This is a genomic window from Methylosinus trichosporium OB3b (genome assembly GCF_002752655.1).
In the GTDB taxonomy this organism is placed as follows: Bacteria; Pseudomonadota; Alphaproteobacteria; order Rhizobiales; family Beijerinckiaceae; genus Methylosinus; species Methylosinus trichosporium.
The window spans coordinates 3,135,623-3,191,174 of sequence record NZ_CP023737.1 but is presented as its reverse complement, the minus strand read 5'-3'; the positions used below and the strand labels follow the sequence as shown (position 1 = coordinate 3,191,174).

Genomic DNA, 55,552 nt, shown 5'->3' with positions numbered 1-55,552 from the left:
GACAGTCGAGGAAGCCCGGGATCTCGCGCACGAAAAACTGGTCGCGGTGTCCAAGGGCCTCGACCCTTTCGCCGCAGAAGCGGAGTCCGAAGGACGCGTCACCGTCGCAGAGCTCTGTGACTGGTATCTCGCGGACGCCGAAACCGGTCGCATCCTCGGCCGGCGCCGGCGGCCGATCAAAGCGTCCACCTTGGCGATGGACCGCAGCCGGATCGACTCCCACATCAAGCCCTTGCTCGGACGACGACAGGTCGGCGCCCTGAAGCTCGGAGATATCGAAGCCGCCCAGGCCGACATCGCCGCCGGGAAGACGGCGAAGGCGCGCAAGGGCAGCCGCGGCGGCGCAACTACCGGCGGCGAAGGGGTCGCCGCCCGAACGCTGTCGACGCTGCACGCGATCTTCGAACATGCGGTGCGCGTGGGCAAAATCCCGAGCAATCCGGCCAAGGGCGTTCGCCGGCTCGCCAGCGCGCCCCGTGAACGGCGGCTCAGCCGCGCCGAGATCGAGCGTCTCGGCAAGACGCTGCGCGCCGCCGCCGAGGACGGCGAACATCCGACCGCACTGGCCGCCATCCGCTTCCTTCTGATGACAGGCTTCCGCCGCATGGAAGGACTCGGAGTCGAGCGCGGCTGGCTCGACGAGGAAGAGGGCGCGATCCGATTCCCAGACACGAAGAGCGGCGCGCAGACCCGCGTGATCGGACAGGCCGCAATCGACCTGCTCCTCGCTCGGCCCGAAGCAAAGTCGCCATTCTTCTTTCCGGCCGACTGGGGGAGGGGCATTTCATCGGGGTCGTCCGAGTGCTCGACCGCATCTGCGAGCGCGCTCGCCTCGCCGACATCACGCCGCATACGCTGCGCCACACATTCGCGAGTCTCGCCGGCGACCTCGGCTTTTCCGAGCTGACCATAGCCGCGCTGTTGGGACATGCCTCGCGGGGCGTGACCCAGCGCTATATCCATATCGACGAAGCCCTGCGGATGGCGGCGGATCGCGTAGCCGACGAGATGGCCGACATCCTCGACGGCCGGGCGACGATCGCGCGCCCGCGTCGACGCGGGACGCGCCAATCGCAGGAATTGCCGGAAGCCGCTGACGCGCCGCCGCAGGCGGCGCCTTAATCGCGCTGTCGTCGTGCGGCCTCGAACCAATCGACCGAATTCGCTGCGAGGACTGCTGAAAAGTCCACGACATTGCACATGACGGCAAATGGGGATCGTGACCGCCTTGCGCTGCGGCTTGATCCGCAGAGCACGCGAGATCAAAACTCAAGGTCGAGATCTCCGGTGATCTGGCCCTTACGACGGACGAGCTGCGCGCCGAAGTCGTCCTCGAGCGCCACTTTCGCCAGCGCATATTCGAGCAATTCGGTGTCGGAGGCTATGCCGCACTTCATCTTCGCGGCCGTCACCAGGTCGCGACGAATCCGCCCACCGATCCGGTCCTTTTCGCCGCCGAGCAGGCCGAGTTCTCGCGCCGTATTCATGACCGCGCGTCGCTTGATGCTCGGCTGAAACGAATTATCGGATTCGTGGATCGGCTTCGGCACGACGAGTCTCCTCGTTAGACGAAATAGAAATTTTGGCCAACGGTAGCAACTTCCCTGAGGTCATGTCGGTGGGCTACGTCTCTCGGAAACCAAGCGAAGAGGCGAACTTAACCCAGTATGAAATCGCATATGGGGACTCTCGACTCGATTATGAGCGAGTCCGGTCGCGCGTTCGGCCCCGACCTCGTGAGACACATCGCCCGTCTCCGGCAAACGCGATGTCGGAAACTATTCGAGGGCGCCTCCGCTTCCGCCGGCATCAACCCGACCGGGTTCTCGGGCGCAGCCTTCGCCCCGAGCGCGCACAGGACCGGCCCTGACTTGGACGCCATGCTCGTCTGCTATATCCGAGATGGCGAGCTGTTGTCGGCAACGCTACCGAGGCGCTCCTCGAGACTGTCAGATCAGGGGGCCAGTCGTGCCGGTTCCGCGGCGGCGGGCTTCGGCTTCCCGTTCGGTCAAGACCTCACGCCAAAGTTGATAGGTCTCACGAACCATGGCGTCGATGGCCTCGAAATCAAAGAGGGCCACATCTCGGGCCGTGAAGAGCCTCGGTGTCCGGGTCTTCCGGTCTTCGCTATTGCCCCCGAACTGTAGGATGCCGAGCTCGACTTCAGCAAAGTCAGGATCAGCAGCCCGTATCCGCTCGTGCATGACTGAGAACGCGAACCGGCGACCTTCGCTGGTGAGCTTCTTGGTCCTACGCGGGTCGATGAAGGGGACCAAAGGCTTACCACCTATCGCGATAACGGCGGGCAGCCATAACGACACCTTCTCGGATACGCCGATTGCCAGCGGAAAGAACTCATGTCGACGACCGGCGATACCCTCAGCCGTGGCGTATCCATACAGTGCAAGGGCAACTGCCACGTTCGCCTCTGCTTCCTCAGCTGATCGCGAGACTTTGCTGATTTGATCGGCCACCTGCTGCCATGGCGCACGCGAGACGACACCGAGAGGCCCAGCTTCGACATTTAAGATATCGAGCATCGACCGCCGCATCGGTTGATACGAATACGGCGGATGACCGAGTTTCATCTGTCTCAAGGCTGCACGTTTTTGGTCCGATGGCAACGGTGCGATACGGGCCAAGTCGAGATCAGGTAAAGGGCGAATCTTCAACGGGCTCTCCCGGTAACGGCGTAGCGCCGACACTGACCTTGTGATGCTTGAAGCGCTCCATGATCACATCGTCGCTGAGTCGCAGTCCAAACGCCATATTATCGCGAGCTTGGCCAACAACATAATCCCACGGCGCCCCCTTGGCGTGGGATATTTCGACGAGGCGGCCGGGCGTAAGCCGTCCATAAGACACCATCACGGCCCGGATCAAGCGATACACAGAGGTATCATCAGGCAAAGCTAGCTGTTGGCGTTGGCCCGTCAAAGGGTCTTGGCCGTGGGCGCGAAAGTCAATCGGCCGATCCCCCGCTGCTTTGAAAGCCCGGTAGGCGGTCGGATGAACCGGGCCATATTGCCATGCCTCGAAGTATCCCGATACGAGGGGCGTCCTCACTTCAATAAGATATCGGGCATGCGCAAAGTAGAGGAGCTTTTGAAGGGCTAAGTTGGTTACACGGGTGCCATCCCGATCCGCCTCATCAAGCATGAGGTTGCAGACGCTACGCGGATCGATTCGGCCAAGGGTCATGTCCCACACCTAACCCAATCCCGGGTCCAGGGCTACGAGAGAGCGACTCTCAGCCCCAGCCCCACGCCAGCGCCACGGCTTTCCGCGCGATATGTCGACCGCAGCCTTCTGAAGGTCAGGAGGGTAACCGTAGCGGGCCAGCGACTTGCGGACCTCGATCCGCATCTTCGCGCGGACGCTCTACTATTGCGTTCAGTCGATTGTCGAGCTGTGGATCGTTTGTATAATAAACTTGGGCTGGGATGCGGAGTTGCTCGTGTGTCCTCCGCGCCTTCTCGACCTGTTCTCGGTGACCGCATCGTGCAACGCCAGCTCTTCGGTATTGAGGCTCAGCCTCGGCGATGGCTGATCGAGTCGTCCGACAGGAGACCCGCCGGGGTGTTCCTCTCACCCGATGGCTGCTATGAACTCCGTGTTGCGCACTGTTTTCTTGCGACCATGGCTTGACTAAGCGCATCGAATCAGAGGAAATGGATATCCATTTCCTCTGATTCGATGTGAGACTCTTGCGCCCCGATGGGATGTGCCCCATAATGTTTTTGTGGGCACGGCCCGGGGGTCTGCGATATGCAGGCCGCAAATTAAAGGCCTCGAGCAATCGGGGCCTTTATCTTTTTCCGTCGAAACAACTGTATTTGACCCCGAGAGAGCCGAGCTCCTCGGCCGTCAACTGCGCGTCGATGATCCTGCGGGCGTTCATCAGCGCCCTGTACGGCCCATAGCTGGGATCGTAACCTCCTTTCACCATAGGGTAGAGGTAGAGGTCCGCAACCTGCATCATCGGCGTCTTTTTCGTGCGTTCCCGGGGTTCTCCGAGAATGATCCCTCTCAAATCCTCAGCCGTTAAGCCTCCGTAATTCGCGGACGTTCCTTTGTCGAAAGGCATTCCATCGCGCTTCATGAGTCGGGTGTAGTTCTTGATGTCGGTGTCCTCGGCCTTGCCGGCCTGCTCGAAAAAGACCTCCAACTGTCCGCCGTGCCGCTGCGCGTATTTCGCCGAGCGCTCCACAAGGATCGCGTAGGCGGTCTTGCACATGAGCCACGGCTGGCCGCCATACTTTTCGGCGTACCTGGCCACGTAACCCGGTCGGTCAATCACGCAGGCCATACCGATGACCGGCAGCGAAAGCAGGTAGTTCTCTAGGTCGGCGAGGAACCGTTCGGCCTTTTCCGGGTGGCTCCTCAGCCAACCGAACGGCCCGCGTGCTCCCCGAATTTTGGTCGAATGGAGTGGGTAGTTGAGTTCCCACCTCTCCATGAACGCCTTGTACATGGCTATCAGCGCGTCGATGTCGTCCTCGGCGAGGATGATCCCGCCCAACGCAAAATAGTCCATCCCGTCCGTTCGAGCCGGATTCGGTTTATGATCCGGTCGGCGGCTGCCCGAATCATCGAAATATAAGTGAAAACGTTTGGTCATAAGGAGTTCTGCTTCTTACTCGTCGGTATCATCGGTCGCTTCTTCTTCGGCGGATGCCGTGACAACAGGGGGATTCCAAGGATCGGACAAGGAAAAGTCGGTCGCGCCGATTTCTCCCGCGCGCTCGATCAGCGCGTTATATTTATCCTCCCGGAGCCCACATGTTTCTGCTCGTGTAGGCGGCGGATGACCAAATACGGGTTCAGGATGACGGCGTAGCTCATCGGGCCGGACGCCCCGGCCTGCAACTCGATGAAACCAAGCTCCGCCAAGAGCTTGATCCGCCCACGCCATGTGCGTTCCGCCCGTTGGCCCGTAAAACCGGAATGGAAGGCCATCTCGCGCGGTTTCGAAAGCGTCACAAAGCACTCATCGAAGGCACGCCCCCAAAGGTCGAGATACGTCATGGACACCGGTTGGCCGTTGGCCAAATCGTCCATGATCGTGAGGATCAGCGGCATTGTGCGCGGAATGGTCGCAAACCCGTCATGATGCAATCGTTGCCACAGATGGCCATCGGTCACATGCGGCCACAGCTTCTTACGCAGCTCGAGCTGGCGCTGCGCAATTTTTTTCCGTGGTTTCCGGGTAGTCAAAAGAGCCATAATACACTGTTCTCCATAGATCTGAGGCGGATGAGTTCAAGTTAGGGTCGCCGCCGACATGTCCCGCCGATTCTCTGGGTTGGGAGGCCATGTCGACGACACATCAGACTTGGGGAATATCACACATTATATCTTTCAATTTCAATGACTTAGATTTTGCTACTCGACATTCAGCTGGCTCCTGGGCGGCCACTCACTGATCGAGTTTGAATAAAATTTGCTTAGTGGGCAAGTGAGTTTACAGGCAGCCGATTCGATATCATTTTTGATTCAAATAGTTATGGCGCGATTGCGATGCTCACGATGATATGGTGCTCAACGGGCTCACAGGTGCTCGCCCGTGCTCGGGGCAAGGCGGGGCCGTTCCGGCCCCTCAACGGCCAACAATGCTGACATGTCGGCTGAGGGGAACGCCTTCCCCTTCGGCCGAGTCTATCGTCTCGGCCGACCCCTTCTGCGGGGCCTGCCGCCCCGCAACGCCCCGCCGAGAGTGAGAGTGCAGGCCGCTTCGCCGCGACGTTGAGGGCTGGGAGAGAGGCTCCCGGCGCCCGTCGCGGAGACCTGTCATGCTCAAGCACCGCCACGAGGACGGCCCCGGCCGCGCCAACCTATACGACGAGATCACCGCCAAGATCATCAGCGAGCTGGAGGCCGGGCGGCTGCCCTGGGTCCAGCCCTGGGGAACGACGAAGGCCAAAGCGCCGCTCGCGCTGCCGAGAAACGCCGCCACCGGACGCGCTTATTCCGGGATCAACATCCTCATTCTCTGGGGCGCCGTCGTCCAGCACGGCTTCCCCGGCCAGACCTGGCTCACCTTCCGGCAGGCCCTTGCGCTCGGCGGCAATGTCCGCCGCGGCGAGCGTGGCGTCACCGTCGTCTATGCGGATCGCTTCGTCCCCGATGATGAGAAGCGCCGCGCCCGCGAGACCGGCGAGGACGCCCAGGCGATCCCGTTCCTGAAGCGCTTCACGGTGTTCAATACCGCGCAGTGCGACGGGCTGCCTGCAAGCCTTGCCGTCGACGTTCCCCCGCCCGAGCCCGGACTGATCGAGCCGCGCGTCGAGGCGCTGATCCAGGCCACCGGCGTCGAGTTTCGCATCGGCGGGGACCGCGCCTTCTACGACCCGGCCGAAGACTATGTTCGCGTTCCGCCGCCCCAGGCCTATTACGAACCAATCGACTGGCATCGGACGGCGCTGCACGAGATCGGGCACGCCAGCGGCCACCCCAGCCGGTTGAACCGCGATCTGACCAGCTCCTTCGGCTCGAAGAAATACGCCTTCGAAGAGTTGGTCGCCGAGATCAACGCGGCGTTCTGCTGCGCCGCGCTCGGCGTCGTGCCGACCGTCCGCCACGCGGATTATATCGGCTCCTGGCTGAATGTCCTGCGCGAAGACAATCGCGCCATCGTCCGCGCCGCGTCGCTCGCCAGCAAGGCGGCCGACTACATCCTCGGCTTTCTCCCGCAGGCCGACAGCAGCGCCGGCTCCGACATTGCCGACGCGGCAAAGGAGGCAGCATGACGCCGGATCTCCTCCCACCCCTCGTCGCCACGCGCGCGCCTGGGCCGAACGCGATCCGGCTCCGCGTGCTGAGCCTCGGCGCCGGCGTGCAGTCGACGACGCTCGCGCTCATGGCCGCGCACGGCGAGGTCGGCCCGATGCCCGACTGCGCCATCTTCGCCAACACGGAATGGGAGCCGAAGGCTGTCTATCGACACCTCGCCTGGCTCCGCTCGCCGAACGTCCTGCCGTTTCCTGTCCATATCGTCTCCGCCGGCAACATCCGCGACAATCTGATCGCCGGCGCGCGAGGCGCGCGCTGGGCCTCCATCCCGGCCTTCACCCGCAATGTCACGCCGGCGGGCGCGGCCATGCCGGTGTTCGACGAGGATGCAGATGGCCGATTGGTCGTTGTCGGCGAACGCATCGCGCCGGCCGACCGGATCGACGTCGGGATGATCCGTCGCCAATGCACCAAGGAGTATAAGATCGCGCCGATCCGGCGGAAGGTGCGCGAACTCGTCGGCCTTGCCGGGCGCCGCTCGCCCGGCGCGCCGATCGTCGAGCAATGGATCGGCGTCTCGCTCGACGAGACGATCCGCATGAAGCCCTCCTTCGAGGACTGGCAGGTCAATCGCTGGCCGCTGGTCGAGAAGGGAATGTCGCGTCGCGACTGCCTGCGCTGGCTGGAACGGCGAGACTATCCGCGTCCGCCGAAAAGCGCCTGCATCGGCTGTCCGTTTCATTCCGACGCCCATTGGCGGCAGATGCGTGACCACGATCCCTCGGCCTGGGCCGACGCGATCGCGATCGATCATACCATTCGCACAGGCTTTCGCGGCATCCGCGGCGAGGTCTTCCTGCATCGCTCGGCCGTGCCGCTCGACGAGGCCGATCTCTCCACGGCCGGCGACCACGGCCAGCTCGATCTCTGGCCGAACGAGTGTGAGGGGATGTGCGGCGTGTGAATGCCCTGAGACCCGGAAACGCGGGAAAGCGGGTCTCCGGCTTTGCGGCTTTCCGGATCGGTCCCGCGGCGCCGTCCTCAAAGTCAGAGGGCGGCGCCGGTTTTTGTGACGGGTCAAGGGCTGGAAAGAGGTTTTTCAGCCGCCTGTCATGGAGTTTTCCCGATGGCTACTGCTGCCCAGAAGCTCACATTGTCGTCCTCGCGCGACATCCCTTTTAACAAGCTCGTCCTCTCCCAGGCGAATGTCCGGCGCGTGAAAGCCGGCGTCTCGATCGAGGAGCTCGCCGAGGACATCGCGCGCCGCACACTGCTCCAGGGCCTGAACGTCCGGCCCGTGCTCGACGCCGACGGCGCCGAGACCGGCATGTTCGAGATTCCTGCGGGCGGCCGCCGCTACAGAGCGCTCGAGCTTCTGGTCAAACAGAAGCGGCTCGCCAAAACGGCGCCCGTCCCCTGCGTTGTCCGGGACCCTGCGAGCGACATCCTCGCGGAAGACGATTCGCTCGCCGAAAACATTCAGCGCGCGCCGCTGCATCCACTCGACCAATTCCGCGCCTTTCAGGCGATGCAAGCCAAAGGCAAGTCCGAGGAGGACATCGCCGCCGCCTTTTTCATCGGCGTCAATGTCGTGAAGCAGCGGCTTCGGCTGACCACCGTCACCGAGAAGCTCCTCGACGTCTACGCCGAAGACGGAATGTCACTGGAGCAGTTGATGGCCTTCACCGTTTCGTCGGACCACGCTCGGCAGGAGCAGGTTTGGGCGACGCTGGAAAAATCCTGGTCCAAAGAGCCTTACCAGATCCGGCGCATGCTGACGGAAAAGGCGGTGCGAGCCGCCGATCGCCGAGCCGTCTTCGTCGGCCTCGACGCGTATGAAGAGGCGGGCGGAATCGTCATGCGCGACCTGTTCCAGCACGACGACGGCGGTTGGCTGGAAAATGTCACGTTGCTCGACAGCCTCGTCATCGAGAAGTTGAAGGCGGCGGCGGAAGCGGTCGCCGCCGAGGGCTGGAAATGGGTCGAGGTCGCGGTCTCGTTTCCGTTCGGACATACGAATGGGCTGAGAGAACTCGCCGGCGCGCCTACCGAGCCGACCAACGAGGAACAGGCGACGATCGATTCGCTTGAGGCCGAATATGAGAGCCTGGAGACCGAATATGAAAAAGTCGACGAGTTGCCGGAGGACGTAGACCAGCGCCTCGGAGAGATCGAAACAGCGCTCTCCGAGCTGCAAAATCGTCCGCGGAGCTTCGACCTGGCCGACATCGCGCGCGGCGGAGCATTCGTCAGCGTCGACGCCGAAGGCTTTCTATCTATCGAGCGCGGCTATGTACGGCCCGAGGACGAGCCGCCCGCGCATGACGAGAGCAAAGAGGAGGTGACAAGCGCTGGCGCCGGCTCACCGCCGATTGCGACCTCCGCGCATCACACCGTCATCACCGTCGGAGGTCGCGCCGTCGAATCGGAGGACGACGAAAACGATGCGCCAGGACCGCTGCCCGAGCGGCTGACGATCGAGCTGACGGCGCACAGGACATTGGCGCTGCAGGACCGTATCGCCAACAATCCGCGCGTCGCCATGACGGCATTGCTGCACAAGTTCGTCACCGACACGTTCCACTTCGGCTCGGCCTCGGGCGGATGCCTGGAGGTCTCGCTCCGACAGGTCTCCTTTCCCATCCAGGCTGCGGATCTGAAGAACAGCTCCTGTTCGCGAGCGATCGCCGAGCGGCATGACGCGTGGAAGGCAGATATTCCGAGGGACGACCGAGCGCTCTGGGACTGGCTCGTCGACCTCGACGACGCGCATCGCCTCGCGCTGCTCGCGCATTGTGTCGCCCATGGGGTCAACGCCCTCCACGAAAAAGCTGACCGCTATGCCGGCGGCGCAGTTACGGCGCATTCCGTGCAACAGCGCTTGAAGCACGCGGACCGGCTCGCTCGAGCGGTCGGCTTGAACATGGTCGACGCCGGTTGGAAGCCGACCGTCGACAATTATCTCGGTCGCGTGCCGAAGCGCCGTATCCTGGACGCCGTTCGCGAGGCCAAGGACGAACGGGCCGTCCAGCTCATCGATCATTTGAAAAAGGGCGAGATGGCGATCGAGGCCGAACGCTTGCTCGCCGACACCGGCTGGCTGCCGGAGCCTTTGCGGCTCGACGACGTCGAACAGGCTGATCTCGAAGCGGGCGAAACAGCCGACGAATCCGAAGAGCTGCCTGAGTTTCTCTCGGACGATGAAGCGAAAGAGAGCGCCGATTCCGATTGTGGCTGAATGATCTTTCGGCGGAGCGACGGCAAGCGCTCCGCCATTTTTCATGCCGGCTGTCGAAAGTTCCACAATGGCGCTCTCGCGGCGAGCCGTCGAGATCGTTCGGTCCGGCGGACCGCAACGGCCCATGCGCGACCATCCCGGAACGCCGTGAGAGGAAGAGTTCGGCCGGGGGGAGCGAGCCCGGCTGGTTCGAGAGAGAGCGCCAGCCGGCTCGTCCGCTCCCGCTCTCCCGAGACCTCTCCCATGTCCAAGAAGTCTGCTCCTGCGGCCGCCGACGCGGCTGCGTCGACCCCCGACCGTCATTCTTCTACCGGCTTGGCGATCGCCGACGCGGCTCGCCGTCTCCTTCCCCATCTCGAACATGGCCGACGCATCGACGCCGCCATTCTTCGCTCGGCGATGGAATCCGCCTTCGGCGCATCGGACGCCTCCGGCGCCTGGGACTGGAAAATGGGCTATGACGCCTGCGAGGCGACGACGGCTCTGTTCCTGCGCAAATGCGGAAAGGCGCTTCTCCGCAAAGCCGGCTCTCCGGCCGCCGCACTTCCGATGCTGTCGAAGATCGCGGACATCTTGCCGACGCATACGCACCGGTCCGAGGAGAGCGAGACCTTTCAGCAATTCTCGACGCCGATCCCGCTCGGCCTCGCGGTTCTCGCCGCGGCCGCGATTTCGCCCGCCGACCGCGTTCTCGAACCCTCGGCCGGCACCGGACTGCTCGCCATTCTCGCCGAGATGGCCGGCGCATCCCTCATTCTCAACGAGCTCGCAGAGACCCGCGCGGAACTTCTCTCGCTTCTTTTTCCCTTCGCTCCGATCACCCGTTTCGATGCGGCGCAGATCGACGATCACCTCGATCCGGCGATCGTTCCCTCCATCGTGCTGATGAATCCGCCGTTCTCGGCCGTGGCGAATGTCTCCGGCCGCACGGCGGACGCCGCCTATCGTCACATCGCCTCCGCCCTGGCGCGACTGGCCGATGGCGGCCGCCTGGTCACGATCACGGGCGCGACCTTCGCGCCCGACGCGTCGGCTTGGCGAGACGCCTTCATCGGCCTTCAGCGGCGCGGCCGCGTCGTCTTTTCCGTCGTGATAGACGGCGTCGTCTACGCGAAGCACGGCACGACGGTCGAAACACGGCTCACGATCATCGACAAGCTGCCGGCGGACGATCCGACCGTCTTTCCGGCGTCGCTCGGCATCGCGCCAGATGTGACGACGCTCCTCGCGTGGATCGGCGAGTTGATGCCCCCGCGTCTGCCGGTCGCCATACTGCCCGCGCCGATCGGCAGTCCACGCCCGCGCACGGCGACGATTGCTTCTGTTCGAAATGCTCCGGTTCGCCGAGAGATGCTTTCCAGCGCCCCTGAGGGCGTCGAGCTTGCTTATGAGACCATCGACTGGACGCCGTCGGAAGGCGCGCGCCTGACGGATGCCATCTATGAAGAATACGGATTGCAGGCGATCCGTATTCCCGGTTCTCAGGCCCACCCCACCAAGCTGGTGCAATCCGCCGCCATGGCCTCGGTCGCGCCACCGAAGCCGAGCTATCGGCCACGGCTGCCGACGAACATTATCTCGGACGGCCTGCTCTCCGACGCCCAGCTCGAAACAGTCATCTACGCCGGCGAAACCCATTCGGCGTTTCTCGCCGGCTCGTGGACGGTCGACGAGACGTTCGACGTCGTCGCAGCCGCGCGGGATGACGCCGAGAACGCCGTTCGCTTCCGCCGCGGCTTCATGCTCGGCGACGGGACCGGCGCCGGCAAGGGCCGTCAGTCGGCAGGTATCATCCTCGACAATTGGATGCAGCGTCGCCGCAGGGCGTTGTGGATCTCCAAATCCGACAAGCTGCTCGAGGATGCGCAGCGCGACTGGTCGGCCCTCGGCATGGAGCGACTGCTCGTCACGCCGCTCTCTCGTTTCCCCCAGGGCAAGCCGATCTCGCTGCACGAAGGTATCCTATTTTTGACCTATGCTACGCTGCGGTCCGACGAGCGCGGCGAGAAGGTTTCCCGCGTGCGGCAGATCGTCGAATGGTTGGGCCCCGATTTCGACGGGGTGATCATCTTCGACGAGAGCCACGCCATGCAGAACGCCGCCGGCGGCAAGGGCGAACGCGGCGACCAGGCCGCCTCGCAGCAAGGCCGCGCAGGACTTCGCCTCCAGCACGCGCTGCCGAATGCACGCGTGGTCTATGTCTCGGCGACCGGGGCCACCACGGTCCATAATCTTGCCTACGCCCAGCGCCTCGGCCTCTGGGGCGGCGAGGATTTTCCGTTCGCCACGCGCGCCGAGTTCGTCGACGCGATCGACGCCGGCGGCGTCGCGGCGATGGAGGTGCTCGCCCGTGACCTTCGCGCCCTCGGCCTCTATACGGCGCGCTCGCTCAGCTATGAGGGCGTCGAATACGAGCTGGTCGAGCATCGGCTCACCGACGAGCAGCGCCGCATCTACGACGCCTATGCCGGTGCCTTCTCGATCATCCATAACAATCTCGACGCGGCGATGCAGGCCGCCAACATCACCGGCGAGAGCGGCGGCGCATTGAACCGCCAGGCGAAGTCGGCCGCGCGCTCGGCCTTCGAGTCGGCGAAGCAGCGCTTCTTCGGCCATCTGCTGACCTCGATGAAAACGCCGACCCTGATCCGGTCGATCGACCGCGATCTCGGGGAAGGTCACGCGGTCGTGGTGCAGATCGTCTCGACCGGCGAAGCGCTGATGGAGCGTCGGCTCGCCGAGATCCCGACCGAGGAATGGAACGACGTCCGCGTCGACATCACTCCGAGGGAGTATGTTCTCGACTATCTCGCCCATTCCTTCCCCGTGCAGCTCTATGAGCCCTTCACGGACAGCGAGGGCAATCTCTCCTCCCGGCCCGTGTTCCGTGACGGCCAGCCGGTTGAAAGCCGCGAGGCCGTCGCTCGCCGCGATCGGCTGATCGAACAGCTCGCCAGCCTGCCGCCGGTCCCCGGCGCGCTCGACCAGATCGTCCAGCGTTTCGGCGCCGACATGGTAGCGGAAGTGACCGGTCGTTCGCGCCGCATCGTCCGCAAGGGCGACCGCCTCGTGGTCGAGAGCCGCGCAGGCTCAGCCAATCTCGCCGAGACCGCCGCATTCATGGACGATCAGAAGCGCATCCTGGTGTTCTCGGACGCCGGCGGCACCGGGCGTAGCTACCACGCCGAACTGTCGGCGCGGAACCATCGGCTGCGCGTCCACTATCTGCTCGAGCCGGGCTGGAAGGCCGACGCCGCCATCCAAGGGCTCGGCCGCACCAACCGGACGAACCAAGCGCAACCGCCGTTATTCAGGCCGATCGCGACGGATGTGAAGGCGGAGAAGCGTTTCCTCAGCACGATCGCGCGGCGGCTCGACACACTGGGCGCGATCACGCGCGGCCAACGTCAGACCGGCGGCCAGGGCCTGTTCCGTCCCGAAGACAATCTCGAGAGCCGTTACGCGTGCGATGCGCTGCGCCAGCTCTATCTGCTGCTCGTCCGCGGCAAGATCGACGGCTGTTCCCTGCAGACTTTCGAAGAGGCGACCGGATTGTCGCTGACGGATTCGAACGGGATCAAGGACGATCTGCCGCCGATCACGACCTTCCTCAACCGATTGCTGGCCCTCACCATCGAGCTCCAGGGTGTGCTGTTCACGGCCTTCGAGCAATTGCTGAACGCGAAAATCGAAGGCGCCATTGCCGCGGGCGTCTATGACGTCGGACTCGAGACGCTGCGGGCCGAGAGTTTCCTCGTCACCGATCGCCGGACCATTTACGTCCATCCCGGCACAGGCGCGGAGACGCGCCTGCTGACGATCACGCAGCGCGAGCGCAATCATCCGCTGACGCTCGACCGGGCGCTCGATCTTCTCGCCGATCGGCGCGCGATACCGCTCGTCAATGAGCGCTCTGGGCGAGCTGCGGTTCAACTGCCTGCGCCGTCGCTGATGCTCGACGATGGCGAGATCGAGCGGCGCGTGCGCCTGATCCGACCGATGGAGCAGCACTATGCTTCGCTGAAGATGAGGGAGGAAAGCCATTGGACCGAGGCCGACCGGGACGCATTCGCCGCCGCGTGGAGCGCCGAGGTCGCCGCCGTGCCGGAATTTTCCGACAGCACGATCCATATCGTCGCCGGCCTGCTGCTGCCGATCTGGAAACGCCTGCCGAAGGACTCGACGCGGGTCTATCGCCTCCAGACCGACGATGGCGAGCGCATCATCGGACGCCGGGTCACGCCTGCCTGGGTCGCGGGAGCCCTCGCGAGCGGCGCGGTCGATCTGTCCGCGGAGGACGCATTCGCCGTCCTGACCGATGGCCGCGCCGTCGTCCACCTTGCCGACGATCTCCAGCTTCGCCGCGTCCGCGTCATGGGCGCGTACCGCATCGAGCTGTCGGGGTTCACCGACGCCATGCGCGACCGCCTCTCCGCCTATGGGCTGTTCCACGAGATCATCTCGTGGAAGCTGCGCATGTTCGTGCCTGTCGACGCGAGCGGCTCGGCCGTGCTGGCGAAATTGATGGAGCGCTATCCGCTCCAGCGCGTCAGCGACAAGGAGGCTGCGTGACATGGCTCGTCCCGACGCCTCCGACCTTGCGCAACGTCTCGGCCGACAGGCCGAGGCGGTGTGCCGCCACTATCTCTCCAATGGACATCGCGAAGGCCGCTATTGGCTGGTCGGCGATGTCCGCAACACGCCCGGCCGCTCAATGTTCGTCCGCTTGACCGGGCCCACAGAAGGCAAGGGCGCCGCCGGGCGTTGGCTGGACGCCGCGACCAGCGAGCACGGCGATCTGCTCGACGTGATCCGCGAGAGTTGCGGCTTCGCAGAATTCAAGGACACTGTGGCCGAGGCGCGCTTGTTCCTCAGCCTGCCGCTCCCGGAGCCCGCGTTGATGAAGAAGAGGACAAGATCACCTTCGACACTTGCCGACTCGCGGGAGTCAGCGCGGCGGCTCTTCGCCATGTCGCAGCCGATTTCCGGGACTCTCGCAGAAACGTATCTGCGCAATCGCGGCATTACCGCTTTGCACGAAACCGGATCGCTCCGCTTTCATCCTCACTGCTATCACCGGCCGGACGAGCACTCCCCGACCGAAATCTGGCCGGCGATGATCGCCTCCGTCACGGACCTCGACGGGCGCCTGACCGGCGTGCATCGCACATGGCTCGATCCTCGCGGCTTCTCGGAGACGACGCTCGGAAAGGCGCCGATCGAAACGCCGAGACGGGCGATGGGCGATCTCAACGGCCATGCGGTCCGCTTCGGCGTGGCGGGCGAGGTCATGGCGGCGGGCGAAGGCGTCGAAACTGTTCTGTCGCTGCGATCGGCGCTTCCGACCATGCCGATGGCCGCGGCTCTGTCCGCGGCGCATCTCTCCGCCATCATCTTCTCCGACACATTGCGCCGACTTTACATCGCGCGAGACGATGATCCGGCCGGCGACGGCGCGGTGACGGCGTTGATCGACCGGGCGCAACAGCTCGGAATCGAGGCGATCGTGCTGTCTCCGACACTCGGCGACTTCAATGAAGATCTGCGGCTGCTCGGGCTCGATGTAATCCGGGCGGCCGTACGTGTGCAGATCGCCCCGCAGGACGTCGCGCGCTTCATGGAGCTGGCGGCATAGGCTCGGGCTGAAGGGGCTGATGCTCGCTGCCGGCGGATTCACGTCACGTTGATGATGACGCTTCCTGAATTGTCGGAGAGGTCCGCCCCCCACGGCCTTCTTCAGAGGGCGATCGATCGGCAGGCGGCTCGGATCGGCAACGGCTGCGGCCGACTATTTTCCGGCGCGGCCTGCGGCCGCTTTCCATCGCGAGGCAAAATAGCCGGCCTTCGCCGTCCTCCGCTGCGCTCCGGCCCTTCGCTTCGCTGCGGGTGCAGGTCCGCTCCGCCCGCCGCTTTCGTCGCCATGAAGGCCGCGATGGGCGCGGTCGATCCGACGAAAGGAAGCGCCATGATCACCGATCGCGACGATAACCGCCACGAGCCGCACGCGTCATCCCCGACCAACCATATCCTCCAGGAATTGCAGCTCTACGGCTATCGCCCCTTTCAGGACGAACCCGATCCGAGGCCATTGCCGGAAGGGCGCATCGTCTCGGGAGCCGTCGCCGACATCTTCGACGCGCTGATCGCGGCATTGCAGGACACCCGCCTCGAGCCGGATCTCGGCGACATGCTCTGGTCGACCGTCAATCTCTTTCACCGCGCCGTGGAGCGGATCGAGCGCGAACTCGACGACAATGAGCAGGCGCAACGCCGCTCGCAGCGCGAGCAGGATGGCGGCGAGGTGAAATCCGTCGAGCTGGAGCGCCTCACGGCCGAAGGGCAGACGCTCCTCGAGCGCCGTGACGCTTTCGAGCTGATGCGCGATCAGGCCGCCGAGCATTACGAGCGTCACACAGGATCGTCCTGGCGACCGCGCGGCGGATCGATGGTCAATCACCGCAATCTCACTTCGGCGATGATCGACAGCCGGGACTTCCTCGCAGCGAAGAAGCGCTCCGAGAACGAGGTGCTGTTGCCCGCCGGTCCGAAGATCGCTGTGACTGGCGGCCTCGACTTCAACGACCATCGCCTGATCTGGGCGAAGCTCGACCAGGTCCGCGCCAAGCACCCGGACATGGTGCTGCTGCATGGCGGCAGCCCGAAAGGCGTCGAACGGATCGCCGCACGCTGGGCCGACCACCGCAAGGTTCCGCAGATCGCCTTCAAGCCCGACTGGGCCAAGCACGCCAAGGCGGCGCCCTTCAAGCGCAACGACGCGATGCTGGAGGTCTTGCCGATCGGCGTCATCGTCTTTCCCGGAACCGGCATCCAGGAGAATCTCGCCGACAAGGCTCGCAAGCTCGGAATTCCAGTTTGGCGCTTCGGCGCAGGCGGCGCGTGAGCGCCTCCGACCGGCAATGCCGGAAATTCGGCGAAACGCAAAGGCGTGTCGCCGCCTTTCCGTAAAGCCTTGTTTCAGTCGGGCGCGCCGAGCACGGCGATCCTCGCCGCGCGCGCGTAATACGCCAATTCCGTATCGTTCTCGATGATCTCATCGAGCAACGCCTTCATGTCTCTCAGATCGGAGCCGGACTGAAACGGTCCCGGCTGTTCCTCGATCGCCAGCGCCGCGATGGCGAGCGCCTTTTTCACAAGATGCAAATCTCGTCCCGTGAACTCCGCCATGCTGGCCTCCCGCGCAGTCTCGCTTCTCCAAATACGTTATGGTCGGCCAACTATAAACGAGGTTCGAGCTGTCCGCGACCGGACTTCATCGGCTTCGGAGCCGCCAGCTCCTGTCGGCCCGCCGTCGATCGAAGATGGCGGCGATCCTGCCGCTGCCGTTCATATGTTCGATCCCTTCCAGCCGCGACTGGGCGTGATCTTCTCCATGAACGAGTGAAAGTCCGATCGGATTTCCGCTCGCCTCGATTCTCGTTTCCGCTTAGACTCGACACCGCGCCGTGGCGGTGGTGGGAGGCGCGCTTTCATCGAACTCCTCTCGTGGAGACCACCGCCATGATCGTCTTCGGCCCTCTGCTCGTCATCGCCGGCATCGGCTTCTTCTGCTGGCTGTTGTTCACGCTTGCCGTCTTCGCGCTGCCTTTCTACGCCGGCTTCATTGTCGCCGGCTGGGCTTTTCATACCGGCGCCGGCGTGCTCGGCGGCGCGATCATCGGCGTCGTGACTGCCGGCGCGACATTCGGCGTCGGCCAATTGACGCTCGCTTTCGCTCCGTGGACGTGGCTCAGGTTCGCGATCGTGTTCCTCTACACGGCGCCGGCGGCGATCGCCGGCTATTACGCTACGCAGGGAATCGCGCAACTGGCAATGTCGTCCCCGACATGGCAGACGACCTTCTCGATCGTCGGCTGCATTGCTGTCGGCTCGACCGCTTTCATTCGAATCTTCGGCGCCAACGCGCCCGCGCTCGGCGCGAAGAGCATCGCACGGGCCTGAAGCCATCGCCGCCGCTTCGGTCGAGAGAAGTGGATCGGCTTCTCTCGACCGAACTCGCCACTCAGTATTGGCAAAATCTACGTCGGCGCGCGCTTTTCCAATTGGCGGGTTGAAGCCGTCGTCCCGCTGGCGCTACGTCGCGGTCGGCTCGAGGCGCCGGATGCGTCGACGCGTCACTGCTCGCCGAAGTCGTCTCGAGCCGACGAGCAGTCGCCTTGCCCGCCATGCAATTGGATCGGTGGACAAGGTGTCGTGCCGAAGGAGCAGAACACACAACAATGACCCGCGGTCGGCCGCAGAAGAGCACCGCAACCCTTGCACTCATAGAAATGCTGGCACGCATCTGTCGGCATGGTCTCGGTCGCCTCGAACCCGCAGTTCGGGCAGGTGATCGTCGACGCGAGGATCACAGACGTCTCACGCATAGAGGTAGCCGATCGTCAGTAGGGCGAGGCCCGCAACAAGACCGATCAGCGTCATGCCGCGGACCGCCGGCTTGGAGCGCACTGCGCCGGTTGCGCAGGCGATCGCCGGCTGGCGTCGCCATAGCAGCACTGCGCCAGCCACAAGGCAGGCGGCGGCTACGGCGAGCAGCAATGGCCTATGCGGCGCGGCAAGCGTCGCGATGCCGACCAGCCAAACGGAGCTGACGCCGATCGTTGCGAGCAAGAACGGGAGGCCGCAGCAGGAGGCCGCACCGAACGCCGCCGCCAAGCCGCTCAGGGTCAGCAGAGTCGCGCCGGTATCGCGAACCGCACAAGCGGTCGGGCTCGGCTTCGTCGGGTTTGTCTGCACGCGGCGATCTCCTTGTCGGGGTCTCTCTCGTCCTCTAACGTCTGTAGTAACTACAGACTCAAGCCCTGATTGGAGGTCCCCGTGGTTCGAGACGACATGACGATCGGAGAGTTCTCACGGCGCACGGGCTGTGCGATCGAGACGATCCGCTTCTACGAGAAGATCGCCATCTTGCCGAAGCCTCGCCGCCGGGGCCGCTATCGCCTCTACGAGGCCGCCGACGTTGTGCGTCTCGTGTTCGTGCGTCGTGCGCGCGAGCTCGGGTTCACGCTCGATGAGCTGCGCGCGCTTCTGCGCTCGGCAGACTTCGGAGCGGACGCTTGTGGTGAGGTTCGCGAGCTCGCCGCATCTCGCCTGAAGGACGTGCGCGCGCGTATCGTTGATCTGCGTGCGATGGAGCGCGTGTTGGCCGACGCTGTTCGGCGCTGCGATGCCGGAGCCGAAGTTGTCTGCCCGCTGATCGAGACACTCTCGGCGGCTTGACCGCTGGCCCCGCTCGTAATGCTCATGCCAGCCCGCCTTGGACGTTGGAGCGCAACGGCTCCTTCGAACCTGTGCCTGCCGCGAGCGCGGCCGATCCGCGTCGTTCTCTCCGGGACGACTGCGCCGAGCCGCCCAAACGGCCTCTCTGCATGGCTGGTCTGGCGCTGGGCCGGACCTTAGGCCCGCAACGGCTTCGCCGACCTTCTTCCCCTGCGGCTGCGCCGCATTCCTCGCGAGTCAAGAAGCTCGGCTGCCGCCGTCCTCCGCTGACGCTGCGGCCCTTACGGGTGCAGGCCGGCCGGCCCGTCGCCTGAAGACCGCCATCGAGACCGCATCGGGCGGCTCGAACAACAGTCGGGAGATACGACAATGGCTCAGATCGGCAGCTTCACCCGCGGCGACGACGGCGTCTTCACTGGCGTGATCCGCACCCTCAACATCAACGTCAAGGCGAGCATCAGGCCCGTCGCCAAGGACAACGAGCGAGCGCCCGACTATCGAGTGACCGCCGCCAACGGCGTCGAGTTCGGCGCGGGCTGGAGCAAGGCGGCCAAGGACACCGGCGCTGAATATCTCTCGCTCAAACTCGACGACCCTTCCTTCACCGGCCCGGTCTACGCGACCCTGGTCCAGGGCGACAAAGGCGAGCACAAGCTCATCTGGTCGCGCTGATCGACCCGCGGCGCCTCGCAATGCGCGAAGCGCCGCGGTCTTTCACCCTTCGGGATCGCGACATCCGAGAACCTCGAGGAATCACGCGGCTCCATGGAACGCGAGTCGGGATTGTCGATCACTCTGAACGAAAAAGTCACGTGCATCCTCCTCCTGCGCAAAGCGGCGCCACATCTGGCGCAGGACCAAATGCGTTGCCTTGCTCGTCCGGCTTCATGCTCGAGAGACGATGCGTGGAACGCCGACTTCACCCAGCGGGCATTCGAGCGCCGCCCGGTCCCAGTCCGCACCGTCCGCCGCGGCTTCATACGTGCTCTGCAGAAACTCGAGCAGCGTCTTGTCCGGCGACTCAGCGGTTCGCACGACCTCATAGGGCAGGATGAACTCTCGTAGCTGCTCGCTGTAGAATGCGCCCTCCGGCCGGACGACGGCGTCACGAAATCTCTCTGGCTCTGGATAGGCATAAGAATAAAACGCCGGATATTCGACGGGTCCGCCGCCGCCCGGCCAGAAGCCGGCGCTGCTCACCTCATGGGAATAAGCTTCGCGCGTGACTTTGTCCGGAAGATTTGGAACGCCGCCCGGATGAAGGGGCGCGCGGCGGCCGGAAAATCGGGTCACTGCGAGGTCGAAACTGCCCCAGAAGAAATGAACCGGGCTACACTTGCCGATAAAGCCCGTGCGGAAAAACTCGAACACGCGATCGATCTCTACCAGGGCCTTCCAGAAGCGGTTCACATAGTCAGGATCATAGGCCGAATGCATTCGATCCTCACTGAACCGAATCCGGTCCGGAATCTCGTTCGGCCATTCGTTGATTTTCGTGCCGATACCGAGATCGGCCAACGCCGCCATCACGGTTACGAAAAATTCGGCGACCGACTGCTCCCGAAGAGGAATGTCGACACGGCGTGCATCACTGGCTTCGAGACGCAGCAGATGATCGACGAAATCAAAGTCGATTTGAAATACCCCCTCGCGAAGCGGAATCGGAGACGTCGTCAGGCCGCGCCTCGTTACATAGAGCGTCACATGCCAGGAGTGATTGAGCCATGGCGTATGCGAAAGCCGGATTTTGCCTATGATCTGGGATTTCAGCTGGAGCGTCGAGCAGGTGTCTCGCCACAGCTCGTATGGGAGTTCCGGCCAACATTCTCGATTTCCATCGCACGACGCCACGTCGGCCTCTCACGAAGATGACGGGAAACGCCGCACGACTTAGGGCGTGTTGCGCCAACGAGAAGGGGACGTTCGAAATACGAGAACAGTCGAGCTCCACTCAGAATCGCGATCCGTCGAGGCGCGCCTCATCCCAGTTAGAGCTGATAGATATAGGACTTGCTGACCTTGTGTCGCTTGGCGATTTCGGCGACAGGAACGCCGCTCTTGCGTTCCGCGAGTAACGCCTTGCGGAAAGCCGCGAGTTCTTTTCCGGATCGTCGGGAACTCGTCGTACCGGCAGCGCCGCGTGATGCCGCTTTGCTCTTGCTCGGCTGGGAACTCTGCTTCTCTTCCGTGGCGAGGATCGCCTGCACGGTTTCGACTATCTTTTGCAGCTGGCTAACTTGACGTTTGCTGAGCGCCATTGGTTCACTCCCGAATCAGGATGAAGACCCCTACACGAACTTTGCTGTGACGCAAGTTTCTCGTGCATGTCGCACATCGTTTCTGTGCCTCCATCGGCTTGCCAAAAAGTGGCGCTGAGGTCGATCGCAGGCATCGAGGCGACGCAGCTCGGCCTCGACATCCTCGTCGTCGTCACCAATCTCTCGTACGGCGCGGTGGAGTGGCTCTATGAGCCTCCAATGCGCGCGTGGAAGAACGTCATCAAGTTGCATAACACGCGGCTTTCCTTCGACCGAACTTCGTATCGTTCGGCGCTGAACAGTCCGACGAAGCAAAAAGTCGCGCCGTCACGCCAGCCTTTCGGCAGTTCGCACACAGCGTCCGAGTCGCCCGAAAAGTCGGGAGAGTGATGCGGTCCACGGCCGCCGGCAGGTATTGCGAACAGAACTAGCCGCTGGCGCGTGTCGATCGTTGAAGTCATCGCCAAAGCCCGTAGTCTGTCCACTTGGCTTCCGGGATCACATCGCCAATTCTGTAATCGAACGTCAGCACTTTCAAATGGTCGGCGGACGCCTTGCAGATGAACGAAAGAGCATACCAGCGTCCTCCGCTGCGAAAGGCCGCTCCGGAAGCGCTGAGAATATCCCCGAGATGCTTCGGATGAGAAATCACATCGCTCTTGGCGCGATCGGGCCGATACAGGCTCGTTTCGTGACCAATCCTCTCCATCGCTTCGAGATCGCAGACCTGCTCCAGGCGCATCTGCAGATCGAGACGTTGCAAGCTCGCTCGGGTTCTCGCATCATCAGCGAACGATCGCGGAACCAGCGAGGGCGCGAGCAGCGAAAGAGCAATTATCCACGCCGCCCCATATATGCGATAGCTTCCACTTTTGAGACAAAATCGAGACTTCATCGACCGGTGAGTTCCCTTTTTTCGGACCGGAGCGTCGCGAAGGCCGCGACCGTGCGATCCATATATCCGGATCGGCTGCCCCACGGCTAGCCGGCGAACGAGTTCCGCTGCTTCTCGCGAAAATCCAGCCTTCATGAGTTCGCGTCAAATACGAAATCGAGGGTAAGAAATGACGATCACCTTGACATGGTCGGATGTCGCGTTGCGTCTCGCTCTGACGATAATTGCCGGAGCGGTGATCGGATTTGAACGGGGCGAGACCGGACACGCCGCCGGCCTGAGAACGACGCTGCTGGTCGCGCTCGCCGCCTGCCTCGCCATGCTACAGGCGAACTGGCTGATGAATACAGGCGGCAAAGCCTCCGATTCCTTTGTCGTCATCGACCTCATGCGACTGCCATTGGGTATTTTGTCGGGGGTCGGCTTCATCGGCGCGGGCGCCATTTTGAGAAAAGACGATCTCATCGTCGGCGTTACGACGGCCGCGACGCTCTGGTATGTGACCGTGATCGGCCTCTGTTTTGGCGGCGGCCAGATCGAATTGGGAGTCGTCGGCAGCCTCTTGGGCGTTATCGTTTTGCCGGGGCTGAGACGGCTCGAGGCGCGCATGAGGCAGGAGCGCGTCTTCAATCTATATGTCAAATGGAAAGGCGACACGAAGAGCGAAGACAAGATTTTGGCCGCAATTTCGGCGTCGCGTCGAAAGCATCGAAGATAGCCGTCAAATACGACAACGTGGAGCAAACCCAGGAACTCCGCTGCTCTGTCACTCACCGTCCGCTCGCGGCGGAAGATCCCGTGCCTCAGGCGCTCAGAGAACTCGCCCATTTGCAGGGAATAGTCGAGCTGGAGTGGCAAGGCTGATGCGCTTTCCCCTCAGCGTTCCAGCTTCTTCCTGATTAGTGAGAATTCTGCGTCGAACTTCAAATCATATGTTTTTCCATCATCGCATTTGGCGTCGTCCACCTCATAATGGCCATCGTCGAATTCCAGCTTGCCGCCCGAGCATCCCTGAGCCGAGACCGCGGACTGAAGTTTGACCTTCTCCTCTTCCGTTAATGGCCGATCCGCCAATGCGGGCGCTGCCGCCATGAGAACCGATCCCAAAGCTAAAACCAAATTTCGCATCACTCGCCTCCCAGGCTCGTCGATTGGTCCGCCCCCGCGCAAGCCTATCGCATGACATGACTCGGAGCGGTCAACGACAGCGTCGAGCCGTCAGTTAGGGCAATTGGCTTTTTCTACCAAACATGTAGGTTATTCGGACGGATCGATCCGTTTCGCGCATCTCAGAGCCAATGAGGGTGTCGCCCATGATTTTCCCTGTCACCCTGATCGACCTCGCCGGAGCCATCGCACTATTGCTGTGGGGCGCGCATATGGTTCAGACCGGCGTCCAGCGCGCTTTCGGACCGAGGCTCCGGTCGATACTCGGCGGCGCCTTGCGGAACCGGCCATGGGCGTTTCTGGCGGGCGTCGGCGTGACCGCGCTGCTGCAGAGCAGCACTGCGACAGGACTGATGACCGCCGGATTTGCGGCGAGCGGCGTCGTGGATCTGGTTCCAGCGCTCGCCGTGATGCTCGGCGCCAATGTGGGCACCACGCTCGTCGTGCAGTTGCTGTCGTTCAATGTCGCGGCGGCGTCCCCGGCTCTCATCTTCGTCGGCGTGCTGATGTTCCGCCGGGAGTCGAGCACGCAGGCGCGCGATCTCGGACGCGTCTCGATCGGTCTCGGACTGATGCTGCTCGCCCTGCGCCAGCTCCTCGAGTTGATGACCGTTTATGAAGACGCGCCGAGTCTGCGCATGCTGCTCGGCGCCGTATCGACCGAGCCGGTCGTGGACGTCCTCCTCGCGGCCGGATTGACATGGGCGGCGCATTCCAGCGTCGCCGTCGTCCTGCTCGTCATGTCTCTCGCCGCCCGGGGAGTTGTTCCTCCGGACGCCGCCTTCGCGCTCGTGCTCGGCGCCAATCTCGGAGCTTCGGTCAATCCGGTGATCGAGGGACCGGCCGGGGCCGATCCGGCCGCGAGGCGGCTGCCATTGGGCAATCTTCTCACCCGGCTGCTGGGCGTCTCCCTGGCGCTCGCCGCGCTCCATCCGATCGGCCGCTTTATGGTGACGATCGAGCCGGACAACGCCCGCGCGGTCGCCGATTTCCACACGCTGTTCAATCTCGTCGTGGCGAGCGCATTCTTTCCTTTTCTCACGCCTTACGCCGCCGTGCTTCGTCGCTTGCTGCCCCAGCGAATCGATCCCACCGATCCTTCGCAGCCCCTCTATCTCGATCCAAGCGCCAAGGAGACGCCGATCGTGGCGCTCGGCGCCGCGGCCCGCGAGGCGCTCCGCCTCTCGGATGTGTTGCAGGAAATGCTGCTGGGCGCGAGCGAAGCGCTCGTCAAAGGCGACCGCAAGCTGATCGCTCAAACCCGGCGGCGCGACACTGTCATCGATCGTCTCGACACGGCGATAAAGGCCTATCTCACATCGCTCGACCCCGAGGAGCTCAGCGCGATAGACCATCGTCGCCTGAACGAGGTCCTCACCTTCGCCGCCAATATGGAGCAGGCCGGCGACGTCGTGGTCCGCAATCTCCTGCCGCATATCGCCAAGCATTTGAAGCGCGGGAGCGCTTTTGCCGATCCAGAGCGCGCCGAGCTGAAAGCGATGATGGATCGTCTCGGCGGCAATCTCCGTATGGCGGCGTCGCTGTTCATGACCGAGGATCCGCGCGCGGCCCGCTTGCTGGCCGATGAAAAGATCGCTTTCCGGGAGACGGAATCGAAGGCCACGATGCGGCATTTCGAGACGCTGCGCGCCGGACGTTTGGAAGACGCGCGAACGAGCGCGCTGCATCTCGACCTGCTGCGTGACATAAAGCTCGTCAATGGCCATGTCGTGGCCTCTTCGGCCTATCCTGTCCTGGAGCGCTCAGGTGAATTGCTTCCGAGCCGTCGCACAGCGAATTGAATGCGCGCTTCTTCCAGGGAGGGCCGGGTGTGTTTGACGAATGTGGGAAAATGACCCATGGCGGAAGTTCGGAAACGCAGCAATCTGGAAATGCGGACGGTCTCACGTCGGCGACCAGATACGCCGATAGCCGACATCTGAATGGACCGAGTCGGGCGGGTCTCGGGACCAGAGTGGGCGGTTGCGCCTGTCGGGGTTGCGGCGTCGACGACGGAACCGGCGAGTCGCAAAATGAGAGTATTTACGACACTTCGGCCTTCAATCGTCGCCGAGCTACGCCGAATGGCGTGAGCTGTCCGCCAATTCTGTTGCGTAATTTATGTCACGCCTATATCCTCCGACCCGAGATTCAAAATGAAGCGGAGCGATGTATGTGCTGATCGACTATACTCGTTTTTCGATTGCTGACCAAACGCTGGACCTCCAGCTTGACGATCTAAATCATGCCGGCTGCGAACGTGTGTTCAGCGAGAAGGCGGACGGTACGCGCGATGGCCGAGTCCGCGCTAGCCACGCTCTGTCTCATGTTCGGTCAGGTGATGCCCTTGTCGTCTCGAAGCTCGACCGCCTAGATCCCACGGTTCGCCAGCTAGTCACCTTCGCTGAATATTTTAAGGCTTGTAGGGACGAGTCCCGCAGTCTGGCATACGACATCGACACCAGCTCACCTGCGGGGCGCTTCTTTTTTCACATGATCGCAGCTCTGGCCGAAATGGAACGCGACCTGATCCGCGAGCGGACGACCGCTGGCCTAACCGCGTCTCGCCCGCCGGGGCGCCTGGGCGAGGCCGCCGCGACCTTACGAATGGCCTGCTCAACCCTCAATCGTTACAAGCGCCGGGGCAGCGGTGAGCGGGAATGGAAGCAACAGCTGGCGGCAGCGACGTTGAAGGAAAGACAATGACGGGCGCGGTGCCGTCGCTCACAAAAACATACCCGGACGGCAAACCTTATTGCCGGATGCCGGAGGTTGAGGAGCAGATCGCCCGACTGGCCGAGCTGCCGTTCGACGAGATTGTCGAGCGCGGCCACATCTCGATCCGGTCGCATCCTCAGTTCGTCAAGCCGGAAGCCCTAATGCACTTCCTGCGCGCGACCCGGCTGGACAATCGTGATACGCGCTTCGACGCCTTGTTCCCGCTGGTGCTTCGCCGACTGTTGCTCGCCTTGCCCAAATGCGAGCGCAAGGTCGGGGAGGATATCCGGATCGACGGCGCCTTGAGCGATGTCGAGGACAGGGTCCGCGGACGCTTCCTCGAGCTTGTTGCGCTTGATCGCGCTGGCGGCGATCGGATGGACTTTTTCGAGGTCCATTTCGACGAGGCGGTCGCCAAGCTGCGGATGAAGGCAGCGAAGGCGGTCGGTGGGCGCGCGCGGCGCAATGTAGCGCTGGAAGGGGATGCCGATAGCGGCGAGCTGCCCGAGGCCGTCGAGCGGGCAGTGGGCAGCTTCGACGACCCCGACGACGCCTTTCTTTCCGATCCGATTTTCCGGAAGCGCCTCTACCCGGAGATTGACCGCTTGAAACCAGAACAAAAAAGGGTCATCACCATGCTGCTCGCAAACATGCAGACCCATTCGAGCGACCCGTCGGCACCGACGATCTCCAAGGCCTTGGGATGCGATGAACGGACTGTGCGCAATCGCCGACGTGATGCCATCGTCGCGCTCCGCATGGCGCTCGGTTTGGGAGCGGACCAGTGAGCCCGCCGGACAAAGACGCGGTCCTCGACCTTTTCGCATGCGCCTATCGGGGCAGCCCCGACGCGCTGGCCGCGTTCGTCGCGACCTATCCCGAACATGCCGAGGATTTGGTCGACTACGCGAACGAGCTGAACCTTCAGCGGGAATGCGGCGCCAAGCGGTCGATCACCCCCGCGGACGAAGCGTGGATCGAGACGGAGGTCGGTCGCATGTCGGCAACGCGAGCCGCGGCGGTCGATCCCTTCGCTGGCCTACAGCCCGCTCAGTTCGCCGAAACGCGCAAGGCGCTCGGCGTGCCGTCGGTCGTCGTCGAAGCGTTCCGCGACCGGATGGTGAATGTGGTCAGCGTACCGCTGCCGTTCCTCGATCGGCTGGCGGGGCAGCTCAGGGTCGGCCTGGCCGAGCTGGTCCAGTTTCTTGAAGGCCCTCCACGCCTCGCGCCGAACTTGGCGTTCAAGGCCGACGTGGCGCCCCGCGCGCCCGCGGTCAAGATGAGCTTCGCGTCCATCCTCGGCCAGGCGGGAGTCTCCCCCGATCGGGCGGCGGCCCTGTTGGCGGAGGACGACTAGCTCTTGGACGCCATCGAACTCGGCCGGCAGTGCGCCGCGACCCTTCACGACGAGCTGGTCGGCCTCGGCTGCTCTCCTTGGCAACCGCTCGCCCTAGTCACACGCGAGTGCGAGCGCCGGGACATCGAGGTCACCGCGATAGACCCGGGAAGCCCGTTGCTCGCGGGTGCCCGCGCCGCCTTCGATCCCCAGACTCGCAGCATCAAGCACGAGCGGACGGGCAACGCCTTCCACGACGCCTTCTTGATCGCGCACGAGCTGGGTCATGTAACGCTCGGTGACGACCGGAGTTCGATTACGACGGCCGCGGTCGACGCCGGCCGGTCCGCCGAGGCCGCTCCGGTCGGCGAGGAACGGGTCATCGACTATAGCCGCAAGGCGCGTCGCGAAGTGCAGATGGACTTGTTCGCGCGAGAACTGCTGCTGCCGCGCGGGACCGCCCGGCGGCTGCACCTCGACGAGCAGATGTCGGCGAGCGCAATCGCCGACCGACTCGGCGCTCCCTTCGACGCGGTCGCCCAGCAGCTCTTGGACGCCCTGCTGCTACCGTTGATTCCACCTTCGCCTTTGCCGTGCCCTGGGGCGCCACTGACCGAGCGGCAGCGCGACGCGGCGGCGCATCGCGGCGCGCCCTATCTGCTTGAGGCGGGTCCCGGGACCGGCAAGACTAAGACTCTGGTCGCGCGCGTTGCCGGTCTGATCGCGGACGGCGAGGACCCGCGCGCCACCGTTGTGCTGACCTATTCCAACAAGGCCGCGTGCGAGCTCGCGGAGCGGATTGGAGCGCAGCACCCCGATGCCGCCGCCGCTATGTGGATCGGCACCTTCCACGCCTTTGGGCTCAATTTGATCCAGCGCTTCCACCGGGAGATGGGCTATGAGAGCGAGCCCGGATTGATCGACCGGCCCGACGCCATCGCACTGCTGCTGGACCGCGTCGCGTCGCTGGACCTCAAGCACTATCGCGACCTCTACGATCCGACGATGAAGCTGCGCGACGTGCTCGGCGCCATTTCGCGGGCGCAAGACGAGGTGGTTTCGCCTGATCGGTATGAGGCGCTCGCCGCGGCGATGGCGCGAGACGCCGACGCCTCGGGAACCGGCCGCGAAGCTGCCGCGAAGGCGCATGAGGTGGCGCGGATCTACCGTTGTTACGAGGACATCAAGCGCGAACGCGGCCGGGTCGATTTCGGCGACCTGGTCGTGCGCTGCGTCACCTTTTTGGAGGCGCGCGCGGACGTGCGCCAACAGCTCCGGGCGGAGTTCCGGCACATCCTGATCGACGAATACCAGGATGTGAATCGGGCGAGCGTGCGGCTGCTGCAAGCGCTGACCGACAACGGGCGCAACCTCTGGTGCGTCGGCGACATCCGGCAGTCGATCTATCGCTTCCGCGGCGCATCGTCGTTCAACCTAGCGCGCTTCAGAACAGAGGATTTCTCTGGCGGCACGGGCGGGCGCCTCGATGTGAACTTCCGCTCCACTCAAGAGATCGTCGACGCCTATGGGGCGTTCGCCAAGGACATGCCGGTCACGGGCGCTACGAAGGCGAGCCTGAAGGCCAACCGCGGCGCGTCGGGCCACCCGGTCGAGTTCCGGACGGCGCAGGGTGACAACGGCGCGGAGATGGACGCGCTCGCCGCCTCGATCGAGGCGCTGAACGCCTCGAACCGCTCCTATCGCCACCAGGCGGTGCTCTGCAGCGGCAACGATCGGTTGAACAAGATCGGGGCAGGTCTCGAGGCGCGCGGCATTCCGGTCTTGTATTTGGGCAATCTGTTCGAACGGCCCGAGGTTCGCGATCTCCTGGCCTGGCTGTCACTCTTGATCGACCCGCGCGCGGCCGGGCTTGCGCGCCGCGCCGCGGTGCCCGCGCTCGCGTTGTCGCTCGCCGAGGTGGCCGCCATCCTTGCCCACGCGCGCGGACAGTCCGGGCCCGCACCGCTCGCATGGTGCCGGGACGCCATTTCGTCCGACCTCAGCCCCGAGGGTATCGCCGCGCTCGCTCATCATCGCGAGGTGACCGAAGGGCTCGGACCGGACGCCGACCCTTGGTACGCGCTCGCGTTGTTTCTCCTCGACCGGACGCGCACCGCCGCGACCATTGCTTCTGCCGCAGACGTCGGCTCTCGCGCTCAGGGTATCGCCGTATGGCAGTTCATGAACTTCGTTCGCGCCCAACCGGGCGGCGGATACCGCACCCAGCGGCTCCTCGACCGCATCCGGCAGCTTGTCCTTCTCTCCGACGATCGGGACTTGAGAAACCTGCCCGACGCCGCCAAGGGCATCAACGCGGTGCGGCTGATGACCATGCACGGCAGTAAGGGCCTGGAATTCCCGGTCGTCCATATCCCGGGCATGAACCTGAACACGCTGCCGCGCAGTCCTCAGGCCCCGGCCTGCCCGCCGCCCGCCGGCCTTGTCAAAGGCGCGGACGGGCGCGGCCGCGAGATTACTGATCGGGAGCAACGCGAGGAGCAGGAGTGCCTGTTCTATGTCGCCCTGTCGCGCGCCGAGGACACGCTGATCCTCTACGCGCCCGACCGCACGGCGGCGGCCGCGACGCGCCAACCCTCGCCGTTCATCGTTCGGCTCGGAGCGGACGTCCTGCGGACCCGCGTTCCCATCGCCGCACCGGGCGAGGAGGACCCACCGGAGCCAAATACCGACGTCACGTTCCCGTGCGAGCCGGTGCTGACCGAGGCGCAGCTGGCGCTTTATGAGCGCTGCCCGCGTCGCTTCTTCTACACCCATGTGCTTGAGACGGGCGGCCGGCGCGCTTCGACCTTGTTCATGGACATGCACGAGGTGGTGCGCCGGGTGACGCAAGCCTTGGCCGCCGATCCCGGTCATGCGCTCAATGCCGCTGCGATCGCCGCGCTCACCGACCGACATTGGTTGCAGTCGTCACTCGCGACCACGGCGGCCGAAGCGGGCTACCGGCAGGCGGCGGACGCAATGATTGGCTACTTCGTGCGAAGCCGCCAGGGGCGTGATCCGGGGCTCGCCGAGCCGCTCTGCTTCGACGTTCCCGGCGCGACGATCGTCGTCAGGACGGATGAAGCGGTGGTTGAGCCCGGCGGGGGCCGCGTGTTCCGCCATGTCCGGACCGGCCACCGCTCCGATACGCTGATGAAGAGCAAGGCGCTCAACGCCTTTGCGATCGCGGTTGGGCGCGCCGCGCCAGGCTGCCGCGCCGAGATCGTCTTCCTGTCGGACGAGGCATCGGAGCGGCTCGACATTAAGCCCACCGCGCTTGGCAAGCGCGTCGACGACCTCGCCGGGTTCGTCGCCGGCATCCTGGAAGGCCGCTACCCGCCCAAGGCCTCGACGCGCACCTGCCCGAACTGCCCCGCCTTCTTCATATGCGGGCCAGCGCCGTCCGGCAGGCTCAAAAAGATTCTCGCGTAGCGTTTTCCGGCCCGCCTGAACGGCGGGGATTGGTCCTTCAGAAGCCTTCGCGCGGTTGCGGCGGCGAACGTGAAAGACCTCTCCCCATGGATCACCACCCCCACGACTTCGACCCCGACGACGACCAGCCCCGCGGCCGCGAGGCGATCTTCCGCATCCAGCTGGCGCTGGATTCGGTTGAGTTCCGCACGCGCGCCGTCGACGACCCGATCCCGCTCGGCCGCCAGATCCTCGACGCGGGCGGCCTGCGGCCCCCCGAGGCGTTCAGCCTCTATGCCATCCTTCCGTCGGGTGATTTCGAGGACGTTCGCCCCGACGAGGAGATCGACCTGCGCGCCAAGGGGGCCGAGCGTTTCATCGCCTTCTCGACCGACCGCCTCTTCCGCGCCATGCTGAACGGTCGACCGATCGTGTGGGGCGCCGCGGCGATCCCGGAGCATGCGCTGCGCGTGCTGTCGGGCATCTCCGGCGACGAAGCGGTGTATCTCGAGGTCCGGGGTGGCACCGACCAGCTGATCCCCGAAGGCGGCAGCGCCGATCTCGGCGGCCAGGGCGCGGAGTCCTTCATCACCGCGCTGAAGCCGAAGCTCTACGTCTTCTTCGTCAACGGCATCCGCTACGAGAGCAACCAGCGCAGCCTGACGGGCCTGCAGATCAAGGCGCGGGTGGCGAACTGGGACCCAAGCCACGACCTCGTGCTGGAGGGCTACGGCCACGACCCGGACCGCGTCATCGCCGACGACGAGAGCGTCGACCTGGACGTCGAGCATGGCCCCCGCCGCTTCTCGTCGGTGCCCAAGGCGAACTTCGGATGATGAACGTGATCGTTAAACGCCAGCTCGCGCAGCTGCGCGAGCGCTTCGGGCAGGTCGAAGCGGTCACGCTCGGCAGCGGCACGCTCCTCGTCACGGTGGCGGGCGTGCCGCTTCCGCCGGGCTGGTCGGCCCCCGTCACCAGCGTCCGCTTCCTGGTCCCTCCGGCCTATCCCTTCGCAGCGCTCGACTGTTTCTGGGCTGACGTCGGGCTGACCTTGGCGGGTGGCGGGGCACCGCGCGCGTCCGCAGCCAACCCGATCCCGGAGGTCGGCCAACCCGGCCTCTGGTTCTCGTGGCATCTCACGGGGCCCTGGGACCCAAACCGCGACACGCTGTCGAGCTGGATGAACACGATCCTTGATCGGCTGAGGCAAGCGGCATGACCGGGCTCCGTTTCGCCGCGCCCGGTTACGCGACGCTGCACGACGCGATGCTGCGCGAGACCGACCGGGAGACCTGTGCGGTCGTCTTCACTCACGCCAACTCCAAGCACGGCGCATGGGTCGTGGCGGAGCCGGGCGTCGAGCTCGTCGCCGAGAGCGCCTATGAGCGCCGCGACGCCGTCTCGGCCGTGCTGAGGCCCGCTTATCTGGCGGACATCGCCAATCGCGCCCGCACGCAAGGCCTCGGCCTTGTCCTCGCGCACACCCACCCGCGCTGCGACCGAGCACCCGTCTTCTCCCCGGTCGACGACGCCGGTGAAACGGAGATCAAGGCCTATCTCGATCGGCGAGCTCTGGACAGCGTCGCCCTCGCGATGGTCGTCGGTCCAGACGGCTGCACGTGCCGCCAGCTGGGCACCACGACTGAGGTGCCGGTTTGGGAGATCGGCGAGACAGTGCGGCTGGTGTCCGACGCGGGCGCGGCGGCGGCCGCCAGCGTTCACGATCGGCAGATACGGGCCTTCGGTGCGATCGGCCAGGCGATCCTGGGCAAACTGCATGTTGCCGTGATCGGCGCCGGCGGCACCGGGTCGGTCGTCCTGCAGCAGCTCGCGCACCTCGGCGTCAGCGCCCTTACTGTCATCGACCCCGATATTGTCGAGCAGACCAACCTCAACCGCCTGGTCGGCGCGGGCCAGGCGGATGTCGGCGTGCCGAAGGTCGAGGTCGCGCGCCGGGCGGTGCTGGCGGTTAATCCCGACGCACGCGTCCAGTCGGTGATCGGCGACGTCGTAGATTATGACGTAGCCCAGCGATTGGCCGGCTTCGACTTCGTCTTCCTTTGCACCGACTCCCACGCCAGCCGGGCGGTGGTCGGCCAGGCCGCCTATCAGCACCTCGTGCCCACCATCGACATGGGGGTGAGCATCACGGTCGGCGCGGCGGGGGTCGAACATGTGACCGGGCGCGTTCAGATGCTGACGCCCGGCGCGAGCTGTCTCAGTTGCACGCGCGCACTCGACGCTGAGCAGGTCCGCCGCGAGATGATGACGCCGGAGCAGCGCAAGGCGGACCCCTATGTCCAAGGCATTCACGAGCCGCAGCCTGCCGTGATCTCGCTTAACTCGACCATGGCGTCGCTGGCGATCACCATGTTCCTCGGCGCGGTGACGCCGGTGCCGGCGCAGGCCCGCTTCCAGCTCTATGACGGCGTTCGGGGCACGGTCAGGCCGACCGTCGCCCGCGCCAATCCGACCTGCATCGTCTGCTCCCGCAAGGGCGCGCTCGCCAAGGGAACGTCCTGGCCACTGCCCGTCCGCCCACCGGAGACGAGCGATGGACGGTGATCGCCGCGAAGTCTTTTGCCTGGGCGCGACGCTCGACAGTCCGGTGGTGCGCGAGCTCGAGAACCGCTCCTGCGTGGTCCACCTCGCCACGCCCGACGATGTGCCCGTCCCGGTCGAGCGGCTTCGCGCCGTCCTAGTCTGCTTTACGCCTGCTGACATTGAACCCTACTGCGCCTGGGTATCGACACATGTGCAAACGCTGGCCGATTACGGCGTCCGATTGGAGCTGGTGTCGCCCGACGACGCCACCCTCGGCCAAGTCCAAAGCCGGGTTGGTCCGGCGCTGAAGCTGGCGAGCGTGCGCGCCCGGACCGCCCCGCCGGTCGCCGCTTTGGCGGAGAACATCGCGCGCCATTTCGCTGGCGCTCGGCCGCGCATGGACCTGAAGATCGTCGTCGCGGACGAGCGCGAACCGATCCGCAAAGCCGACGAACCGCTGTTTAAGCGCGCTTTTCATCTGTGTCGCGAGGTGACCCTGGTTGAGCTGACCGGGGGACGGTCCGCGGCGCGCGTGTTCGCCGCGCACATGACGGTCGAAGGCTCCGAGGCGGGGGTCTGGCCGCAGCCGGCGTTCGTCAAGCTCGACCGCAGTGACAAGGTGGCGCGCGAACACGCCAACTATCGTGACTATGCGGAACGCTTTATCCCATTCGGCCTGCGCCCCAACATCCAGGCGCTGGTGGCCGGCGCTGAGCGAAGTTTGCTGGTGGGAGACTTCGTGGACCGGTCCGAGTCCCTCTGGGACCTCGCGCAACGTGAAGTGGCAGCGCAGGCGGTCACGTCGCTGATCGATGAGACGCTGCGGGGTTGGCGGGACCAAGGCTATGCCAGCGACCCTGTATCAGGCTCCCTTGCGATCGCTATGCGCGATGCCGGTCTCTGGAACCCGGAGGCGATCGTGGCCGGCTATGTCGAGAAGGCGTGGGAGGCTGGGGTCCGCGTGACCCCCGCTGACCTGATGGTGACGCTCTCGGCGATGCGGCAGATGTGGCGACACGCGCCGGTCCACGGCGACCTTCACGGCGAGAACGTGCGGGTGAGGAACGGTCAGGCGATCCTGATCGACTTGGCGTCGGTCACCAAAGGGCCGATGACGGCTGACCTCGCCGCGCTCGAAACGTGGCTGGCGTTCGAGCTCCCCCTTGGGGTGGACGCTAGCCGGTTCGGCGACCCCGAATGGACGAGCCAGATCGACCGGCTCTACGCGCCGAGCGCTTTCCGCCACCCTCCCGGTCCTTGCGCGCCCGCTGCGAGGCTGAGGTGGATGGCGGCGGTCGTCCGCCAACTCCGCACGATGGGAATCGCGGCGCAATCCTGCCCCACTGAGTACCAGACGGCGGTCGCGGTGCAGCTCCTGAGACGATGCCAATGGGACGACGGACCCGCCGCCGACCGATTTCGGCGCGGGTATGGCTATCTGACCGCCGTGAGGCTGATCGAAGACGCAAATGGAGGGGTGCGATGACGACGACGACGCCGGCGCGAAAAATCCATCTTCTTGGCAGCGCCTCCTATCGTGATGAAGCCGAAGCCATGCTCGCCGCGCCCGGCGACGCCGTGTTGGTCGAGCGGGGCCTGCTCCGCTCGCTAATCTTGTGCTGCCCCGACGGGTGCGGAGAGACGCTCGTGGTCAATCTTGATCCCAGGGCTGGCAAGGCGTGGAGGCTCTATCAGCGGCGCGGAGCCATCTCGGTATATCCATCCGTATGGCGAGACGGCGGCTGTGAAAGCCATTTCATCGTTTGGAAGGACCGCATTCTCTGGTGCGGGGTCTTCAACGAAGGCAACGAGGAGCCGGACTACGATCCGGCCATTGAACCGCTGGTCTTGGACGCCTTGCCGGCCGATCGCTTCGTTGATCCCGCCACGATCGCCCAGCAACTGGACCTCATCGTCTGGGACGCCGGTAAGGCGCTCCGACGATTGGTGGCGCATGGAGAGGCGCGCGAGGGCGTCGGCTCCTTCAAAGGCACATTTGAGCGGCTTCCATAAGGTGTGTGAATTCTTGGCGCTCGATATACAGAATTCCATCGAGTTATAAACCTATTGCGTTCGGAACTTGGAGCCACGCTTTCGCTTGGCTCCGTCGTATCCCGCACGCGGCCCGATTTCCGGCGTTCGAGCGCAAGGTGCGGCTGTCGATGATGGCCGCAGTCGGCTCCGCGTTGCGCCCCGAGGCGATGCGCAGGAGCGCACGAAAATCCTGAGCAAGCGCCTCGAACACCCCCCCCGCCATCTCGTTCCTTGTTGATTACACGGCGAACCATGGCGGCAGTTCATTGGGCACGGCGCGCCACGCGATGCCGTGCCGCAGGACATAGCGCAGCCCGTTGAACAGTTCGCGCAGCGAATGTTTGCGCTGCGGCGCGTCTTCGTTCATCAGCGTCAGATATGGCGCGACCAGCAACCATTATTCGGCGCTGACGTCAGACGGATAAGCCCTGCAAATCGGGCGCAGATTCCATTAAGCCAATCTATCATTAAAGTTCATAACACCCTCTAGCCGTAGCTCATCGAATGGGCGTTCCGCCCGTAGACATGCTTGCTCTTGAATATTCGCCGAGTGGGGTGCGGGTTCGCGCTGCTTCTGGGACAGGTGCAATGGTCATAATTATCGCCACCGTTCGCGTGAGAGACGAAGCGCCTCGACCTCGACTAAATTCGCGCCTCCTCTGGCGATGAACTTTAGGTCCTACTCAAGTTCAGGTCTAACTTACGCAGCCTCCTCCGTCGTCCTCTTCTAGAGACGCAGCGTCAGTGAGTCGATGAAATATCCGCGCCATGCCTCAAGTGTCTCATGGACATTGTTATCTTAATCCAGCCGGATCTAAACAGAGCATGCTCTTGAGCTATTCCGACGCGTCATAGCCGAAGGCGCATGCGAATGTCAGGTTTCGGCATTGTGACTTACGGCAGCTCATGGTGCCAAATGGACATTGTGCCGATTCTGCCCAGCCTCTGGTCGTCTGCCGAGTTCAGCCGCGACCTTTCGGCCTGCTGCGCTTGAAAAGATCGGCGGGCTCGACGCCGAATGCGTCAGCGATCCGACCTATGATACCCACCCTCGGCGACACATTGGCGCGCTCGATCGCACCGACATAGCGAGAGCTCAGCTGCGCCTTCTCGGCAAGCTCTTCCTGCGTCCACTTTCTGGCGTTACGCAGGCGACGCACATTCGTCGCTATCACCTCCTCGATTTCCATCGTGGCATGGAAGCCGAGTCAAGAACGTTCATTCCAGGAACGAACATTCCTATTCGTCGGCGACCATGCTACGATCGGCCTCTGCCGAACCTGCGAGTCTGCATTCCCAGCGAACAACGCGATGCGCCGACTGCATCACCATTGGAATAGAACGCCAACCAATCCTGGGATATAATCCCGCTATCTCGCCATGAATTCGCCGGCATAGAGCGACAGGCAGGTCCGCAATGAGCACGCCAGCCTTCGAAGATCGTCCGCCGCTCACCGAGCACGTGAACGCCTACGACGAACGTCACCTCCCGACCTACCTGCGACTTCTGGACGCCGCCGACGAGGGCGCCGATTGGCGCGAAGTCGTCGCGGTGATTTTCGGGATCGACCCGGAGAGCGAGCCGGAACGGGCGAAGATCATCCATGAAAGCCATTTGGCCAGAGCGAGATGGATGTCCGCAGCCGGCTATCGGCAGCTTTTGGGCACGCGCGCGCAATAGTCTCTCTTCCCGCCTGCCATAAAAAGGTCACGGGCGCTCGGGGCACGCGATGCAACTCTTTGGGCTAGTTTTGGTTCTGCCATTCCGGAATCGTCGAAGTCGCCGCTCGAGCTACGAGGCCAAGCCGAGGAGCGCTTCATGCCAACGAGTTTTTGGAAATCTCCTGATTCTATCAAGCAATTGAACGACCTGGACCCTTCCGGATTCGCGCTCGAATTCCTGCGCCGAAACCCGAGATATCGCCAGGATTATCGCGAGACGCTGAGGCGGATCGAACGCGGCGCCGTCGACGAAGCGACCGCCCTTTCGAGCCTCGCGCGTCGCTGGGGGTTGCAGTTTCGCTCATGACCCGGAAACGCCGGCAGGAGGGGAACCTGCGCTCTGGCTCCCTGAGATCGACCCTGGCACGCTGATCATCGCTTCGGCGCCGCCCCGCTTCGCGGCGGATGGGACCTTCGATCCGACCGCCTTCGGCAAAGTCGTCGCGGACAGGTCCGACGAGGGGGACAGGCAGGTCGTGATCGGCGACGCCCGAGGCGAGATTCATGTCTGGATGAACGAACGCGCGCCGAGCCGTCCCGCGATCATTTTGCCGCTCGACGCGTCACTCGAAATCCGGCTCGAAGTCGCGTCGCGATTCGTTCGCCGCCTTCAGGGTGGCGCCGCAGGGCCGCTTCCTCGCGCGCTGCAATTGACTGCGCAGCGACGCACGCGTCTCATCCTGTTGCTGCACGCGCTGGATTTCCGGCTCGGCGGCGCGGGGCCACGCGACATCGCCGCGTCCCTGATCGACGCCGAGGACGCTGAGCTTCCCGCGCTCGAGTGGAAGAGTTCGGCGACGCGCCGCAAGGCGAACCGTCTCATCCATGATTCCATCGCGCTGATGAACGGCGGCTACAAGAGGCTGCTGCGCGGCGGCTGATGAACCTTCCGCATTCTCCGTTTCCTAGGACATCCCGGCGTGCGCCTCGCGGAAGGGGGGACACGGACCGGCCCCAAAACTTCGTCCTCCCCCTGCGCTTCTCTTCTCCGCCACGGTGATCTCGAAACGCCGCGACCTCCCTGCGGCGCACCTCACCGCTACGGAGGCGTCTCTTGCGCGACAAATCACCCGAAGGCGCCACGCGCTTCGTCCGGACGCATGAAGCCGCGCGAATGCTCAGCCTCTCCGCGCGCACGCTCGAAAAATACCGCTGTCACGGCGCCGGCCCGACGTTCCGCAAGCTCGGTGGGCGCGTCGTGTACGCGATCGACGATCTGCAGGCCTGGGCCGATGCGGCCGCCTGCCGCTCCACGTCCGATCCGCAGTATGTCGAGGCGCGCGACGCCGTCCGCATCGACACCGGCGTGCGCATCGCACGCCCGCACTTTCACCGCTGAGGCGACGCCGCCATGTCGCGCCGCCTCCCCGTCACCTCGAGCGAGCGCAGCCGCCTCCACCCCTTCGTCATCGCGACGGGCGACGCCTCGCCGCGCGATCAGCGCGATCTCATGGAGCGGCCGTTCTTCTCGCTCGCCAAGACGAAGCGCACGACGCCGATCCTCTACGAGGCGGCCGGCGCGCGCGTGGAAGTCTTCGCCATGCCCGAGCATGGCATGGCGACCATCTGGGACGCCGACGTGCTGATCTGGGCGGCGAGCCAGATCGTCGAGGCCGAGAACCAGGGGCTCACGACCTCCCGGTTTCTTCGCTTCACGCCCTATCAGCTCCTCAAGTCCGTCGGACGCGCGACCGGCGCCCGCGATTACAAGCTGCTGAAAGGCGCGCTCACCCGCCTGCAATCGACGGCCATCTGCACCACCATTCGCAACGGCGAGCATTGGCGCCGCAGCCAGTTTTCCTGGATCAACGAATGGGAGGAGTGCGTGACGCGCGACGGCCGCGTCGAAGGCATGGAATTCGTTCTCCCGGAATGGTTCTACCGTGGCGTCGTCGACCGCTCGCTGGTGCTCGCCATCGATCCTGCCTATTTCCGGCTGACGGGCGGCGTCGAGCGCTGGCTCTATCGCGTCGCCCGCAAGCACGCCGGCCGCCAGAAGCGGGGCTGGATCTTCGACATCCCGCATCTGCATCAAAAATCCGGCAGCCTCGCGAGGCTCAGGGATTTCGCGATCGACATCCGGCTCATCGTGTGCCGGCAGTCGCTGCCCGGCTATCGCCTGCGGATCGAGCACGAGGGCCGGCGCGAACTGCTGCACATCCTGCCGATCGACTTATCCACAGCTCTTGTGGATAAACCTGTGGAAACACTCGGGACTTCGGGCGCGCTTGGTATCGGGATTTCGGGCGCGGCCCTATCGGGACTTCGGGCGCGCCGACGGCAGCTAACCCTCTGGCCTGAAGAAGAAATCTCGGCTCTTAACTTAGAGTCTAACAGAGACTCTAACTTTTGTTTGCGCCCGGCGAATGTGGAAAACTCATCGGAGCGTTCCCGCACACCGAAACTTCCGTCTGAAAAGACTACATCTGATACGACTTTCCGTAAATCCGGCTTTACGGACGATGCGACTTTCGAGGCGCCTGTTCCCTTCGGCGAGAGGGAAGGAGGCGCGTCATGATCGTCGCGCTACTCAACCAAAAGGGCGGTGTCGGCAAGACGACGCTCGCTCTGCATCTCGCCGGCGAGTGGGCTCGGCAAGGAAAGCGCGTCACGCTGATTGACGCCGACCCTCAGGGCTCGGCGCTGGACTGGTCACAGCAGCGAGCGCGCGAGAACCTCTCACGGCTGTTCACGGTCATCGGCCTGCCGCGCGACACGCTCCACCGCGAGGCGCCCGAGCTGGCGCGCGGCGTCGACCATCTCGTCATCGATGGTCCGCCGCGCGTCGCCGGCCTGATGCGATCGGCGCTGCTCGCCGCCGATCTGGCGCTGATCCCGGTGCAGCCGTCGCCCTTCGACGGCTGGGCGTCGGCCGAGATGCTGGGCCTGCTCGGCGAGGCGCGCATCTATCGTCCCCAGCTCGCCGCCCGCTTCGTCCTGAATCGCTACGCCGCGCGCACCGTCATCGCGCGCGAGACGGTCGAGACGCTCGCCGATCACGATCCGCCGGCGCTCTCCGCCACCATTGGTCAGCGCATCGCCTTCGCCGACGCCGCGCAGACCGGCCGCCTCGTCTCAGAGCTCGCCGACGACACGCCGGCGGCGCGCGAGATCGTCGCGCTCGCCGCCGAGGTCGGAAGGATCGCGCCATGACAATCTTTGCCGATGTGGAGGACGATCGCTCGTCGTTCGACGACGGAGGCGCCGCATGAACGAGCGCCCTGCAAAGCGCGGCTTCGCCGCGCGTCCCGGCGACGCCGAGGGCTGGATCAGATCGGCCGACGCTCCCGCACGGCGCGCGAACGACGCCGGCGGATTCACCGCACGCCTGACGATCGACGTCACGCTGGCGCTGCGCGGCCGCATCAAGGTCGCCGCTTTTCGGCGCGGCGTCACCGTCGCCGACATGCTGCGCGACCTGTTCACGCGCGAATTTCCCGACGATCCCGGAGAGACATCATGAACGACAACGAGCCGCAATCCGCTCGCGTCGAAGCGCCGCCGCATCACGGCGTCGCACCTCTCACCCATGTCGAGCTGACCTGGATCGAGAAGAAGATCGAGTTTCGGATTCGCTTCGGCAATCGCGCGGCGCACAAGATACTCGACCGCCGCCGCCGCATCGCCAGCTTCGCTCCCGGCAGCATCTTCTGCTTCGTCCGATGGGCGTCGAACGACTATGGCACGGTGATTTCACGGATGGACATTGTCCGCGCCGTCGGAGCCGGCGAGCGCTATCAGACGCTGCCCTTCGTGCGGCCCGGCGGCGAGATCCTGCTCCGCGTCGACGCCTGGCCGAGGGTCGAGCGAGCGCTTCAGGCGATCGACGCCATAGAGGCGATCGGCGTCGATCCCGCCGACGCGTCGCCCGACTATTGGCGGCATTTGCACAACCGTCTCGCCGTCGGCGACGAGCCGCGCGCCTACACGCGCGCGCAGCATGACGCGTGGCTGAAGCGCCGGAGCGTCGCGCCATGATCCGCCTCGGCTATGTCACGGCGACGCTCTCCTCCGTGCTGCTGATCGGCGGCCACTACTTCGTTCCCGTCACCCCACGGCTCGTCTGGAACGCCACGGCGAGCACGCCGACCGGGCTCTATGAGCTTCGACCGGCCGATCGTCTTCACGCCCTGCAACTGGTCGCCGCCCAGCCACCGGTACCTATCGCGCGCTTTCTCGCCGATGGAGGCTTCCTGCCAAACGGCGTGCTGCTTCTGAAGCATGTCTTGGCGCTCCCCGAACAGACCGTGTGCCGCGTCGGCGCCCTCGTCTCGATCGATGGCGTCGACGTCGGCGAAGCGAAAGATCGCGATCGCCTCGGTCGTCCGCTGCCGAGCTGGACCGGCTGCCGGACGCTTCGGCCCGACGAGGTCTTCCTCATGAATCCGACCGTCCAGGACAGCCTCGACGGCCGCTACTTCGGTCCATTCCCCGTCACGTCGATCGTCGCCCGCGCGGTTCCGATCTGGACCGACGAAGAAGGCGACGGCCGTTTCGTCTGGCGCGCCGCCGTCGACTGACGCCCGCGCGACTCTTCCAATCAAGGAGAATCCGATGACGCAGATCGGTCGATTCACTCGCACCAAAACGGGATATTCGGGCGCCATCCGCACGCTGTCGCTCGACGCCCAGATCGTTCTCGTTCCCTCCGACCACGGCGGCGCGGAGAACGCGCCCGACTATCGAATCTTGCTCGGCGATGACGAAGGACAGGAGATCGGAGCGGCGTGGAAGCGCATCGGCGAGAAGGCCGGCGACTACGTCTCGTTGCTCCTCGACGAACCTGCCCTGACGCAGCCGATCCGCGCCAATCTGTTCCAATCGAGCGAAGACAAGGCGAGCTGGATTCTGCACTGGACCCGACTCCAGAAGCGCAACGAGCGGGACTGACAATATGCGTGCCGCATTCCCGATCATGCGCAAACGGGTCCGCTCAAACCGTCCTGGCGGGCGCGCGCGACTCACGCTCCTTTTTCTTGTCGGCCTCGACCCGGCCTGCGCATCGGACGGAGTCCTGCCCGCAAAGGCAACGCCGATCGAGTGCCCGACGGGCGGCGATCGCTACGCCGTCCATATCGCAGAGGCGGCGCGGCGCTTCGGCATTCCCCCGACATGGATCCGTGCCGTGATGCAGATCGAAAGCCGCGCCCGACGAGACATAGTCTCGCTCAAAGGCGCAACGGGACTCATGCAGATCATGCCCGACACCTGGTCGGAGCTGCGCGCCCGCTACGCTCTTGCCGGCGATCCCTTCGACCCGAGCGACAACATCATCGCAGGCGCGGCGTACCTGCGCGAGCTGCACGATCGCTACGGCTCGCCGGGCTTCCTCGCGGCCTATAATGCGGGACCGCGCCGCTATGAGGATTATCTCGACGGGCGCCGTTCATTGCCATCCGAGACTGTCGCCTATGTCGCGACACTCCTCCCTCTTATCGAAGGAAGCGACAGCGCTCGATCGGCCAGTCACACGTTCTCTGGTCTTTCCCCGTGGACGAAGGCGCCGCTATTCGTCGGGAAGAACGACAGCACACGCACCGCCAATCCTTCAGCGGCAATTCGGACCGCGACCGACACGACGGCTGTCGCCGCCACGCGCGATCTGTCCGCCATCGCGCCTCGCTCCGACGGCCTGTTCGTCGCGCTCTCGCCGACGGAGCACGCGCAATGAACCAACATCGCGGTTACGGTCGGACCGCCGACATTCGCGCGCTGAGGGACCTCTGCACCGCCATTTCCGCAACGCGGAACGCGTTTGGGAGCATTGTGAGCCTCGTTGGCGACCACTTCGCATTCCAGCGTTTCCGAGCGCAATATGGCGAAGAGAAAGCGGCGGAAGGCAATTTAGCGCAGAACACGACCGGACTACTGCCCACGTAATTGGGCTTGCGGCGGAGGTTGTGGAATTCGCCGGGAAGAAGAAGGCGGCTGTCCTCCGCGATAACGGCGTAAAATCGGGGTCGGTTGAGCGCCCCAAACGCCGACGGAGGACAGCCATGGAGTATTTTGCCGGATTGGACGTATCGATGGAAGAGACTTCGATCTGCGTCATCGATCAGGAAGGAAAATTCGTGCTCGAAACCAAGGTCGAGACCGACCCGGACGCGATTTTCGCGGCGCTTCGACCCTACGCCGAACGCCTGCGGCGCGTCGGCCACGAGGCGGGCTCTTTTTCTCCGTGGCTGCAAGTGGAGCTGCAGCAGCGTGGACTGCCGATGGTGTGCCTCGAGGCCTATCATGCGCGCTCCGCGCTCTCGGCCATGCGCAACAAGACGGATCGCACCGACGCGCAGGGGATCGCCCATATCGTGCGCACCGGCTGGTTCAAGCAGGTCCATGTCAAGAGCGAGGACAGCTACCGGCTGCGGCTCCTGCTGACGCACCGGCGCAACTTGAAGCGCAAGTTTCTCGACATTGAAAACGCCATCCGCCACTCGATCAAGACCTTCGGCCTGAAGCTCGGCGCCGTCAGCCGAGGGCAATTCGAAGAGCGCGTGCGCGAGCTCGTCGCGCAGGATTCGCTGATCGCCGGCGTCGTCGATTGCATGCTGCGGGCGCGCGCGGCGCTGTGGCAGGAATATCTTCGGCTGCACAAGCTCGTCGTGGCGGTCGTGAGCAAGGACGAGGTCTGCCGGCGGTTCATGGGGATACCTGGCGTCGGGCCGATCAGCGCTCTGGCGTTCAAGACGTCGGTCGACGATCCGGGCCGGTTCCGCCGCTCGAAGACCGTCGGCGCCTATCTCGGGCTGACGGCGCGACGGTGGCAATCGGGAACGTCGATCGACGTTTCCGGCCACATCTCCAAGGCCGGAGACGGCGAGGTTCGGCACCCGCTCTATGAAGCGGCGAATATCATGTTGACGCGCTTCAAGGGCTTCAGCAGCCTCAAGGCCTGGGGCCTGAAGATCGCCAAGAAGCGCGGCCACAAGCGCGCTTGCGTGGCGGTCGCGCGGAAGCTTTCGGTGATCATGCACGCGATGTGGCGCGACGGTTCGACCTTCCGGTTCAAGGCGGCGGAGACGCAGGAGAAGCCGCAAGGCAAGCGCGCGCCGAAGCTGCTCGCCGCCACCGCGTAAAGACGAAAATCGACGCGCCGACGGCGCGCGCACGACGCTTCGAATGTGAGGAATCCGCGCGAGCGGAGAACGGTTCTGATGCAGACCAAGGGCGGCGGGAAGCACGATATCTTGCCTGTGGCGCGCTCGCGCGACCACGCTCTAGTGCTTGTGGTTGATGCCCCGCGATCCCGATGCGGACATGTGCCGCGGCGCTTCATTGACGCCGCAGAGCACGGAGGAGTGCATGGCGCCTCAGAGCTGCGTTCGACACCGGAGGGTTCCTGACCTGTCGAGGCCGATCGATTACGCCGTCGACCGACAAAGCGCGCCTTTGCGCGCGAGACCACGCTTGCCTACGATTGACCGATGGAGGAAGATATGGGGACGAAAGGCTCGGGACGTCGCCCAATTAGGAGGGCGAGATAAAAGCGCCTGCCACGTCGGCAGACAAGTCGCGGGCGCGACTCGTCTTTCGCCTGGCAGGCCGGTCGGTCATTGGCAGGTTTCGGCAAATTCTCGTGAAATCACAACGCGTCGACCTGCACACAACGTTCTCGCAGCTGCCGATCGCCTCGCCGAGGCGAACCGATGAGCCGGGAGGAGAACGATTTTCGCGTCCGTCCGGGACGGGTCCGCACGACCCGGGCGCCGAAGCCGAAGAGCTTCGTCGCCGAGGTTCTGAAAGCCGCACGCAAAGCCGGACCTGCGACGCCGCATGGCGGCAGGCGTTCGGCTGCCACTGGCGGCTCCGGCTTCGGGCGTGGGCGCGCCGCCTTCGGCCGCGCCCGCCTCTTCGATCCGGGCCGCCGCGTCGTCGTCAAGGCGCGCGTCGTCCGCCACAGGGGCCGAAGCTTTCGATCGGCGCCGCTGTCCGCGCATTTTGCTTATCTGAAGCGCGAGGGCGTCAGCCGCGACGGAGAGAAGGGCGTGATGTTCGATGCCGCGAACGATCACGCCGACGATCGGGCCCTCGCCGAACGATGCGACTGCGACCGGCATCATTTCCGCTTCATCGTCTCGCCCGAGGACGCCGGCGAGATGACCGACCTCAAAGCGTTCACTCGCGATCTCGCCGGCCGGATGGAGGCCGATCTCGGAACAAAGCTCGACTGGGTCGCCGTCGATCATTGGAACACCGACAACCCGCATGTCCATCTGCTGGTGCGCGGCGTCGACGAGACCCGCGCCGATCTCGTCATCGCCCGTGACTATATCAGCCACGGCCTGCGCTCGCGCGCGGAAGACCTCGTGTCCATCGAGCTCGGCCCACGCCCCGAACATGCGATCCGCTCGGCGCTCGAGCGCGAGGTCGACGCCGATCGCTGGACACGGCTGGACGCCGCCATCCGCTTCGCCGCCGACGAGACGGGTCTGGTCGACCTGCGCCCAGCGCATCCTGGTCCCGACGATCCTGAATTGCGCCGCCTGATGGTCGGCCGCGTCCAGAAGCTCGAGCGAATGGGACTCGCCGCCTCCGCCGGTCCCGGCCGATGGATGATCGGCCTGGAGGCGGAGCGCACGCTGCGCGATCTCGGAATGCGCGGCGACATCATCAAGACCATGCACCGCGCCTTCACCGAGCGCGGCCAGGACCGCAGCGTCGGCGACTTTGTCGTCGACGCGGGGCCGACAGAATCGGCCATCATCGGGAGGCTCGTCGACAAGGGACTGCACGACGAGCTGAGTGGAGAAGCCTATGCCGTGATAGACGGAACCGACGGCCACGCCCATCATGTCCGCATTCACGGCGTCGAGGCGTTCGAACATGCTCCGCCGATTGGGGGCGTCGTCGAGGTGCGGCGCTTCGGCCGCTCCGATGATCCGCGGCCGACGCTCATCTTGGCGACGCGCTCGGACTTCGATCTCGACCAGCAGATCGGCGCGTCGGGGGCGACCTGGCTCGATCACCGTCTCGTCGAGCGCACGCCGACGCCGCTCGCCATGGGCGGCTTCGGCGGCGAGGTCCGCGAGGCGATGAAAGCGCGCGCCGAGCATCTCATCGCAGAAGGACTGGCTCAACGCCGAAGCGGGCAGGTCATTTTCCAGCGCGACATGCTTGCGACGCTGCGCGGCCGCGAGCTGAACGACGCCACCGAAAAGCTCTCGGCCGAGACCGGCCTTCCGCACAACCAGGTCGCCGCCGGCAATCAGGTCTCTGGCATCTATCGTCAGCGCCTCGTGCTCGCCTCCGGGCGCTTCGCCATGATCGACGACGGTCTCGGCTTCCAGCTCGTGCCCTGGTCGCCGACGCTCGAGAAAAAGCTCGGCCAGCATGTCGCCGGGACAGCGCGAGACGATGGCGGCATCGAATGGAGCATCGGCCGAAAACGAGGATTGGGCCTATGACGATCGGTGAATCTCGATCGCCGGTTCACGCGCCAGTATTTTTTCGTCTCGGTTCACCACGCTACGATCGCTACGCGAACACGCTTGAACCCGCTCAAACCGCGTCTTTGTCTCGACGTCTCGCTCGATTCGAACGGAGGCGCCCGTGTCCGCTACCAGGATTCTCTGGGGCCAGATCCTCGTCGTATCGGTCATCGTGCTGACGACAATGTGGGCGGCAACCGAATGGACCGCCTGGCGCCTCGGCTTCCAGCCGCAGCTCGGATATCCCTGGTTCGAGCTCGCCCACTTCCCCTTCTATCCGCCGCCGGCCTTCTTCTGGTGGTGGTACGCCTTCGACGCCTATGCGCCCGAGATCTTCGTCGAAGGCGGCTATATCGCGGCGTCCGCTGGACCACTGTCCATCGCTGCGGCGATCGCCATGTCGATCTGGCGCGCCCGCGAGGCCGATGATGCGGAGACCTATGGATCCGCGCGCTGGGCACGGCCCGACGAGATTAAGGCCGCCGGCCTGCTCGGCCCCGACGGAGTCGTGCTCGGCCGGCATGAGACCTCATATCTGCGGCATGACGGACCAGAGCATGTTTTCTGCTTCGCCCCGACCCGATCAGGAAAGGGCGTGGGGCTGGTCGTGCCGACGCTGCTCACATGGCCGGGCTCGGCCATCGTCCACGACATCAAAGGCGAGAACTGGCAACTCACCGCCGGATTTCGCGCGCGGCACGGCCGCGCCCTGCTGTTCGATCCGACCAACGGCGACTCGGCCGCCTATAATCCGCTGCTCGAAGTGCGCAGGGGCGAGTGGGAAGTCCGCGACGTGCAGAATGTCGCCGACGTGCTGGTCGATCCGGAAGGATCGCTCGAGCGTCGGAACCATTGGGAGAAGACCAGCCACTCCCTGCTGGTCGGCGCCATTCTCCATGTCCTCTACGCCGAAGCCGACAAAACGCTCGCCGGCGTCGCCGCCTTCTTGTCCGATCCGAACCGGCCGATCGAGACGACCTTGCGGGCGATGATGACGACCCAGCACCTCGGCGAGGCGGGCCCGCATCCCGTCGTCGCCTCCGCCGCACGCGAGCTCCTCAACAAATCCGACAATGAGCGTTCGGGCGTTCTCAGCACCGCCATGTCGTTCCTCGGACTGTACCGCGATCCGGTCGTGGCGAGAGTGACCCGGCAATGCGACTGGCGGATCGCCGATCTCGTCTCCGGCGCGCGTCCAGCCACGCTCTACCTCGTGGTGCCGCCCTCCGACATCAGCCGAACCAAGCCGCTGATCCGACTCGTGCTCAATCAGATCGGGCGACGCCTGACCGAGGAATTGCGCCCGACGGGACGCCGTCACCGCATGCTGCTGATGCTCGACGAATTCCCCGCGCTCGGACGGCTCGATTTCTTCGAGAGCGCGCTGGCTTTTATGGCGGGCTATGGCATCAAGAGCTTCCTGATCGCGCAATCGCTGAACCAGATCGAGAAGGCCTATGGGGCGAACAACTCCATCCTCGACAATTGCCAGGTGCGTGTGTCCTTCGCCACCAATGACGAGCGCACCGCGAAGCGGGTGAGCGACGCGCTCGGCGCCGCAACCGAGATGAAGGCGATGAAAAACTATGCCGGGCATCGGCTTTCGCCCTGGCTCGGTCATTTGATGGTGTCGCGCTCCGAGACCGCGCGCCCGCTCCTCACCCCCGGCGAGATCATGCAGCTTCCGCCATCCGACGAGATCGTCATGATGTCGGGCCTGCATCCGGTCCGCGCGAAGAAGGCGCGCTATTACGAGGACCGCCGCTTCGCCGAGCGGATTCTGCCGCCGCCGAAAGAAGCATCCCACGCGCCCCGGCCGGATGACTGGTCGGCCCTGCCGATTCCGGCGCCCTCCGCAGACCTGGTCATGCGATCGACAACCGAGGACGCGGCCAATGGCGGGTTGCGACGCGAGCCGGAACTGCCCGACCATGTCGCGATCGTAAAGGAGACGACGCCCTCGCGTCGGGACAGAAACGAATTCTCCATCGTCGACGACACGCCGGCGCAGGCCGCGCGCCAGCAAGAAATCATCCGCCAGCGCATGGGCGGCCTCGCGCGCCAGGGCGCGATGGACCCCGCCGATGGCCTCGATCTCTAGGAATCCAGATGCGCGACCGCCTCAATGTCTCGCTCCCCGTGGAGATGATCGCGAGGATCAACGAGCTCGCCGCGCAAAAGCGCCTCACGCGCTCTGCTATTGTCGAGGCTGCGGTCGCGTCATTTCTGTCGCCCGACGGCGCAGACCGAATGGAGGCCGCCTTCACGCGGCGGCTGGATCGGCTGACACGTCAGGTTCAACGCCTCGAACGCAACAGCGGACTCACGACCGAAGCGCTCGCGCTGTTCGTTCGCTTCTGGTTGACCGTCACGCCGCCCTTGCCGCCGGAGGCGCAATCGAGCGCCCAGGTGAAAGGGCGCGAACGCTACGAGGGCTTCATCGAGGCGCTGGGGCGGCGACTCAATCAGGGACGGACCTTATTGGACGAGATTCCGAGAGACATGTTCCGCGGAAACCAAGCAGACGAGAACGTCACCGACTCGCACGAATAGAAAGCAAGCATTTTTCGTCAGGCCACGACGGGCCGCAAAAAAAGGCGCTAATGTGATCGGGGCGAGGGATCAGCGGACAACACCAGGACCGGCAGGCGCTTTGCGGCCACCAGAGGCCGAAGACATGACCGCGCTCGCGGGCCGCAGCAGCGCTTTCAAAGCCGCCTCGACGCGAAGGCGGCGTCCAGACATGATATCGCCCTGCCAATCAACAAACGCGCCGGATTGCCAATTTGCGCTAAATCATTAAAATGACAAAGTCTATCGATTTACTCAGATATCGCCGCGCCAGCGCCCACGAAGCAGGCTTCCGCGAGAACCTCACCCCTGGCTCATCGCTACGGAGAAACGGCCTGCGCCGCTGAGAGTCACATCCCATGACCGGGGAGACATGTGCTTGACAGATTCACACTTCATTCCAGATCATGAGGGCGAAATTGGCGATGACAAATCCGGAGTCGGCTCGGTGGGAGCGGCGCACGGGCTGATGCTCGCCGTTGCCGGAGATACGGCTTCCAACTCGTGGTTCGAGCAGCATGAAGGGCCGACGCTCCTGGTTGCGGCAGCGATCTACGCTGGCTGGCTATTGCTGCTCGCTTCTCATGAGTACGTTCCTTGGTGGATCACGGCTCCGCTGGCGGGTTACGTCGTGCAATGGCATTCCTCTTTGCAGCACGAGGCGATTCACGGCATGCGGGGGATACCGAAGTGGCTGCGTCGCGCGGTCGTCTGGGCGCCGATCGGTGTGTGGCATCCTTTCGAACTCTATCGGAGGTCACATTCGCAACACCATCGCAACCGCCATATCACCTATCCAGGGGAGGATCCAGAATCTTACTATAACAACGAGGAGGACTGGAATAAGCATGGCGATCTGTGGAGGCGCCTTCTCACAGTCAACCAGACATTCTTGGGAAGGCTGTTTATCGGTCCTTTCCTGCAAGCACCGCGCCTTTTCATTGCGGAAGTCGGCAAAATGATCGCCGGCGACACTGCAAATGCCGGCATCTGGTTTCGCCACTGCATCGGTTTAGCCTCGATGCTGCTGCTCGTGACGCGAGTCTTCGAGATGTCCGTTTTGTCGTACCTCGTAGAGTTCATCTATAGTGGTTTTGTTTTTGGCATGATGCGCAGCTTCACCGAGCACCGCTGGGGCGAACGGCCGGGCGAACGCACTGCGGTGGTCGAATCGAACTGGGTGTTCGGTCTTCTGTTTCTATGGAACAACCTCCACGCCGTTCACCATCTGTTTCCGACGCTGTCATGGTGGAAACTGCCTCGTGTCTGGCGCCGGCATCGTGAGCGCATTCAAATGCACAACGGCGGCTTCGTGTTTCGAGGTTATGGTGAGATCGCACGGCAATGGCTTACCACGCCGAATTTCACTCCGATCCATCCGCCTGGCCTCACCAGCAAGAATTCGTCTGATGCGGCTGTGCTCGAACCCGGTTTTGCAACGCAGCCGCGCATCACGTTGGATACCCATGCGACGTGATACAGCACGTCCATCGCGGCGGACGGCCAGCCTGCCGATGTACTGTCTTCCCGAGATGGCCGCCGCCAATGCCGCCCTGTGGACGGCCTTGCAGCTCGGGCTTCGCGCCAAGGGCGTCGAAACCGCCGACATCGAGTTGTATGGCGGATGTGCGGCTCCGGAGGGCGTCGGGCCGGGGGTATTCTTTACCCAGATGTGCGGCTATCCGCTGTTCAAGCATTACCGCGATAAAGGACGCGTTCTCGGAACGCCGCATTACTCGATCCCTGGATGCGTGGGATCCACTCATCGTGCCTTCTTCATGGTCAGGAGCGATGATCCCGCCGAATGCCTGGAAGATATGCGCGGGCGGATATTCGGGTGCAACAGCTTGCTATCGAACTCGGGAATGAACTTGCCGCGACTGTCGCTCGCGCGGATCGCTGGCGGAAAGCCCTTCTTTTCCTCCGTCGTCATGACCGGTGGACATGTCGCGAGTCTCGAATGCCTCGACGAGAGCAGCATCGACATCTGCTCGATCGACAGCGTGACCTGGGGATTTTTCAAGAAAATCCGCCCCGTCGACTCCGAACGATACCGGATACTCGACGAGACCATATCCAGCCCGTCATTGCCATATGTGACTTCAGCGGACACGAGCGAATCCGATGCGGCGGCTATTGCCGCGACATTGCATGAGATTATGGACGATCCACAGACGGCCGACATACGCGGAGCGTTGGAGCTCGCTGGCCTTTCCACGCCCGATGTCGACGCCTACGAACGTTTGATGGAATTCGAGCGCGAAGCCGCCGATCTCGGTTTTCCCGAGATAAAATAAGCAAGAGTAGCCGAATTTGAGCGAAGATCTTGCGCGCTCGAAGCATGGCCATTTTCGCTCCCCTCCTGCATCAGGCCGGCGAAAATCGCTCGCTGAAGATGCGGTCGTGCGGAACGCCTCCCGCGAGCGCGACAGTCTCCGTCGCTTCGATGAGCGCCGACGGTCCGCAGACATAAATGTCGGGACGCGTGGAGCTGTCGGCGAGCGCGGCGGCGAGCGCTTCCGCCGGCGTTCCGGCGAAGCCCGACCAATCCGGCCCGGGCCTCCAGACACAGAGCGTTGCGCCGAAATCGGGCAGCGACGTCGACAGCTCTTCCACCACATCGGTCGCGAACAATTCGTCCTGCGTGTTGACTCCGAAAAACAGGCGCGCATCGCGCGCATCGCCGAGTTCGGCCATTTGACGCAGCATGGACAATATCGGTGCGACCCCCGTGCCGCCGGCGACGAACCAACGCGGCGCCTGGCTGGCCTCGTCGACGACGAAGCTGCCTTGCGGGCCTCTGACGCAAAGCGCGTCGCCGATTTCGGCCCGGCCCCGGAGATAGGCCGAGAATGCCCCCTGCGGATGCAGCCGAATCGAGAACTCCAGCGTTCCCTCCCAATTGGGCGTATTGGCGAGCGAATAAGCGCGGGTGATCGACGTTCCCGGAAGCGTGAGCTCCATGAATTGCCCGGGAATGAATTCCGCCGCGCGTCCATGCGTGGGGTCGTCCTCATACCGAAGAACGAGCCGGACGGTGCCGGTGCCGGCGGGCGCGATGTCGGTGATGCGGGCGCTGCGCTCGGGAACGCGAGAAAAACCGATGGCGGCTTTGTCGAACGGCGCCGTCAGCTCGAGATCGCTATGCGCCTCGGCGCGACACAACAGAATGTCGCCCGCGGCGCGGTCGGCGTCGGAGAGCGCCGACCGGCTGTAAGGCCCGAGCGCCACGACGCCCGCTTTGCGCGTCACGCGGCAGGTTCCACAGCCGCCTTCGCGGCAGGCGGCGGGTAGAAAAATATTCGCCTTCGCCGCGGCGTCGAGCAGCGTGTCGGAGGAATCGGCGTCGAAAGTAAGCGACGCGCCATCGCGCGTGACGAGATTGACCTTGAACATGCGGGAAAATCCGATGTGGGAATGAGGCTTCGCCCGGGCATCTCGTGACGCCCGGGCGCGAGGCTGCGCTCGAACGTCACGCGGCCCGCGCGAGCGAAGCTTCGATGTCGGCCTTGGCGTCCGTGATCGGCAGCACGCCGAATTTTTCGACCAGCACATCGATCAGCGCCGGCGTCAGAAAGGCCGGCAGCGTCGGGCCGAGCCGAACATTGCGCACCCCCAGCGCCAGCAGGGTCAGCAGCACGGCGGCGGCTTTCTGCTCGAACCAGGAAACGATCAACGACAATGGCAATTCGTTCACGCCCACGCCGAAAGCCTCGGCGAGCTTGGTCGCGACGACGAGAGCCGAATAGGCGTCGTTGCACTGGCCCATGTCGAGGAGGCGGGGCAAGCCGCCGATCGTTCCGAAGTCATATCGATTGAAGCGATATTTGCCGCAGCCGAGTGTCAACACCACCGTGTCCTGCGGCGCATGCTCGGCGAAGTCGGTATAATAGTTTCGTCCCGGCGCCGCGCCGTCGCAGCCGCCGACCAGGAAGAAGTGGCGGATCGCCCCCGCCTTCACCGCCTCGATCACCTTGTCGGCGACGCCGAGCACCGTGTCGCGGCCAAATCCAATGGTGACGGTCTCCTCGGCCGCATCCTCCGCGAAACCCGGCAGAGCGGCGGCCGCTTGCGCGACGATGGAGAAATCGCCGTTCTCGATATGCCGAATTCCCGGCCAGCCGACCGGCCCGGCGGTGAAGATGCGGCCGCGATAGCGCGGCTGCGGCTCGATCAGACAGTTGGAGGTCATGACGATCGGACCGGGAAACTCGGCGAACTCCCTTTGTTGATCCTGCCAGGCGCCGCCGTAATTGCCGGCGAGATGCGGATAAGCCTTGAGCTTGGGATAGGAGTGCGCGGGGAGCAATTCGCCATGCGTGTAGACGTCGATTCCCTTGTCCTTGGTGGCTTCGAGAATGGCGCAGAGATCCTTCATATCGTGACCGGAAACGAGCACCGCCTTTCCCTTTCTGGGCGTCACGCGGACCCGCGTCGGCTCGGGCGTTCCGAAATTGCCGGTGTTGGCGGCATCGAGCGCCTCCATGGCGAGGAAATTGGCGCGGCCGAGCGCCAGAGCTTCTTCGAGCAGCGGGCCGATTTCCTCGGAGCCGCCGGCGAGGAGATCGAGCGCATGCTCGACCGCTTCGTAGATCGCGTCCCGCTCCTCGCCGAGCACCTCGGCGTGATGCGCGTAAGCGCAGACGCCCTTCAGTCCATAAAGGACCAACGATCGAAGCCCGACGACATCCGCGCCGAGCACAACCGCGTCCTTTTTCACGGACGCCACGGCCGCCTGGGTGAGGAGCCCATCGAGTTCGGCTGCGGGAATGAAAGCGGCCGCGCCCGCGAGGGCTTCGGGCGCCTTTCCCGCGCTTGCCGCAGCCGCTTCGTAGAGCGCCTGGACGCGCTTCTTGATTTCGCCTGCCTGTTGGATCAGGAGCACAAATTTTGATGCATTGAAATTGACGTTGGTCAGCGTGGTGAAGAATGCATAGAGCACGAAGCGGTCGGCCTGGACGTCCGTCGCGCCGAGCGCGCGGGCGCGATGCAGATATTGGCCGATCCCCTCGCAGACATGCAGCAGCACGTCCTGCAAATCCGAAGTCGCGGCGTCCTTGCCACACATGCCCTTCGACCCGGCGCAGCCCGCGCCCTCGTCCGAACGATAGGTCTGCTCGCATTGATAACAGAACATCTGCGCCTCCTCCGGCCTTTCGATGCTGATCGAGCGCTCCGAGGTCCGGGCGCTAAATCAGCAGATGAAATACCTATTAATCGGCGCGCACGTCAAGAAGCCTTCCAAAGAGCCTCGCCGCCCTTCGAGACGCCAGCCGATCCTATTCGGCGAGTTTTGGAATTGACGCAGCTTCCGTCTTTTCAAGGCAGTCGCTGATGGTGAAGCGATCGAGCTCGCGCAGAAAGCCCTGCTGCGCGTTCGCCAGCATGCCTTTCAGCCGGCAGCGCGGCAAAAGCGCGCAGTCATTCCATCCGTCGCGAAAGCAGTCGACCAGCGCCTGTTCCTTGTCGAGGCTGCGCACGACGTCGCCGACGCGAATGTCGCGCGGGTCCTTGGCAAGACGAACGCCGCCCTGTGCGCCGCGGATTCCCTCGACATAGCCGGAGGCGGCGAGCTCTTGCAGCACTTTCGCCATGTGATGCCGCGACACGCTGAAATAGTCGGCGATCGCCGCCGCGCTCAACACCTCGTCCTTCCGGCTGGCCAGAAGGATCAATGCCCGCAGGCCGAAGTCCGTGAAGGTCGTAAGTTTCATGGAACGGATTTTAACACGGTATCAGAAATTCGTAAATTCGCGCAGCGGCGCGCCAAAATCGAGGCCACGCCCAAGAGTGGAATGCGTTCAACGCTCTCCAGTTCGCCGTCGCCGCTTCAAAGCGATCAGCCTATGCGGGCCCATAAGGCCGAGCTTCGCGAAAGAATAGGTCGAGATGGAGCCGCACTCCAGTGAGATCGATGCTGACCGACGGAAGGGGCGTCGCACGGAGAGAGCTGCCAGATCGCGAATACGAGCAAGTATTTTTTCGCTGAGCTACGACTGGCTGCTACGACGACCGGACGCTTATTGATTGCGCCTGTTCTTTGCCTTTTCTAATCATCCCCGCGGTGGATCGCTTCGCGCGATCGACTGAAGCGGAGGCGGATTTGGCGGCTTCTCTTCTCCATTCGCAGGCCCACGCCCGCGGCGCACGCATGCTGCGCACCGCCCTCGGATCGGCCGTCGCGAGCTTTCTCGAAGATCCGACTGTCGTCGAGGTGATGCTCAATCCAGATGGCCGCCTCTGGATCGACAGATTGTCAAC

58 protein-coding genes and 1 pseudogene (2 of these 59 cut by a window edge) are annotated in these 55,552 nt (G+C 64.2%); 41 read left to right on the top strand and 18 right to left on the bottom strand.

The features are described from left to right. Together CQW49_RS15300 and CQW49_RS25650 are read left to right on the top strand one after the other, a co-directional pair. Positions 1 to 907, top strand: the 3' portion of a protein-coding gene (locus CQW49_RS15300) for a tyrosine-type recombinase/integrase (RefSeq protein ID WP_244593387.1). 218 nt of this gene lie to the left of the window's left edge; only the last 907 of its 1,125 coding nucleotides appear in the window; its start codon lies off the left edge, out of view; it ends in the stop codon at positions 905 to 907. Continuing rightward, positions 802 to 1,122 (top strand): tyrosine-type recombinase/integrase, encoded by a 321-nt coding sequence (locus CQW49_RS25650; RefSeq protein ID WP_244593386.1) that lies wholly within the window; start codon positions 802 to 804, stop codon positions 1,120 to 1,122. Before CQW49_RS15300 ends, CQW49_RS25650 begins: the two co-directional genes overlap by 106 nt. A gap of 140 nt (positions 1,123 to 1,262) precedes the next feature. On the opposite strand, the gene CQW49_RS15295 is transcribed toward CQW49_RS25650, so the two are convergent. The 6 genes from CQW49_RS15295 to CQW49_RS15270 all read right to left on the bottom strand — a co-directional run bounded on the left by CQW49_RS15295 (position 1,263) and on the right by CQW49_RS15270 (position 5,226). Then, on the bottom strand, positions 1,263 to 1,550 hold the full coding sequence (locus CQW49_RS15295; RefSeq protein WP_003611767.1) for a hypothetical protein: 288 nt from the start codon (positions 1,548 to 1,550) through the stop codon (positions 1,263 to 1,265). A 399-nt stretch (positions 1,551 to 1,949) separates the two neighbouring features. Continuing rightward, on the bottom strand, positions 1,950 to 2,672 hold the full coding sequence (gene socB / locus CQW49_RS15290) for a type VI toxin-antitoxin system SocB family DNA replication inhibitor toxin (RefSeq protein WP_003611768.1): 723 nt from the start codon (positions 2,670 to 2,672) through the stop codon (positions 1,950 to 1,952). Then, entirely contained in the window at positions 2,650 to 3,201 is a 552-nt protein-coding gene (socA, locus tag CQW49_RS15285; RefSeq protein WP_024749627.1) for a type VI toxin-antitoxin system SocA family antitoxin, read from the bottom strand. Before socA ends, socB begins: the two co-directional genes overlap by 23 nt. Before the next feature lie 9 nt (positions 3,202 to 3,210). After that, a complete protein-coding gene (locus CQW49_RS26360) occupies positions 3,211 to 3,366 on the bottom strand; it encodes a hypothetical protein (protein WP_115840147.1) in 156 nt (51 codons plus the stop codon). A gap of 442 nt (positions 3,367 to 3,808) precedes the next feature. Further along, positions 3,809 to 4,621: a DUF3800 domain-containing protein gene (locus tag CQW49_RS15275; protein ID WP_003611770.1), complete on the bottom strand. Its 813-nt coding sequence runs from the start codon at positions 4,619 to 4,621 to the stop codon at positions 3,809 to 3,811. Positions 4,622 to 4,749: 128 nt separating this feature from the next. Continuing rightward, positions 4,750 to 5,226 carry a hypothetical protein gene (locus tag CQW49_RS15270; protein WP_003611772.1) on the bottom strand — a complete coding sequence of 159 codons (477 nt, stop codon included), beginning with the start codon at positions 5,224 to 5,226 and terminating at the stop codon, positions 4,750 to 4,752. A gap of 566 nt (positions 5,227 to 5,792) precedes the next feature. Between CQW49_RS15270 and CQW49_RS15265 the strand changes: the two genes are divergently transcribed. The 6 genes from CQW49_RS15265 to CQW49_RS15240 all read left to right on the top strand — a co-directional run bounded on the left by CQW49_RS15265 (position 5,793) and on the right by CQW49_RS15240 (position 16,871). Continuing rightward, entirely contained in the window at positions 5,793 to 6,749 is a 957-nt protein-coding gene (locus CQW49_RS15265; RefSeq protein ID WP_003611774.1) for an ArdC family protein, read from the top strand. Further along, positions 6,746 to 7,696: a hypothetical protein gene (locus CQW49_RS15260; RefSeq protein WP_003611776.1), complete on the top strand. Its 951-nt coding sequence runs from the start codon at positions 6,746 to 6,748 to the stop codon at positions 7,694 to 7,696. Before CQW49_RS15265 ends, CQW49_RS15260 begins: the two co-directional genes overlap by 4 nt. Positions 7,697 to 7,858: 162 nt before the next feature. Further along, the gene (locus tag CQW49_RS15255) at positions 7,859 to 9,970 is read left to right on the top strand and encodes a ParB/RepB/Spo0J family partition protein (RefSeq protein ID WP_065083621.1); all 2,112 of its coding nucleotides are present in this window, start codon (positions 7,859 to 7,861) and stop codon (positions 9,968 to 9,970) included. A 243-nt stretch (positions 9,971 to 10,213) separates the two neighbouring features. Further along, on the top strand, positions 10,214 to 14,542 hold the full coding sequence (locus tag CQW49_RS15250; protein WP_003611779.1) for a strawberry notch family protein: 4,329 nt from the start codon (positions 10,214 to 10,216) through the stop codon (positions 14,540 to 14,542). Position 14,543: 1 nt separating this feature from the next. Beyond that, complete coding sequence (locus CQW49_RS15245) at positions 14,544 to 15,605, top strand: DUF7146 domain-containing protein (RefSeq protein ID WP_003611780.1); 1,062 nt, start codon at positions 14,544 to 14,546, stop codon at positions 15,603 to 15,605. A gap of 330 nt (positions 15,606 to 15,935) precedes the next feature. Continuing rightward, complete coding sequence (locus CQW49_RS15240; RefSeq protein WP_003611782.1) at positions 15,936 to 16,871, top strand: DUF2493 domain-containing protein; 936 nt, start codon at positions 15,936 to 15,938, stop codon at positions 16,869 to 16,871. 74 nt (positions 16,872 to 16,945) lie between these two features. Here the strand turns inward: CQW49_RS15240 and CQW49_RS15235 are convergent, their stop codons facing one another. Continuing rightward, on the bottom strand, positions 16,946 to 17,155 hold the full coding sequence (locus CQW49_RS15235; RefSeq protein ID WP_003611784.1) for a hypothetical protein: 210 nt from the start codon (positions 17,153 to 17,155) through the stop codon (positions 16,946 to 16,948). Between the two features lie 333 nt (positions 17,156 to 17,488). Between CQW49_RS15235 and CQW49_RS15230 the strand changes: the two genes are divergently transcribed. Further along, positions 17,489 to 17,929 carry a hypothetical protein gene (locus CQW49_RS15230; protein ID WP_003611785.1) on the top strand — a complete coding sequence of 147 codons (441 nt, stop codon included), beginning with the start codon at positions 17,489 to 17,491 and terminating at the stop codon, positions 17,927 to 17,929. Positions 17,930 to 18,102: 173 nt separating this feature from the next. On the opposite strand, the gene CQW49_RS25645 is transcribed toward CQW49_RS15230, so the two are convergent. Further along, positions 18,103 to 18,354: a GDCCVxC domain-containing (seleno)protein gene (locus CQW49_RS25645; protein WP_081735685.1), complete on the bottom strand. Its 252-nt coding sequence runs from the start codon at positions 18,352 to 18,354 to the stop codon at positions 18,103 to 18,105. Next, a complete protein-coding gene (locus CQW49_RS15220; RefSeq protein ID WP_003611787.1) occupies positions 18,347 to 18,724 on the bottom strand; it encodes a mercuric transporter MerT family protein in 378 nt (125 codons plus the stop codon). Before CQW49_RS15220 ends, CQW49_RS25645 begins: the two co-directional genes overlap by 8 nt. Positions 18,725 to 18,820: 96 nt before the next feature. Between CQW49_RS15220 and CQW49_RS15215 the strand changes: the two genes are divergently transcribed. After that, the gene (locus CQW49_RS15215) at positions 18,821 to 19,207 is read left to right on the top strand and encodes a MerR family transcriptional regulator (protein ID WP_099831801.1); all 387 of its coding nucleotides are present in this window, start codon (positions 18,821 to 18,823) and stop codon (positions 19,205 to 19,207) included. 369 nt (positions 19,208 to 19,576) lie between these two features. Continuing rightward, positions 19,577 to 19,879 carry a DUF736 domain-containing protein gene (locus CQW49_RS15210; protein ID WP_003611791.1) on the top strand — a complete coding sequence of 101 codons (303 nt, stop codon included), beginning with the start codon at positions 19,577 to 19,579 and terminating at the stop codon, positions 19,877 to 19,879. Positions 19,880 to 20,092: 213 nt separating this feature from the next. Here CQW49_RS15210 and CQW49_RS15205 read toward each other — a convergent pair whose 3' ends face one another. Next, the gene (locus CQW49_RS15205; RefSeq protein ID WP_003611794.1) at positions 20,093 to 21,058 is read right to left on the bottom strand and encodes a DUF5996 family protein; all 966 of its coding nucleotides are present in this window, start codon (positions 21,056 to 21,058) and stop codon (positions 20,093 to 20,095) included. Positions 21,059 to 21,195: 137 nt separating this feature from the next. Further along, entirely contained in the window at positions 21,196 to 21,465 is a 270-nt protein-coding gene (locus tag CQW49_RS15200) for a hypothetical protein (RefSeq protein ID WP_003611797.1), read from the bottom strand. 108 nt (positions 21,466 to 21,573) lie between these two features. Between CQW49_RS15200 and CQW49_RS15195 the strand changes: the two genes are divergently transcribed. Beyond that, positions 21,574 to 21,855: a hypothetical protein gene (locus CQW49_RS15195; RefSeq protein WP_024749629.1), complete on the top strand. Its 282-nt coding sequence runs from the start codon at positions 21,574 to 21,576 to the stop codon at positions 21,853 to 21,855. A 67-nt stretch (positions 21,856 to 21,922) separates the two neighbouring features. Here the strand turns inward: CQW49_RS15195 and CQW49_RS15190 are convergent, their stop codons facing one another. Beyond that, positions 21,923 to 22,228 carry a DUF930 domain-containing protein gene (locus CQW49_RS15190; RefSeq protein WP_003611801.1) on the bottom strand — a complete coding sequence of 102 codons (306 nt, stop codon included), beginning with the start codon at positions 22,226 to 22,228 and terminating at the stop codon, positions 21,923 to 21,925. A 301-nt stretch (positions 22,229 to 22,529) separates the two neighbouring features. Here CQW49_RS15190 and CQW49_RS15185 point away from each other — a divergent pair, with 301 nt between their 5' ends. Further along, the gene (locus CQW49_RS15185) at positions 22,530 to 23,078 is read left to right on the top strand and encodes an MgtC/SapB family protein (RefSeq protein WP_003611802.1); all 549 of its coding nucleotides are present in this window, start codon (positions 22,530 to 22,532) and stop codon (positions 23,076 to 23,078) included. Positions 23,079 to 23,236: 158 nt separating this feature from the next. Here the strand turns inward: CQW49_RS15185 and CQW49_RS15180 are convergent, their stop codons facing one another. Then, a complete protein-coding gene (locus CQW49_RS15180) occupies positions 23,237 to 23,488 on the bottom strand; it encodes a PepSY domain-containing protein (RefSeq protein WP_003611803.1) in 252 nt (83 codons plus the stop codon). A 185-nt stretch (positions 23,489 to 23,673) separates the two neighbouring features. Between CQW49_RS15180 and CQW49_RS15175 the strand changes: the two genes are divergently transcribed. The 10 genes from CQW49_RS15175 (at position 23,674) to CQW49_RS15130 (ending at position 35,549) form a co-directional block, all read left to right on the top strand. Then, positions 23,674 to 25,329 (top strand): Na/Pi cotransporter family protein, encoded by a 1,656-nt coding sequence (locus tag CQW49_RS15175; RefSeq protein ID WP_003611804.1) that lies wholly within the window; start codon positions 23,674 to 23,676, stop codon positions 25,327 to 25,329. Between the two features lie 367 nt (positions 25,330 to 25,696). Next, the gene (locus tag CQW49_RS15170; RefSeq protein ID WP_051418681.1) at positions 25,697 to 26,233 is read left to right on the top strand and encodes a recombinase family protein; all 537 of its coding nucleotides are present in this window, start codon (positions 25,697 to 25,699) and stop codon (positions 26,231 to 26,233) included. After that, positions 26,230 to 27,033 carry an RNA polymerase sigma factor gene (locus tag CQW49_RS15165; protein WP_003611805.1) on the top strand — a complete coding sequence of 268 codons (804 nt, stop codon included), beginning with the start codon at positions 26,230 to 26,232 and terminating at the stop codon, positions 27,031 to 27,033. The genes CQW49_RS15170 and CQW49_RS15165 overlap by 4 nt, the downstream gene beginning before the upstream one ends. After that, positions 27,030 to 27,602 (top strand): hypothetical protein, encoded by a 573-nt coding sequence (locus CQW49_RS15160; RefSeq protein ID WP_003611806.1) that lies wholly within the window; start codon positions 27,030 to 27,032, stop codon positions 27,600 to 27,602. The genes CQW49_RS15165 and CQW49_RS15160 overlap by 4 nt, the downstream gene beginning before the upstream one ends. Positions 27,603 to 27,605: 3 nt before the next feature. Beyond that, the gene (locus tag CQW49_RS15155) at positions 27,606 to 31,013 is read left to right on the top strand and encodes a UvrD-helicase domain-containing protein (protein WP_003611807.1); all 3,408 of its coding nucleotides are present in this window, start codon (positions 27,606 to 27,608) and stop codon (positions 31,011 to 31,013) included. 86 nt (positions 31,014 to 31,099) lie between these two features. Beyond that, positions 31,100 to 31,828 (top strand): multiubiquitin domain-containing protein, encoded by a 729-nt coding sequence (locus CQW49_RS15150; RefSeq protein WP_003611808.1) that lies wholly within the window; start codon positions 31,100 to 31,102, stop codon positions 31,826 to 31,828. Continuing rightward, on the top strand, positions 31,825 to 32,211 hold the full coding sequence (locus CQW49_RS15145; RefSeq protein WP_003611810.1) for an E2/UBC family protein: 387 nt from the start codon (positions 31,825 to 31,827) through the stop codon (positions 32,209 to 32,211). The genes CQW49_RS15150 and CQW49_RS15145 overlap by 4 nt, the downstream gene beginning before the upstream one ends. Next, on the top strand, positions 32,208 to 33,557 hold the full coding sequence (locus CQW49_RS15140) for a HesA/MoeB/ThiF family protein (protein WP_003611812.1): 1,350 nt from the start codon (positions 32,208 to 32,210) through the stop codon (positions 33,555 to 33,557). Before CQW49_RS15145 ends, CQW49_RS15140 begins: the two co-directional genes overlap by 4 nt. Further along, a complete protein-coding gene (locus CQW49_RS15135) occupies positions 33,547 to 35,022 on the top strand; it encodes a phosphotransferase (RefSeq protein ID WP_099831800.1) in 1,476 nt (491 codons plus the stop codon). The genes CQW49_RS15140 and CQW49_RS15135 overlap by 11 nt, the downstream gene beginning before the upstream one ends. Beyond that, positions 35,019 to 35,549 (top strand): ubiquitination-like system serine protease family protein, encoded by a 531-nt coding sequence (locus CQW49_RS15130; RefSeq protein WP_003611816.1) that lies wholly within the window; start codon positions 35,019 to 35,021, stop codon positions 35,547 to 35,549. The genes CQW49_RS15135 and CQW49_RS15130 overlap by 4 nt, the downstream gene beginning before the upstream one ends. 66 nt (positions 35,550 to 35,615) lie before the next feature. Here CQW49_RS15130 and CQW49_RS25640 read toward each other — a convergent pair. Further along, a pseudogene (locus CQW49_RS25640) lies at positions 35,616 to 35,964 on the bottom strand (transposase); the annotation flags it as partial. 568 nt (positions 35,965 to 36,532) lie between these two features. Beyond that, a complete protein-coding gene (locus CQW49_RS15120; protein WP_024749632.1) occupies positions 36,533 to 36,760 on the bottom strand; it encodes a helix-turn-helix domain-containing protein in 228 nt (75 codons plus the stop codon). Positions 36,761 to 36,987: 227 nt separating this feature from the next. Here CQW49_RS15120 and CQW49_RS15115 point away from each other — a divergent pair, with 227 nt between their 5' ends. From CQW49_RS15115 to CQW49_RS15030, 17 genes are all read left to right on the top strand, one after another. After that, positions 36,988 to 37,251, top strand: coding sequence for a DNA -binding domain-containing protein (locus CQW49_RS15115; RefSeq protein WP_003611818.1), 264 nt, complete (start codon positions 36,988 to 36,990; stop codon positions 37,249 to 37,251). A gap of 138 nt (positions 37,252 to 37,389) precedes the next feature. Further along, positions 37,390 to 37,599, top strand: coding sequence for a transcriptional regulator domain-containing protein (locus CQW49_RS25635; protein WP_003611819.1), 210 nt, complete (start codon positions 37,390 to 37,392; stop codon positions 37,597 to 37,599). A gap of 46 nt (positions 37,600 to 37,645) precedes the next feature. Continuing rightward, on the top strand, positions 37,646 to 38,173 hold the full coding sequence (locus tag CQW49_RS15105) for a DUF2285 domain-containing protein (RefSeq protein ID WP_099831799.1): 528 nt from the start codon (positions 37,646 to 37,648) through the stop codon (positions 38,171 to 38,173). Between the two features lie 233 nt (positions 38,174 to 38,406). Continuing rightward, a complete protein-coding gene (locus CQW49_RS15100; RefSeq protein WP_244441291.1) occupies positions 38,407 to 38,631 on the top strand; it encodes a DNA-binding protein in 225 nt (74 codons plus the stop codon). 12 nt (positions 38,632 to 38,643) lie between these two features. Further along, on the top strand, positions 38,644 to 39,810 hold the full coding sequence (locus tag CQW49_RS15095) for a replication initiator protein A (RefSeq protein WP_003611822.1): 1,167 nt from the start codon (positions 38,644 to 38,646) through the stop codon (positions 39,808 to 39,810). Continuing rightward, positions 39,807 to 40,445 (top strand): ParA family partition ATPase, encoded by a 639-nt coding sequence (gene parA / locus CQW49_RS15090; RefSeq protein ID WP_003611823.1) that lies wholly within the window; start codon positions 39,807 to 39,809, stop codon positions 40,443 to 40,445. The genes CQW49_RS15095 and parA overlap by 4 nt, the downstream gene beginning before the upstream one ends. 55 nt (positions 40,446 to 40,500) lie before the next feature. Continuing rightward, positions 40,501 to 40,755: a hypothetical protein gene (locus tag CQW49_RS15085; RefSeq protein ID WP_003611826.1), complete on the top strand. Its 255-nt coding sequence runs from the start codon at positions 40,501 to 40,503 to the stop codon at positions 40,753 to 40,755. After that, positions 40,752 to 41,270, top strand: coding sequence for a DUF2840 domain-containing protein (locus tag CQW49_RS15080; RefSeq protein WP_003611828.1), 519 nt, complete (start codon positions 40,752 to 40,754; stop codon positions 41,268 to 41,270). The genes CQW49_RS15085 and CQW49_RS15080 overlap by 4 nt, the downstream gene beginning before the upstream one ends. Continuing rightward, positions 41,267 to 41,812, top strand: a complete 546-nt coding sequence (locus CQW49_RS15075) for a S26 family signal peptidase (protein WP_003611831.1) — start codon at positions 41,267 to 41,269, stop codon at positions 41,810 to 41,812. Before CQW49_RS15080 ends, CQW49_RS15075 begins: the two co-directional genes overlap by 4 nt. A gap of 34 nt (positions 41,813 to 41,846) precedes the next feature. Then, on the top strand, positions 41,847 to 42,182 hold the full coding sequence (locus CQW49_RS15070) for a DUF736 domain-containing protein (RefSeq protein ID WP_003611832.1): 336 nt from the start codon (positions 41,847 to 41,849) through the stop codon (positions 42,180 to 42,182). 238 nt (positions 42,183 to 42,420) lie between these two features. After that, entirely contained in the window at positions 42,421 to 42,963 is a 543-nt protein-coding gene (locus tag CQW49_RS15065; protein ID WP_244441366.1) for a lytic transglycosylase domain-containing protein, read from the top strand. Between the two features lie 325 nt (positions 42,964 to 43,288). Further along, complete coding sequence (locus tag CQW49_RS15055) at positions 43,289 to 44,368, top strand: IS110 family RNA-guided transposase (RefSeq protein WP_003611835.1); 1,080 nt, start codon at positions 43,289 to 43,291, stop codon at positions 44,366 to 44,368. A gap of 570 nt (positions 44,369 to 44,938) precedes the next feature. Beyond that, positions 44,939 to 46,696 carry a relaxase/mobilization nuclease domain-containing protein gene (locus CQW49_RS15050; RefSeq protein ID WP_003611836.1) on the top strand — a complete coding sequence of 586 codons (1,758 nt, stop codon included), beginning with the start codon at positions 44,939 to 44,941 and terminating at the stop codon, positions 46,694 to 46,696. A gap of 145 nt (positions 46,697 to 46,841) precedes the next feature. Beyond that, positions 46,842 to 48,821 (top strand): conjugal transfer protein TraG, encoded by a 1,980-nt coding sequence (locus tag CQW49_RS15045; protein WP_003611837.1) that lies wholly within the window; start codon positions 46,842 to 46,844, stop codon positions 48,819 to 48,821. Between the two features lie 8 nt (positions 48,822 to 48,829). Further along, a complete protein-coding gene (locus CQW49_RS15040) occupies positions 48,830 to 49,273 on the top strand; it encodes a ribbon-helix-helix domain-containing protein (RefSeq protein WP_003611838.1) in 444 nt (147 codons plus the stop codon). A 397-nt stretch (positions 49,274 to 49,670) separates the two neighbouring features. Further along, positions 49,671 to 50,768 carry a fatty acid desaturase gene (locus tag CQW49_RS15035; RefSeq protein ID WP_099831896.1) on the top strand — a complete coding sequence of 366 codons (1,098 nt, stop codon included), beginning with the start codon at positions 49,671 to 49,673 and terminating at the stop codon, positions 50,766 to 50,768. Continuing rightward, entirely contained in the window at positions 50,758 to 51,588 is an 831-nt protein-coding gene (locus CQW49_RS15030) for a phosphate/phosphite/phosphonate ABC transporter substrate-binding protein (RefSeq protein ID WP_244441292.1), read from the top strand. Before CQW49_RS15035 ends, CQW49_RS15030 begins: the two co-directional genes overlap by 11 nt. 70 nt (positions 51,589 to 51,658) lie before the next feature. Here CQW49_RS15030 and CQW49_RS15025 read toward each other — a convergent pair whose 3' ends face one another. The 3 genes from CQW49_RS15025 to CQW49_RS15015 form a co-directional block, all read right to left on the bottom strand. Then, complete coding sequence (locus CQW49_RS15025; protein WP_003611841.1) at positions 51,659 to 52,687, bottom strand: 2Fe-2S iron-sulfur cluster-binding protein; 1,029 nt, start codon at positions 52,685 to 52,687, stop codon at positions 51,659 to 51,661. Between the two features lie 76 nt (positions 52,688 to 52,763). After that, positions 52,764 to 54,428: a hydroxylamine reductase gene (gene hcp / locus CQW49_RS15020; protein ID WP_003611843.1), complete on the bottom strand. Its 1,665-nt coding sequence runs from the start codon at positions 54,426 to 54,428 to the stop codon at positions 52,764 to 52,766. 142 nt (positions 54,429 to 54,570) lie between these two features. Beyond that, positions 54,571 to 55,005 (bottom strand): Rrf2 family transcriptional regulator, encoded by a 435-nt coding sequence (locus CQW49_RS15015; RefSeq protein WP_003611845.1) that lies wholly within the window; start codon positions 55,003 to 55,005, stop codon positions 54,571 to 54,573. 389 nt (positions 55,006 to 55,394) lie between these two features. Between CQW49_RS15015 and trbB the strand changes: the two genes are divergently transcribed. Then, positions 55,395 to 55,552 carry the 5' end (the start) of a P-type conjugative transfer ATPase TrbB gene (gene trbB / locus CQW49_RS15010; protein WP_003611846.1) on the top strand. 829 nt of this gene lie beyond the right edge of the window, so 158 of the gene's 987 nt are visible here — the first part of the coding sequence; it begins with the start codon at positions 55,395 to 55,397; the stop codon falls past the right edge of the window.

What these genes read in the sequence shown, in the direction of transcription:
- CQW49_RS15075 (WP_003611831.1), top strand. Translation starts at nt 41,267, where the DNA reads ATGATCCGCCTCGGCTATGTCACGGCGACGCTCTCCTCCGTGCTGCTG.
- CQW49_RS15270 (WP_003611772.1), bottom strand. Translation starts at nt 5,226, where the DNA reads ATGGCTCTTTTGACTACCCGGAAACCACGGAAAAAAATTGCGCAGCGC.
- CQW49_RS15025 (WP_003611841.1), bottom strand. Translation starts at nt 52,687, where the DNA reads ATGTTCAAGGTCAATCTCGTCACGCGCGATGGCGCGTCGCTTACTTTC.
- CQW49_RS15085 (WP_003611826.1), top strand. Translation starts at nt 40,501, where the DNA reads ATGAACGAGCGCCCTGCAAAGCGCGGCTTCGCCGCGCGTCCCGGCGAC.
- CQW49_RS26360 (WP_115840147.1), bottom strand. Translation starts at nt 3,366, where the DNA reads ATGCGGATCGAGGTCCGCAAGTCGCTGGCCCGCTACGGTTACCCTCCT.
- CQW49_RS15135 (WP_099831800.1), top strand. Translation starts at nt 33,547, where the DNA reads ATGGACGGTGATCGCCGCGAAGTCTTTTGCCTGGGCGCGACGCTCGAC.
- CQW49_RS15140 (WP_003611812.1), top strand. Translation starts at nt 32,208, where the DNA reads ATGACCGGGCTCCGTTTCGCCGCGCCCGGTTACGCGACGCTGCACGAC.
- CQW49_RS15215 (WP_099831801.1), top strand. Translation starts at nt 18,821, where the DNA reads ATGACGATCGGAGAGTTCTCACGGCGCACGGGCTGTGCGATCGAGACG.
- socA (WP_024749627.1), bottom strand. Translation starts at nt 3,201, where the DNA reads ATGACCCTTGGCCGAATCGATCCGCGTAGCGTCTGCAACCTCATGCTT.
- CQW49_RS15050 (WP_003611836.1), top strand. Translation starts at nt 44,939, where the DNA reads ATGAGCCGGGAGGAGAACGATTTTCGCGTCCGTCCGGGACGGGTCCGC.
- CQW49_RS15170 (WP_051418681.1), top strand. Translation starts at nt 25,697, where the DNA reads ATGTATGTGCTGATCGACTATACTCGTTTTTCGATTGCTGACCAAACG.
- CQW49_RS15210 (WP_003611791.1), top strand. Translation starts at nt 19,577, where the DNA reads ATGGCTCAGATCGGCAGCTTCACCCGCGGCGACGACGGCGTCTTCACT.
- CQW49_RS15080 (WP_003611828.1), top strand. Translation starts at nt 40,752, where the DNA reads ATGAACGACAACGAGCCGCAATCCGCTCGCGTCGAAGCGCCGCCGCAT.
- CQW49_RS15055 (WP_003611835.1), top strand. Translation starts at nt 43,289, where the DNA reads ATGGAGTATTTTGCCGGATTGGACGTATCGATGGAAGAGACTTCGATC.
- CQW49_RS15255 (WP_065083621.1), top strand. Translation starts at nt 7,859, where the DNA reads ATGGCTACTGCTGCCCAGAAGCTCACATTGTCGTCCTCGCGCGACATC.
- CQW49_RS15015 (WP_003611845.1), bottom strand. Translation starts at nt 55,005, where the DNA reads ATGAAACTTACGACCTTCACGGACTTCGGCCTGCGGGCATTGATCCTT.
- CQW49_RS15250 (WP_003611779.1), top strand. Translation starts at nt 10,214, where the DNA reads ATGTCCAAGAAGTCTGCTCCTGCGGCCGCCGACGCGGCTGCGTCGACC.
- CQW49_RS15200 (WP_003611797.1), bottom strand. Translation starts at nt 21,465, where the DNA reads ATGGCGCTCAGCAAACGTCAAGTTAGCCAGCTGCAAAAGATAGTCGAA.
- CQW49_RS15165 (WP_003611805.1), top strand. Translation starts at nt 26,230, where the DNA reads ATGACGGGCGCGGTGCCGTCGCTCACAAAAACATACCCGGACGGCAAA.
- CQW49_RS15185 (WP_003611802.1), top strand. Translation starts at nt 22,530, where the DNA reads ATGACGATCACCTTGACATGGTCGGATGTCGCGTTGCGTCTCGCTCTG.
- CQW49_RS25635 (WP_003611819.1), top strand. Translation starts at nt 37,390, where the DNA reads ATGCCAACGAGTTTTTGGAAATCTCCTGATTCTATCAAGCAATTGAAC.
- CQW49_RS15095 (WP_003611822.1), top strand. Translation starts at nt 38,644, where the DNA reads ATGTCGCGCCGCCTCCCCGTCACCTCGAGCGAGCGCAGCCGCCTCCAC.
- CQW49_RS15120 (WP_024749632.1), bottom strand. Translation starts at nt 36,760, where the DNA reads ATGGAAATCGAGGAGGTGATAGCGACGAATGTGCGTCGCCTGCGTAAC.
- CQW49_RS15115 (WP_003611818.1), top strand. Translation starts at nt 36,988, where the DNA reads ATGAGCACGCCAGCCTTCGAAGATCGTCCGCCGCTCACCGAGCACGTG.
- CQW49_RS15030 (WP_244441292.1), top strand. Translation starts at nt 50,758, where the DNA reads ATGCGACGTGATACAGCACGTCCATCGCGGCGGACGGCCAGCCTGCCG.
- CQW49_RS15150 (WP_003611808.1), top strand. Translation starts at nt 31,100, where the DNA reads ATGGATCACCACCCCCACGACTTCGACCCCGACGACGACCAGCCCCGC.
- CQW49_RS15100 (WP_244441291.1), top strand. Translation starts at nt 38,407, where the DNA reads ATGCTCAGCCTCTCCGCGCGCACGCTCGAAAAATACCGCTGTCACGGC.
- CQW49_RS15070 (WP_003611832.1), top strand. Translation starts at nt 41,847, where the DNA reads ATGACGCAGATCGGTCGATTCACTCGCACCAAAACGGGATATTCGGGC.
- CQW49_RS15265 (WP_003611774.1), top strand. Translation starts at nt 5,793, where the DNA reads ATGCTCAAGCACCGCCACGAGGACGGCCCCGGCCGCGCCAACCTATAC.
- CQW49_RS15260 (WP_003611776.1), top strand. Translation starts at nt 6,746, where the DNA reads ATGACGCCGGATCTCCTCCCACCCCTCGTCGCCACGCGCGCGCCTGGG.
- parA (WP_003611823.1), top strand. Translation starts at nt 39,807, where the DNA reads ATGATCGTCGCGCTACTCAACCAAAAGGGCGGTGTCGGCAAGACGACG.
- CQW49_RS15065 (WP_244441366.1), top strand. Translation starts at nt 42,421, where the DNA reads ATGCAGATCGAAAGCCGCGCCCGACGAGACATAGTCTCGCTCAAAGGC.
- CQW49_RS15145 (WP_003611810.1), top strand. Translation starts at nt 31,825, where the DNA reads ATGATGAACGTGATCGTTAAACGCCAGCTCGCGCAGCTGCGCGAGCGC.
- CQW49_RS15040 (WP_003611838.1), top strand. Translation starts at nt 48,830, where the DNA reads ATGCGCGACCGCCTCAATGTCTCGCTCCCCGTGGAGATGATCGCGAGG.
- CQW49_RS15235 (WP_003611784.1), bottom strand. Translation starts at nt 17,155, where the DNA reads ATGGCGGAGTTCACGGGACGAGATTTGCATCTTGTGAAAAAGGCGCTC.
- CQW49_RS15230 (WP_003611785.1), top strand. Translation starts at nt 17,489, where the DNA reads ATGATCGTCTTCGGCCCTCTGCTCGTCATCGCCGGCATCGGCTTCTTC.
- CQW49_RS15245 (WP_003611780.1), top strand. Translation starts at nt 14,544, where the DNA reads ATGGCTCGTCCCGACGCCTCCGACCTTGCGCAACGTCTCGGCCGACAG.
- CQW49_RS15175 (WP_003611804.1), top strand. Translation starts at nt 23,674, where the DNA reads ATGATTTTCCCTGTCACCCTGATCGACCTCGCCGGAGCCATCGCACTA.
- CQW49_RS15240 (WP_003611782.1), top strand. Translation starts at nt 15,936, where the DNA reads ATGATCACCGATCGCGACGATAACCGCCACGAGCCGCACGCGTCATCC.
- CQW49_RS15275 (WP_003611770.1), bottom strand. Translation starts at nt 4,621, where the DNA reads ATGACCAAACGTTTTCACTTATATTTCGATGATTCGGGCAGCCGCCGA.
- hcp (WP_003611843.1), bottom strand. Translation starts at nt 54,428, where the DNA reads ATGTTCTGTTATCAATGCGAGCAGACCTATCGTTCGGACGAGGGCGCG.
- CQW49_RS15130 (WP_003611816.1), top strand. Translation starts at nt 35,019, where the DNA reads ATGACGACGACGACGCCGGCGCGAAAAATCCATCTTCTTGGCAGCGCC.
- CQW49_RS25645 (WP_081735685.1), bottom strand. Translation starts at nt 18,354, where the DNA reads ATGCGTGAGACGTCTGTGATCCTCGCGTCGACGATCACCTGCCCGAAC.
- CQW49_RS15180 (WP_003611803.1), bottom strand. Translation starts at nt 23,488, where the DNA reads ATGCGAAATTTGGTTTTAGCTTTGGGATCGGTTCTCATGGCGGCAGCG.